This is a genomic window from Herbidospora galbida, from assembly GCF_005233835.1.
GTDB classification, from domain to species: domain Bacteria; phylum Actinomycetota; class Actinomycetes; order Streptosporangiales; family Streptosporangiaceae; genus Herbidospora; species Herbidospora galbida.
Window position 1 is genome coordinate 1 of record NZ_SZQA01000018.1, and the last position, 56,831, is coordinate 56,831.

Genomic DNA, 56,831 nt, shown 5'->3' on the forward strand with positions numbered 1-56,831 from the left:
CAGCAACACCCACCGCGCCGACGCCCTGCAACCATGGATGGAGCACTACAACACCCGACGACGTCACAGCGCACTGGACGGTCACCCTCCGATCAGCCGACTGTCACCAACGTCATGACCGAGTACAGCTAGTGCGCGGCCGGGCGCTGATGGGCCTGGTTGATGCGCAGCGCCTCGGCGAGCTGGTCTTCCAAGATGATGATGCGGCAGGCAGCTTCCACCGGGGTGCCCTGGTCGACGAGTTCGCGGGCGCGCGCGGCCAGGCGCAACTGGTAGCGGGAGTAGCGGCGATGGCCGCCGCTGGAGCGCAGCGGCTCGATCAGTTTGGCGACGCCCAGAGCCCGCAGGAAAGTCGGGGTGACACCGAGCATGTCGGCGGCCGCGCCCATGCTGTAGGCGGGGTAGTCCTCATCATCGAACCGGTCCTCGAACCGGTCTTCGGCCGCCGGCCCGTTCTTGGGTTCAGCGGTGTCCGCGATCCTGCCGTGAGTCAGCGTGTCTTCACCGGCAGTCCGGCGACGTTGAGCCATACATTCCTTTCCTACGCGCGCACAGGGGGCCCCGACGCCTATTGCGCCGGGGCCCCGAAGAGTTCAACACCATCTACCGGCCATCTGGCCGGTTCACTGTTTCCGCGTCCGCCCTACTGCTCGGCGGCGATGCGGGGATCGCGAATGCGTGACCGGAGACCACCTGCCTATCTGTGGAACTGCGGCACCCGAGCGGCGAGACACAGCCGGCAACGGGCGATCCCGATGGCGTTCAACACTCCCTTCATCTCTTATTTTCGCGACCTACTGGCCGGCTTCATCTGCGGCAGCGCGTCCACGTTCGGGACCCCGGCACTGCACTGGCCCCTCACGTCCGACCTTCTGCCATAACTGCGACTGCGACTTCACCGGCAGCGCGTCCACGGCCGGGCCCCTTGCTACTGCTGGCCCGTCTCGTCCGAACCTTCTGCCGTCGATCCACTTCGTCGTGCTCCGGGCGGTTCATCGTGATGCTGGTACTTCCGCCGCCCGGGTAGATCCGTCCCTTGCGATGAGAGAAACACTAGCGTCGTCGCTCACCAATGTCTACTCCGGCGAATACAGATTTTCGATGTCGGGGACGGCAGTCCTCCGGGGTGGTGCCGTGACAGCGGGAAACGCCGCATCTCGCTGGCCAGGGCCGGCTCCGCTGTGGCGGACGACCAAAAGAGCCCGCACGCAGTGGGGCCCTTGGCGATCGGGTGCGCACAGCGGCCGCCGGGACCTGCCCCGTTTTCGGCACGCCTGCCTCCAGGATCACCTCGCCGGCAGCCCTCTCTGCGGTGGGGTGCCATGACGGTTGGACCGATGAGGAGTTCGATCTGGTCTCGCGGACCGCAGAGGAGAAGGGCTGACAGTCCCGGACCTGGCGGCCGCCTGATGCGGTGGTCCTGATGCGCCGGGCCACAGAAGACCGAGGCCGAAGAGGTCCCTATAGCCGGGCGAGCGTGAGCACGACGATGAGTTGCAGCGTGCGGTAGGCATCGGCCATGGTCTGGGCCTCGAACGCGAGGGTGCGCCCGTTCCGGGTGACTCCGGGAATGAGGGCGGCCAGATCCGCCGCGCCCAGCTGGTGCAGATCGACCTGGACCCGCACCGGTAGGTGGATATCGAACGGCACCACGGCGGCGTGAAGCTCGATCGCCTGCCCGGCGGCGGCTCGCAGGCGTTCGCATGCCTCCTCGGGGTGCAGGGTGTCGGCGGCGTGCTGGCCGAGGCCCCGTTTGACCGCCACGGTGACGGCCCGGGGCGCCATCGCGCTGAACTCCTCGCAGGCCGCGTCGTCTCCGCTGGCCAGGACGACCGGCACGCCGTAGGAGGCGGCCAGCAGGGTGTTCAGGCCGATTTCGCCGTACGAGACGCCACCGATGCGGACATCGAGGATGCCATCGGCCATGGTGTGAGCGAGGACGGCACCGCTCACACCCGCGCGAGCGTGGTACCCCACGAACATCGCCATCTGGACGCCGTCCTGGAGGCCCGCCACCATGCCCAGCCCTCGCGGCTTGCCGCGAATCAGCCGGGCTCGACGGTCGAGGTCCTCGGGCAGGATGTTCCGGTAGGGGCCGTGGGAGTCGGCCACCAGGACTTCGGCGGACGGTTCGGCGTCCAAGATGCCGGCCACCACGGCGTTGGCCTCGGCCGTCATCAACCGGCGGCCGCGTTCGTAGTCGTGCCGCTCGGGAACGGTTTCCGCCGCGTGGACGATGCCGGCGACGCCTTCGAGGTCCACCGAGATCAGGATCTTCATGGCCGTGTCTCTCCGGGGTCAGGGCCGGATTCGCAGCGGAGCTCAGCCCAGGTCGGCGATGGCGATGACCGGGCCGCCGCCGCTCGGGCCCTGGTGGACGGCCGCGACGCTGACGAAGACGGCCGGGTCGCCCGTCACGCTGGCCGCGACGCCGCCCACGGTCGCCTTGATCTGGCGGTGCCAGTGGACGTCGCTGTCGTCGAGCATGATGTTCCTGCGGCCGCGCACGCTGCCCGTCGGGTCGGCCTCGCACTTCATGAACAGGTTGACCAGGCGGCCGCCCAGGTCGCTGGGGTGGGGGCGCTCCGGCAGGTCGATGCCCGCGTCGCGGATGGCCGCCCAGATGCCGTCGGTGTCGAGCGCGTCCTTCATGACCGAGTGGCCCGCGCGGTAGCGCCCGCCGATGCCGCGCACGTTGCCCACGACCACGATCTGGGCCACGTCGAGTTCGACGCCGCTCGAACACGACGCGACCGAGGAGTAGAGCGACAGGTCGCGGTGGATCTGGTCGGCCGACGGCATCTCGATCTCGCCCAGCGCCACGGCGATGCCGAGGGCGGTCGTGGAGTTGGAGATGTCCATCGAGGGGCCGGTGTCCTCGGTGATCACGTCGTGGCCGCGGGACTTGGCGTCGTTGATGGTCGACAGGGTCAAAAGCGGGGTCTTGGTCTGCACGTAGTGGACGTCGCGCGGGTCGTCGATGCCGGCGATCTTCATCGCCTCGCGGACGCCGGCCGCGACCTTCTCGACCATGGCCGGGCGGCCGATGTCCTCGGGGAGGATGACCTCGCTCATGGCGATGCCCACGCTCAGCCGGGGTTCGTCGCTCTGGACCGCCGAGGCGGGGTCGACCGTGGCGAAGATCGTCGCGTGCGGCGACAGGACGCCGTCGGTGCCGCCCGACCAGACCAGCGGCACGCTCTCGGGCGACGGGTGGCCCCTGCTCGCCAGGACCTCGCGGAAGGCGCGGTCGGCCAGGATGCGGGTGTAGTCGTTGACGCCGCCGTTGCCCTCGGTCTTGCCGATGACGGCCAGCACGCGGGCGGCCTCGATCACGCCGTCGTCGATGAGCTTCGCGAGCCCGGACGCGTCGGTCACGCTCTCGATGGCGACCTTGCGTACCTCGATGGGGTCCGGCATCTAACTCTCCCGGTGAACCGTTGTACCGATATTTCCTGAAATGGCGGCGGCAATGTTGTCCAGCGACGTGATCACTGACTTGGCGCCGCCCTCCTCGACGAAGCGCAGCGCGGCCTCGACCTTCGGGCCCATGCTGCCGCTGGCGAAATGTCCCTCGGCCTGCAGTACCCGCATCTCCTTCGGCGTCACGCTCCCGATGGGACGGGCCTCGGGGGTGCCGTAACCGGCGATGGCGTGCGGGACGTCGGTCGCGATGACCAGGATGTCCGCCCCGACCGCCTGGGCCAGGGCGCAGGCCGCGTGGTCCTTGTCGATGACGGCCTCCACGCCGTGCAGCCGGCCCTCGGCGTCGCGCACGACCGGCACTCCCCCGCCGCCCGCGGCGACGACGGTGTAACCGGCCTCCATCAGCGCCACGGCCGGGGCGGCGTCGAGGATCTCCACCGGCCGGGGCGAGGCGACCACGCGGCGCCAGCCGCGCTCGAACTCCCGCCACGACTGGCCGAGCGCCTGGAAGCGCCGGGCCTCCACGACCGAGAAGTACTGCCCGATCGGCTTGACGGGGTCGTGGAAGGCCGGGTCGTCGGGGTCGACGAGGGTGCGGGTGACCACGGTCGCCGACGGGATCGGGTCGAGGGCGTTCATGATCAGGGCGCCGAGGGTGCCCTGGGTCTGGGCGCCGCACCAGTCGAGCGGCACCGGCGGGACCACGTGGGCGGTGAGCTGGTTCTTCAGCAGGATGTTGCCGACCTGGGGGCCGTTGCCGTGGGTGATCGCCACCCGGTGGCCGTGGCCGATCAGGTCGGCGACGTGGGTCATGGCGCGCTCGATCGCGCGCTTCTGGTCGGCCGGGGCGGCGGAGCCGTCCGGCGCGGTCATCGCGTTGCCGCCGAGGGCGATCAGGACACGCTCACCCGTCACACGGCGAAACTATCCGCCGCCCATCTCCCCGGCATTGGCGACTCTCGCCGTCGAAGGTCATGACCCTGGGCAAGATTCACCAAGTGCGCCGTCCGCACGGCCCGCCCTCGGTGGCCCGCACCTCGCCGTTCTTCAGGTCGAGCTCGACCGTCGCGAGGGTGATGTGGTCGTCGTCATGGCCGGGCTCGGTGTGGTGGCAGACGCCGCCGGCGTGCCGGGCCATCACCTTGCGGACCGTCGCCGCGTCGGGCTTGGCGGTGTGCCGGCGCAGGCCGCGCCGCAGCTGGTCGCGCCGGATGAGGGTGCCCGGGTGCAGGCGCGGATAGGGGTCGCTGGGCACCACGCGCGGGTCGAGGAAGTGGTTGGTGTGGACGAGCATGCCGTCGTCCTCGGGAACGGTCCACCCGGGTCCGCCCGGGTGGAGTTCGCAGGTCACGGCCGCGTTTCCGCCGGGGCCGTGGGAGACCAGGCTGAGCGAGGAGGAGGCCGTGACGGGGGCGGTGGTGAGGGTGTAGGCGGCCGAGGTGACCGAGTCGCACTCGTCGAGCACCCGGCGGGCGGCCACGTGGACCGGCAGGCCGATCCCGTCGGCGCCGTCGTCGTCGTGGTGGAGGCGGGTGAACAGCAGCCCCAGGCCGCTGCTGTTGACGCCGATCTTGCCGACGACGCCGTATTCGGTGAGGGTCGTGGTCACGCGGCCGTCGGGGAACGGGATCGTCCAGACGAGCCAGCCGGCCGCCATCTGGCGCATCCAGTCCCACGTCTGCACGGCCACGGGCGGGGCGTCCTCGTCGTCGCCGAGCAGGACGACGGCCGAGCACTCGCTCTCGCGCACGCCTCCCAGGTAGGAGAGGATCTCGGTCCGGGCGTTGACGGCGGCGAGGTCGGTCACGGGCAGACGGGCGCCTTCCGCCATTCCGGTGATCTCTTCGGCGAGGTCGGGCGCCCACGCCTCGATCGCCTTCATCCCGAGCTTGCCGAGCTCGGTCAGATCGGGCTGCCGCCCCCCTGCTTTGTGCCGGAATACCTCGGTGTAGACGGCGACGGTGCGGGCGATGTCGGCGCTGTGCGCCTGCCCGAATTCATGGCCGCGGTCGAAGGGATCACTGACGGTAGAGGTATAGGCGCGGGTCACGGTATTGAGCATCTCATTCGTGGATCGTTCCATCTGGCTCCGAAATGTGATCCTCATCACCTGGGAGTTTGATGGCTTCGCCGTAATCTGCCCGGAATTTCCCGTTTTAAAATGCCCGATTTCTCCGTTACGGCCCCGCCCACCACGGCCCCGACCACCGCCCCCGGCGAGGGGCGGCGGCCGGCGCTCACCGGCCGCTCAGCCCAGCCGCCGCGACGTCAGCCGCCCGACCGCCTCGTCGATCACCTCGTCGCGCTTGCAGAACGCGAACCTCACGTAGTGCCGCCCGGTCTCGGCGTGGTCGTAGAAGACCTGCGTCGGGATCGCCACCACCCCGGCCAGCTCGGGCAGCCGGCGGGCCAGGTCGAGCCCGTCGGTCAGCCCCAGCGGCCGGATGTCGGTCTGCACGAAGTAGGTCCCGGCCGTCTTCAGCACCTCGAACCCGGCCTCGGCCAGCCCCGCCGATAGCCGGTCGCGCTTGGCCTCGAGACTGCCGCGCAGGTCGTTGACCCAGCCGAGCTCGTGGCGCAGCGCGTGGGCCACGCCGAGCTGCCAGGGCACCGCCGAGGTGAAGGTGAGGAACTGCTTGACCGCCGTCACGGCCGTGACCAGCTCGGGCGTGGAGCAGATCCACCCCGTCTTCCAGCCGGTCACCGAGAACGACTTCCCGGCGCTGGAGACCCGGACCGTGCGCTCGCGCATGCCGGGCAGGGTGGCCAGCGAGACGTGCGGGACGCCGTCGAAGGTCAGGTGCTCGTAGACCTCGTCGGTGATGGCGATCAGGTCGTGGTCGCGGCAGAACGCGGCGATGGTCTCCAGCTCGGCGGGCGTGAAGACGGTGCCGGTCGGGTTGTGGGGCGAGTTGACGATGATCGCCCGGGTGTTGGGGCCGGCGCGCAGGTCGGCCGGGTCGAAGGTGAAGCGGCCGTCGACCGGGCGCAGCGGCACCGCCCGGCGGGTACCCCCGGCCAGCGCGATCGCGGCCGGATAGGAGTCGTAGTAGGGCTCGAAGACGATCACCTCGTCGCCGGGCTCGACCAGGGCCAGCACCGCCGCCGCGATGGCCTCGGTCGCCCCGACGGTGACCAGGACCTCGGTGTCGGGGTCGTAGGACAGGCCCTGGGTCTCCTTGGCGTGTTCGGAGATCGCCTGCCGCAGTTCGGGCACGCCGATGCCGGGGGCGTACTGGTTGCGGCCGCTCAGGATCGCCTCGGTCGCCACGTTGAGCATCGCGGCGGGGCCGTCTTCGTCGGGAAACCCCTGGCCGAGGTTGATCGCGCCGGTCTTGACGGCCAGCCCCGTCATCTCGGCGAAAATCGTCGGGCCGAATTCCCTCATACGTCCAACTAGCACCCGCACAATTTACTCTGTTCGCATGGCGAGGATCCGGGAGCTCGACGCCCTCAGGGGGTTCGCGGTCTGCGGGATCATGCTCGTGAACACCTGGCAGCACGCCGACCCGCGCCCCGTGGAGGGCGCCGCGTTCATGGCGTTCGTCGAGGGCCGGTTCTACCCGATCTTCTCGTTCCTGTTCGGCGTGAGCTTCGCGCTGTTCCTGCGCTCCCACGACGACCGGCTGATCATGCTGCGGCGGCTGGCCGTGCTGGCCCTGTTCGGCGTCGGCCACTGGTGGCTGATGCCCGGCGAGGTGCTGCTGCCCTACGCCCTGCTCGGCGCGGGCGTCCTGCTGCCGGCCAGCTACCTGCCCAAATGGCTCAACCCGGTGCTCGGTGTGGGCGTGGTGGCGTGGGCGGTGGCGCAGGGCAGCCCGTGGATCCTCATCGGCGGCCTGTTCCTGCTGGGCCTGGCCTGCGTCGACTACGGCGGGCCGAAACCGAGCCCGCTGGTCTTCGTGGCCGCCGTGGTCGCGGCGGTCGCGTTCTTCCCCTTCGGCGGGTTCCTCTCGGCGCTGGCCGGGGCGGCGGTCTACGCGTCGGGGTTCCTGCTGCTGAGCCCCCGGGTGTTCGAGCCGCTGGGGCGGATGGCGCTGACCAACTACGTGACGAGCTCGTTCGTCATCCTCGCGGCGCGGGCCGAGTCGTTCTCCGACGTCGTCGCGGTCACGGTGGTGACCCTGGTCGTCCAGTGGTGGTTCTCGGCGTGGTGGCTCTCGCGGTTCCGCTACGGCCCCCTCGAATGGGTCTGGCGGTGCCTCACCTGGATGCGGCGGGTCCCCAACAGGCAGACTGGGGCAGGTGACCGTAGTAGCGCTGGGCCAGATCCCGATCGACCACGAGCCCAAGAAGAACCTGGAGACCGTGCGTGAGGCGCTCGCCTCGGCGGAGGCCGACCTGGTCGTCTTCCCCGAAGCCACGCTGAGCCGCTTCGGCCGGCACATCGGCGAGGTCGCCGAACCCCTCGACGGCCCGTTCGTCACCGGGCTCCGCGAGGCCGCCCGCGAGTACGGCACCGCCGTGATCGCCGGGGTCTGGGAGCCCGACGGGGGCCGCGTCGCCAACACGGCGGTCGCCGTCGACGCCGACGGGTCGCTGAAGGGGGCGTACCGGAAGATCCACCTGTTCGACTCGTTCGGGTCGCGGGAGTCGGAGTTCGTCAGCCCCGGCCCCGAGCCGGTCGTGGCCGAGGTGGCCGGGCTGAGGGTGGGCCTGGCGACCTGCTACGACGTGCGGTTCCCCGAGCTGTTCCGGAAACTGGTCGACCAGGGCGCCGACGTGTTCGCGGTGATCGCGGCGTGGGCGGCCGGGCCGCTGAAGGAGGACCACTGGACCACCATGGTCCGGGCCCGCGCGATCGAGAACACCACCTGGACCGTCGCGGTCGGCCAGCCGCCCCACGCCGACGGCTTCGGGGTCGGGCACAGCATGCTCGTCGACCCGATGGGCGTGGTGACCAGGGCTCTCGGCCCCACGCCGGGCGTCGGCGCCGGCGTGATCGACGCGGCCCGGACCGAGACGGTCAGGGCGGCGCTGCCCTCCCTGCTGCATCGGCGATTCACAATCGGGGACATTGCCGGGTGAATCCCTCCTAACGGGAGGTGAGGAAGTCAATCGCTCGTAAACTGTCCCCCATGAGTGAGCCAGGGCAGAGCACACGCATGCAGAAGGTGATCCCACCGCGCCTGCTCGTGCCATACCTGGCCGGACGGCGCACCGTCATCTCCGGTTACGTCTACCGGGTGCAGGACTGCGAGCGGCTGACCACCCCCCGGGCGATCGTCGACGCCCTCGACCTCTCCTTCGAGGGGTCGGAGCTGGTCCCGGGCGTACCCGAGCTCTACATCCTGCGCTGGCTGGCGCGGGAGATCGACACCTACGTCGTTCCCTACGGCCCCCACATGGGCGGCGACTGGAGCGATTCGCCCCCCTTCGCCGGAAACGGCTTCACCGCCTCGCGGGAGCACGTCGTGCCGCAGTTCCACACCATGCCCATGCCGATCCCGGCGGGCGCCGAGATCGTCCACCTCACCCGGCAGGGCGAGCGCCTGTTCGCGGCCTTCGACGGCCTCTCGTGGCGGCCGGCCGCATGAGCGGCGACGTCGAACCGGTCGGCCTCGGGTTCATGGCGACCTACCGGGGCCGCAACTACCCGGCCGCCATCGGCCCCGGGGGCGACGACGTCGTCCTCTTCAGCGAGTCGGCCGAACCGGGCTTCGAACGCGGCCGCGGCTACCACCGCCTGGCCGTGACGACCAAGGAGCTCGACCGTCTCGTGCTGCTCCGCACCGTCGGCGAGTTCGGCGGCGAGCCCTGCCTGGTCCTCGACGAGGACGACGGCGAGGAGGGCGGCCTGCACATCGCCTACACCGGCCACAGCGGCATGAAGGCCGAGGCCCTCGGCTACTGGCTGGTCGACCACGGGGCCTACGAGGTCGTGGTGCCCCGGGAAGAGGTGCACTCGATCAGGGTCGAGCGCGTCGCCATCCCGCTCACCTCCGGCTAGCCGGCTTTCCCAGGGCGGGGCCGACCGGGCCGGAGACGTCGGACCCGGCCGGCACCATGAGCCCGACCCCAGGGTGGGCGGGCCGGGTCAGCTCGTGCCGACGGCCCGGTAGCGGGCGATCCGCCGGTTCACGCGATCACCGGCCGGTTCGGCCAGGAGCGTGGCGATCTCTTCCTCCAAGGCGCGGGCGACCCTCTTGGCGAAGGCGGGCTGTTCGTAGACCGCGTCGGGGCACTCGGCGATGATCCGGTCGACGATGCCGTCGCGCTTCAGGTCGGCCGCCCGCACCCCCTGCGCCTGGGCGATCTCGGGGGCGAAGTCGACCGTGCGGTAGAGGATCGCCGACGCGCCCTCCGGGGGCAGCGGCGAGAGCCAGGCGTGCTGGGCGGCGAGCACCCGGTCGGCGGGCAGGAGCGCCAGGGCCGCGCCGCCCGAGCCCTGGCCGAGCAGCAGGCAGACCGTCGGGGCGTCGAGCATGACGAGGTCGGCGAGGGAGCGGGCGATCTCGCCCGCCAGGCCGCCCTCCTCGGCCGCCTTCGACAGTTCGGCCCCGGCCGTGTCGATGACGGTCACCAGGGGCAGGCCGAGCTCCTCGGCCAGTTTCATGCCGCGACGGGCCACCCGCAGCCCGGCCGGGCCGATCTTCAGGCCGGACCGCGCGCCGCGCCGGTCCTGGCCGAGCACCACCGCCGGGGCGCTGCCGAACCGGGCCAGGGCCAGCAGCAGCCCGGGGTCGCTCTCGCCCGCCCCGGTGCCGTTCAGCGGGGTGACGTCGGTGGCGGCCAGCCTCAGCAGGGTCCGGACGCCGGGCCGGTCGTCGCGGCGGGAGCTGACGATGGCGTCCCAGGCCGGGACGTCGGTCCTGGCCTCGGGCTCGGTGGCCGGCGGCGGCGCCGGGAGGTCCTTCGGCGCGCACAGCACGCCGAGCGCCCTGACGGCGATCTCGCGCGCCTGCGCCGCCGGGACCACCGCGTCGACCAGACCGTGGGCGAACAGGTTCTCCGACTCCTGTACGCCCTTCGGGAAGCGGTAGCCGTACAGGGACTCGAAGACGCGCGGCCCCAGGAAACCGATCATCGCGCCCGGTTCGGCGGCGGTGACGTGGCCCAGCGACCCCCATGACGCGAACACGCCCCCGGTGGTCGGATGGCGCAGGTAGACGACGTAGGGAAGCCCGGCCTCCTTGTGCGCCGTCACCGCGGCGGTGATCTTGATCATCTGGACGAACGCCAGCGCGCCCTCCTGCATCCGGGTGCCCCCGCTGGCGGGCGCGGCCAGCAGCGGCAGCCGCTCGGCGGTGGCGCGTTCGACGGCGGCGACGAGGCGCTCTGCCGCCGCGACGCCGATCGACCCGGCCAGGAACGAGAACTCCCCGGCGACCACGGCGACCCGGCGGCCGTCGAGCCGCCCCTCACCGGTGACCACCGACTCGTCGTAGCCCGACTTGTTCCGGGCGGCGGCCAGTTCGGCGGCGTAGTCGGAGCCGGGCGGGGCGATCTCCAGCGGTGGCCGGTCCCAGGAGACCCACGAGCCGGGGTCGAGCACGACCTCGATCAGGGTGCGCGCGTCGGGTCTCTCGGGGGTCACGGCGCCTCTTTCCCCTTGAGCCAGTCGAGGACCGCCTCGTTGTCGGCGCCCAGGGCGGGCGGGGCCGTGTGCTCCCCGGCGGGGTGGTGGTCGAAGCGCAGCACCGGTCCGGGCAGCCCGATCGGGCCCAGCACCGGGTGGTCGACCTCGACGAGGAGCCCCTGGGAGAGGGTCTGGTCCCAGGCGTAGACCTCGTCGATGGTGCGGATCGACCCGGCGGGCACCCCGGCGTCGGCGAGCCGGCCGAGCCAGTGGTCGCGGGTCTCGCTGGTCAGCACCTTCTCCATCTCGCCGACGAGCTGGTCGCGATGGGCGAAGCGGTCGCGGTTGGTGGCGTATTCGGGCCGGGCCGGGTCGATGCCGAGCAGCGCGGCGACCTTCTGCCAGTGGCCCTCGTTGCCGGCCGCGATCTGGATCATGCCGTCGGAGCAGCGGAAGGCCCCGAAGGGCGCGATCGAGGAGTGGTGGTTGCCGTTGGCCTTCGGTACCTGCCCCGCGACCGTCCACTGGGTCCCGTGGTAGGCGTGCACGCCGACGACCGAGGCCAGCAGCGAGGTCCGGACCACCCCGCCCCTGCCGGTGCGCTCGCGCTCGTAGAGGGCGGCGGCGACGCCGTAGGCGCCGTGGATGCCGGCCAGCAGGTCGGCGATCGACGGCCCGGCGCGATGGGGCTGCCCCGGCGGCCCGGTGACCGACATCAGCCCCGCCTCGCCCTGGGCGATCTGGTCGTAGCCGGGACGGCCGCCCTCGGGCCCGTCGTGCCCGAACCCGGTGATCGAGAGCACGACCAGCCGGGGGTTGAGCTCCTCCAGTCTGGCCGTGGAGAAGCCGAGCCGGTCGAGGACCCCGGTCCGGAAGTTCTCGATGAGGACGTCGGCCTGCCGGATCAGCCGCGTCAGCACGGCCTGACCGTCAGGGTCCTTCAGGTCGAGGGTGATCGACCGCTTGTTGCGGTTGGTCGACAGGAAGTAGGTCGAGATGTCGCCCTCGGGCCCGACGAAGGGCGGCCCCCAGCCCCGCGACTCGTCCCCGCCCTGCGGATGTTCGACCTTGATCACGTCGGCGCCCAGGTCACCGAGCATCTGGGCCGCGTGGGGGCCGGCCAGCGCCCGGGACAGGTCGAGCACCACGACACCGGTCAGGGGTCCCTGCACGATCGTCCTCCGATTTCGATGGGGAGCCCGCAGGCTACCCGTACCAACGGGGGCTGGCACGATCGGGGCATGCCGACCATCGCCGACCTGGCCGCCCGGATCGCCCTTCTGGAGCCGTCGTGCGGCCCGTCCAGGCTGGTGGCCGTCGACGGCCCGGGAGGCTCCGGCAAGACGACCTTCGCCGGCCTGCTCTCCGGGGCGCTTGACGGCGCACCCGTGGTGCACAGCGACGACTTCCCCATCCCCTGGGACCAGGGCCCCGAATCCTGGTTTTCCCATCTCACCCGAGACGTGCTCGAACCACTACGACGTGGGTCAAAGGCCTCATTCCGCCGGTACGACTGGCGTACCGGAACCTACGCCGAACGACTGGAGGTCCCACCCGCGCCGGTGATCGTCGTCGAGGGGGTCAGCGTGGCGCGGAAGGAGTGCCCGGCGGCCCTTCGCGTATGGGTGGAGGTGCCCAGGGAGGTCAGGCGGGCCCGCGTCCTGGCCCGCGACGGCGCGGAGCACGCCGGCGACTGGATCACCTGGACGGCGGCCGAGGACGCCTGGTTCGCCCGGGAGCCGGTCGCGGCCGACGCCCGGGTGGACGGGACGACCTTCGAGGTCACCTGGTGATCGGACGCTGCGGGACGGCCGGCCGCCCGACGAACTCCTCGGCCCGCCCGATGGCATGCGCGACGACCTCGTAGGACGCGATGAGGAGACCATATGCCTGAGGATCAGACCTTCTCCGCGACACCCGGCCGGATCGACCATGCGGCGGCGCGGTTCCACCGATCTGTCGCCGACCTGGCCGGCCTGCTGGGCGTCGAGGCGACGCTGCGCGAGTTCGTCGGGAACGAGCACCTCGACGTCCGGCGAAACCTCATCCCCGGGTTGCGGCTGAACCCGGAGGCGAATCCGCCGGAACTCCGTCCTCTCGTCGAGGAGGTGGTGCGCATCGCCCGCGCGCATCCGGACGGGTACATCCGCCACCGCGTCGAGATCCAGGTCATGGCCTGACGTCCACCTCCGCGTGCGGCAGCCCGCCCGACAGCTTCGGGAAGCCCGGCCCCCGGTCGAAGAACGCCTCCGCCGGCGCCCGCAGCTCGGCCCGCAGCGCCTCGGTGGCCGCCTCGTCGACCGTGAGGCCGTCCGAGAACACCACCCCGTAGTCCTCGCGGGCGGCTTCGAGCGACACCTTCCCGTCGCGCACGTCGTCGGCGACCCGCGACGGCTCCCGGTCGAAGGGGGAACCCCACCCGCCGCCGCCCGTCGTCCGCACGCGGACGATCTCGCCTTCCCGTACGGGAAAGTCGTCGACCAGCCCGTCCATCTCGACGCCGTCGACCGTCACCACGAACGGCCGCCCGGCCCGGCCCCCGTTCACGCCCCAGCAGCTCAGAATCGACCGGTCGGCGATGCTCATGAACGACGCGTCGCGCAGCAGGCGGATGTGCTTGTCGTAGCCCAGGCCGCCCCGGTAGCGGCCGGGACCGCCGCTGTCGACGGCCAGACCCAGGCGTTCGACCCGCAGGGGCCAGCGGGCCTCGGCGAACTCCACGGGGATGTTGCGGGAGTCGGGGACCACGTGGATGGTGTCCTCGCCGTCGGCGTACCAGCGGCCGCCGGAGCCGCCGCCGAGGACCTCGCGCATCAGGTAGTCGTTGCCGGCCGCGTCGTGGCCGTAGACGCCGGTGTAGCGGATGGTCTCCTGGTCGGCGGGCATCCGGCCTCCGGTCGCCTTGGCCAGCACCCCGGCCAGCACACCGAGCAGCCGGAGGATCACGAAGGTCCGGGCGTTGGTCGGGGCGGGGAAGACGGGCGTGAGCAGGGTGCCCTTCTCCGGGAAGACCATCTTGATCAGCGGGACGACGCCCTCGTTGACGTCGAGTTCGGCCATCCGCTCGGGGGTGTCGGCCAGGTTCCGCAGGATCGGGGCCAGCCACTTCTTCAGGAACACCCCGTCGGCGTAGTCGCCGGCGTGGTTGATGGGGCCCTTGGCCTGCGGGGAGGTGCCGGTGAAGTCGATCACCAGGGGTTCGGGGGCGGCGTGGTCGACGGTCAGGGTGATGCGCTGGGCGTGCAGGCGGGGTTCGTCGACGCCGTCGTGCTCGGCGTAGTCCTCCCAGACGTGGACGCCCTCGGGGATCTTCGCCAGCAGTTCGCGGCGGAAGGTCTCGGTCGTCTTGGCCAGGATCGCGTCGAAGCACGCCTCCACGGCCTCGCGGCCGTAGCGGTCGAAGAGCTCGCCGAGCCGCCGGGCGCCCATCAGGCAGGCCGAGCACTCCGCGTCGAGGTCGCCGGCCAGGGAGTCGGGCATGCGCGAGTTCCGCGTCATGATCCGCAGCGCGGCGTCGTTGGGCACGCCCTGGTCCCAGAGCCTGATCGGGGGCACCATCAGGCCCTCTTCGAACACGCTCCGGGCCCCCGACGGCATCGAGCCGGGGCACGCGCCCCCGATGTCGTCGTGGTGGCCGAAGGCCTGCACGAACGCCACCACCTGACCGTCGTGGAAGACCGGGACGGTCACGCACAGGTCGGGCAGGTGGCCGATGCCGCCCTCGGACAGGTAGACGTCGTTGTGGAAGAAGACGTCGCCGGGGTTCATCGTCTCGATCGGGAAGTCGCGCACGATCGGCTGCACGAGGGCGCTGTAGGAGCGCCCGGTCAGCTTGCGCAGCCGGACGTCGTGGATGCCGGCCCGGAAGTCGTGCGCGTCGCGGATCATGGGCGAGCGGGCGGTCCGGGCGATGGCGGTCTCCACCTCCATCTCGACCGACGCCAGGGTCCCCTCGACGATCTCGATCAGGATCGGGTCAGCCAAGCTCACGGCGCACCTCCAGGTTGCCGTAGTCGTCCATGGTCGCGGTGAAGCCGGGGTGCACCGGGAGCGTGGAGCCGTACTCCTCGATGACCGCGGGGCCCTGCACCACGGCTCCGGCGCCCAGGTCGCGGCGGCGGTAGATCACCGTGCGGGCCCAGCCGTCGAAGTGGACGTCGCGGGTGCAGATCGGGGTGGGTTCCTCGAACTGCGCGGGACGGCGGGCCAGCGCCGGGCGGGTGATGGGGCCGACCCCGCTCACGCGGAGGTTGACCCATTCGACGGCGTGGCGGGGGTCGTCGCGGTAGCCGTACCCGTAGAGCTTCTGGTGCGCCTCGTGGAAGCGGGCCTCGACGTCGCCGTCGGCGGGCACCCGCACCTCGTAGGCCTGGCCGTAGTAGCGCAGGTCGGCGGTGCGGACGTACACGTGGTCGGTGAAGCCCTCGCGGGTCAGCGCCTCGGCGGCCTGGGCCTCCAGGTCATGGAAGATCGCCTCGATCTCGTCGGGGCGGGGGTCGGTGGTCACGTGGGTGCGGACGTAGTCGTTCTTCACGTCCACCGTCAGCAGGCCGAAGGCCGACACGTTGCCCGGGTCGGGCGGCACGATCGCGCTCTTCAGTCCCAGGACGTCGAGCAGCCGGCAGACCAGCAGCGGGCCGGAGCCGCCGAAGGCCACCATGGGGAAGTCGCGCACGTCCAGGCCGCGCTTGACGGTGATCTGGCGGATCGCGTTCGACTGGTTGAAGGCGCTGATCTCCAGGATGCCGGTCGCGCAGCGCTCGGGGGTGAGGCCGAGCTTGGCGGCCAGGCCCTCGATCCCGGCCCGCGCCGCCGCCGCGTCGAGCGGGATCTCACCGCCCAGCAGGTGGGGCGGGACCCGGCCCAGGAAGACGTGGGCGTCGGTCACGGTGACCTCGGTGCCGCCCTTGCCGTAGCAGATGGGGCCGGGGTCGGCCCCCGCCGAGCGGGGGCCGACCTTCAACGTCCCCTCGGGCGAGATCCACGCCACCGAACCGCCGCCCGCGCCGACGGTGACGATGTCGATCATGGGGATCTTGCAGGGGTAACGCCCGATGGAGCCCTCCGTGGTCTGGGAGGGCTCCCCGTCGACGATGACGGCGACGTCGGTGCTGGTGCCGCCGCCGTCCAGGGTGATCACGCTCGGGTGGCCGGCCGTCCCGGCGATCAGGGCCGCGCCGAGCGCGCCCGCCGCCGGGCCGGACAGGACGGTGGTGATGGGCTGGTTGACGACCTCGGCCGCCGACAGCACCCCGCCGTTGCTCTTCATCACCGAGAAGCCCCGGCCGAGCCGCTCGGACAGGTTGCCGATGTACGTCCGCATGATCGGCTTCACGGCGGCGTCGACCAGCGTGGTGACCGAGCGCTCGTACTCGCGGTACTCCCGGAGCACGTCGCTCGACAGGGAGACCACGGCCTCCGGGTGCTCGCGGGCCAGCACGTCGCGCATGAGGCGTTCGTGCGCGGGGTTGGCGTACGCGTGCAGGAAGCACACCCCGATCGCGGTGACGCCCTGGTCGCGGAGCGAGCGCGCGGCCTCGGCGGCGGCCTCCTCGTCGAACGGCCGGACCTCCGCGCCCGTGTGGTCGAGGCGGCCCGGCACGGTCTTCACCCGGTGCACCGGCACGATCCGGGGCGGTTTCACCCAGAAGTAGGAGTTGCCGTAGCCGTCCGGGACGCTCTGGCGGGCGATCTCCAGGATGAACTCGAAGCCTTCGGTCGTGATGAAGCCAAGATGGTCCGACCGGTCGGGACGGTCTTCCAGGAGCTGGTTCGTGGCCACCGTGGTGCCGTGGACCAGCGCCGAGACGCTCCCCAGGTCGACCCCGCCGCCGTGGAGCTCCAGGACCTTGGCCACGCCGGCCAGGAACCCGTCGGCCGGATTCGACGGCGTCGACGGGGTCTTGGTCGTCACGATCTGCCCGGTGCGCTCGTCGACGAGCACCACGTCGGTGAACGTGCCACCCGTGTCGACACCGATTCGGACGCTGTACATGCCCCGTTTCTACCGACCTGCCCGACGTGGGGAATCAGCGGGTTGTGCCGAAGAATCCCAAAATACTCGTCACAGGCTGCCCGGCACCGTCGTGAACCCACGCCAGGTCAGCGGTTCTGGACAGAACGTGGGCGCACACATCGTTGGATTATTTCCAGTCACCCGAAAATCCGGCTTCCGGCTCAGATGAGGCAGTAGCCGTCGGCGCACGCGTCGCCCTGCGGGACCGACAGCGGCTCGCGCTCCTCGACCTCCCGCAGCGCCCCGACCAGCACGTCGACGGGCTGGGCGCCGGAGACGGCGTACTTGTCCTCGAACAGGAACAGCGGCACTCCCGAGATGCCCAGCTCACGGGCCCGGTCGATGTCCGCCCGGACCTCCGGGGCGCCCTCGCCCGTGTCGTCCACCCCCACCTCGGCGGCGAGCTTGGCCAGCACGGCCGCGTCGCCGACGTCGAGGCCGTCGGTGAAGTGCGCCCGGAACAGGCGGTCGGCCATCTCGGGGGCCTTCCCGTCGCGCTGGGCCAGCCAGATCAGCCGGTGGGCCTCCAGAGTGTTGGCCCCGATGGCCTTGTCGTACTTGAGGTCGAGCCCGTCCTCGGCCGCGACGCCGACCACCCGGTCGATCATCTGCAGGGCCTGGCCGCCGAACCTGCGCTCCAGCCAGGTCGTGAGCGGCGTGCCGTCGCTGACGGCCTCGGGCGACAGCTGGAACGGCCGGTAGGCGACCTGAACGGGCTTGCCATAGGCGCGGACGGCCGCGCGGAACCGCGTGTGCCCGATGTAACACCACGGGCAGACGACGTCGGAAAAGATCTCAACCTTCACATCGGCTTGCAACCCTCACGGGCCACGGCCGAATTCCCCTGTCCATCAGGCAGATTCCATGACGCGAGCCACGACCGGCCTTCGGCCGACCGCGGCTCGCTCATCGCGCCAGATCGTGGAGGCGTTCGGTCAACTGGTCGTCATGCCCGTCGATGAGCGCCGACACCGCCCGCCACCAGGCGAACCACTCGGCGCTGCGCCACATCCAGTCGAGCCGCTCCACGGCCGCCACGACGTCGCCGACGGTCTGCCAGGCGGGCCCGGTCTCGTCGGTGGTCGCGCCGTGGCGGAGCGTCCACTCCCGCAGCACGTGCCCGGTCTTCGGGTCGATCTCCTTCTCGTACGGGCTGGGCTCCTCCCCCGGCAGCGGGTGCGGCCCCAGGCCGGCCGCGACACCCCACGACCACTGGGCCTCGGCCGGGCGGGCGTAGCGGAGGGAGTTGAAGTCGAGATTGGTGCCGAGTTCGTCGTCGAGCCGCCGGACCACGACGGCGTCGAGCCGCCCGCCGGCGTCGAACGAGACGACCAGCTTGGCCCCGGCCTTCGCTCCGGGCGGCACCGCCACCCGGTCTTCGGCCTGCCAGGAGTTGAGGTCGGCGGTGCCGACGGGCGCCCCCCACAGGATGTCCGCGACGTCGTCGGAGACCCACGCGGCCAGCGTCTCGAGAACGGTCAGGTCACCCCACGGCTCGACCGGCTGCGCCTTGACCAGCGCCTCTTCGGGGGCGGGCAGCTTTCCGTCGCGACTGACGGTCCACCAACCGCCGCCGAGCTCATCGGTCCCGACGAGGAGCGCGGCGACGGCCGCCAGTTCGGCTGAACGCCGAGTCAGTGGGGCGAGACGGACCAGATCCGCCACGCGTCGGGTGCGTTCGCGGCCGAGCACGGCCTGCGCCTCCCTCAGGAGGGTGGCCGCCGTTGGACGGTCCTCTCCCAGCAGGTCGGTGGTCAGCCGTCGTGCCTCTGCCCGAGCGTCCTCCGCGTGCGACTCCCGCATGCGGACAAGTTACGCCCAAAGATCGCCCGATCGCTACCGTTTCCCGGCACGACCGAGAAGCCACCCGATGACGGCGCTTCCCAGGGCGATCCCGGCGCCCATCCCGAAAGCGGCCAGAACGGGCCACGCCCGGGGTCCGCGGTCGCGGCCGCCCCCGGTCGCCGGGGCCTCGGCGCGGGTGAAGACGCTCGGCAGCGCCGGCTCTTCGACCTGCGCCTTCTCCACGGGGAACAGCGCCGGCACCGCGAGGATGTCCTTCTCGACGGCGGTGAAGAACTCCCCCGCCATCTTCTTGGCGACCGAGGTGAGCATCCGCTGCCCGACCCCGCCGACCATCCCGCCCACGACGGCGTCGGCGTCGTAGTCGATCCGGGTGCCGCCGTCTTCGTCGGTGAGCCGCACGCGCACGGTCGCGTCGACCGTGCCGGGCGCCCCCTGCCCGCGCGCCTTCAGCACGAAGGCCTCGGGCTCCTCGGGGTCGGTGAGCGCGACCTGCCCCTGGTAGATGCCCTTGATGGACGCCACCCCCGCCGAGACGGTCATGGTGTAGACGTCGCTCCCGACCGCCTCCAGGCGCTGGCAGCCCGGGATGGTGCGCACCAGCACGGCGGGATCCTGCAGAGCGTCCCAGACCTTCGACCGTTCCGCCCCGATCAGGGCACTGCCGACGACCTTCACGGCCACCTCCCTCGGTTGCCGAGCACACTAGAGAATCCAGGCGACCGGCGAGTACGGCAACATCTGCCGCCCGCGGGCGCGAACACCGTGCAGATGTTCACCAACCCCCACAGGTCGACGATCACCAGCGTAGACCCGCCCTCTCCCGGCGCGTTCCCGAGCACGCCGAGGAGCCCGGCCCGCGCCCGGGACTAGGATGGCGCGTCATGCGCCGGGGCCTCTCGATCATCCTGGCGGCCCTCGTGCTGAGCGCCTGTTCGGCGCCCGTGGCCGCTCCTCCGCCGGAGGCGGATCCCCCGCAGGCCGTCGCCCGGCCCTCCGGACCGGCCGGCTCGCCGTCGCCGTCTCCTACGCCCAGCGGGCTGCCGGCCCCCGGTGAGGTCACCCGGATGAAGCGGGACGGGTTCCCCGTCATCAGCAGCGTCCCGACCAAGCGGAAGGTCGTCTTCCTCACCATCGACGACGGCTGGGAGCAGGATCCGGGGTTCGCCCGGATCATCCGCGAGCGTGGGATCCCGATCACCGTCTTCCCGACCCGGGACGCCGTCGAGGCCAAGGGCGACCAGGAGGCCGGGCAGGGCTGGAAGTACATCGGGGCGGGCGGCTGGCCCTACTTCAAGGACCTGGGCGTGGCGATAGAGAACCACACCCTCACCCACCCCGACCTGCGCACCCTCGGCCTGGAGGCGCAGAAGGCGGAGATCTGCGGCGCGGCGAAGACCATCGACCGGCACATCGGCCGGGCGCCGGAGCTGTTCCGGCCGCCCTTCGGCTCGTGGAACGCCACCACGCTGACCGCCGCCGCCGAGTGCGGCATGCGGGCCATGGTCCTGTGGACTGCCTCCGTCCAGACGAACGCGCGGATCGCGTACCAGACCCCCGGCAAGAAGCTCCACCCGGGCGACATCCTGCTCCTGCACTTCCGCCCGCCGCTGGAGAAGGACTTCACCCGGCTGGTGCGGAAGGTGGAGCGGCGCGGCTTCTCCTTCGGCGACCTGGGCGCCTACCTCGACCGGCTGCTGCCCGCCCCGTCGTGACCGCGCCGCTCACGCGCCGGCCAAGCGGAAAGCGCCCCGTTCCCAGCGGTCGATGAGGCTCGGCCTCGGGCGTCTCACCCGCGCGGTGTACGCCTCAATCAGCCTCCCGGCGGACGCCCCCGCGTCCCCCGGTGCGGGACATTCGATGGCGTAGGAAATCCCGTTCGGACAGGGCGCTCGTCCCTGTCGGCCGGGACACCCCCCGCGGCATGCTCGATACCGCAACGGGGGTTGCGCGCACCGGGATCCGGGGGTTGGGAGAGCTCCGGATCCCGGTCATTCCACGCATGTGACGAAGATCGCAGCAGACACCGGAGCTTGAGCTCTACAAGCTGTAGTACTACTGGAGGTAGCACTACGCCCCGTAGAGCATCCGGAGGGGGACCGACCATGGACGCTTTGGACCTGGCACGGTGGCAGTTCGGGGTGACCACCGTCTACCACTTTCTTTTCGTACCGCTGACCATCGGGCTGGGCGTGTTCGTCGCCGGCCTGCAGACCGCCTGGTACCGCACCGGCAAAGAGCACTACCTGACGCTGACGAAGTTCTTCGGCAAGCTGTTCCTGATCAACTTCGCGATGGGTGTGGTCACCGGCATCGTGCAGGAGTTCCAGTTCGGCATGAACTGGAGCGAGTACTCGATCTTCGTCGGCGACGTCTTCGGGGCGCCGCTGGCCCTTGAGGCGCTGCTGGCGTTCTTCCTGGAGTCGACGTTCCTCGGGCTGTGGATCTTCGGGTGGGACAAGCTGCCCAAGAAGCTCCACCTGGCCACGATCTGGGCGGCCGTCATCGGGTCGAACCTGTCGGCCTACTTCATCCTGGCCGCGAACGCGTGGATGAAGCACCCGGTCGGCTACGAGGTGGTCGACGGCAAGGCCCGGATGACCGACCTATGGGCGGTGCTGACCAACTCGACCGCGCTCGCGCAGGTCCCCCACGTGGTGGCCGGGTCGTTCGTGGTGGCGGGCGGGTTCGTGCTGGCGGTGGCCGGTTACCGGATCCTGCGGGAGCGCAACGCCACCGGGCTGATCCCCCGGAAGAAGGACTTCAGCGACGTCACCATGCCGATGCGCCGTGAGGTGGACATGTGGCGGGCGGCGCTGCGCGGCGCGCTGGTGATGACGGCCCTCGCCGGGGCGATCGTCGCGCTGACCGGGGACATGTCGGGGCAGCTGCTGCACACGCAGCAGCCGATGAAGCTGGCCGCCGCCGAGGGGCTGCGGCACGACACCGCGGGAGCGCCGTTCTCGCCGGTACCGGGGATCGAGGTCCCCAACATGCTGAGCCTGCTGGCCGCGCACGACCCCAACGCCACCATCCAGGGCATCGACGACATCCAGCAGCGCCTGGTGGCCCAGTTCGGCCCCGGCGACTACGTGCCGAACCTGCCGATCGTCTACATGTCCTTCCGGGTGATGATCGTGTTCGGCATGGCCACCGTGGGGCTGGCCTTCCTCGGGCTCTTCCTGACCCGCGGCCGGGGCCGCCGGGCCCGGCCGGTGCCGACGTGGTTCGCCCGGCTCTGCGTGCTGGCGCTGCCGCTGCCGATCGCCGCGATCATCTCCGGGTGGCTGCTGAGCGAGATCGGCCGTCAGCCCTGGACCGTCCAGGGTGAGCTGCTCACCGCCGCGAGCGTGTCGCCGGGCGTGAGCCTGACCGAGGTCGCGATCTCGCTGGGCCTGTTCACCCTCGTGTACGGCGTCCTCGCGGTCGCCGAGGCGGTGCTGCTGATCAGGCACGTCAAGGCGGGCCCCGACGAGCCGATGCCGGCCGTGGCGCCCGACGAGACCGACCGCCGCGTCCCGACCCTGATGTACTGAGGTGCCCTGACATGACCACGTTCTGGTTCATCCTGATCGCCTTCCTCTGGACCGGCTACTTCGTCCTGGAGGGCTTCGACTTCGGGGTCGGCGCGCTGATGCCGGTGCTGGCCCGCGGCGAGGCCGAGCGCCGCCAGGTGCTGCGGACCATCGGCCCGGTCTGGGACGGCAACGAGGTGTGGCTGATCACCGCGATCGGCGCCATGTTCGCCGCCTTCCCCGCCTGGTACGCCGGGTTCCTCAGCCAGTTCTACCTGGCGGCCGTCATGGTCGTCCTGGGGCTGATCGTGCGCGGCGTCGGGCTCGAATGGCGCGGCAAGGTGCGCGCGAAGGAGACCCCGCTGGTCGACGCCGCGATCGTCGCCGGCAGCGTGCTGCCCGCCTTCCTGTGGGGGGCGATCTTCGGCAACGTGCTGTTCGCCTCGGCGTTCGCCACCGTCATGGGCGGGCTGCTGTCGCTCGGTCTAGCGCTGGTCCACGGCGCCGTGTTCGTCGCGCTGAAGACCAAGGGCCCGGTCCGGGCCCGCGCCCGCGAGATCGCGTGGGTCGCGGGCGTGGTGCTCGTCCCGGTGGTGGCCTTCGCCCTGTGGCGGCTGGACGCCTGGCCGGCGTACGCCGCGATGGCGGCGTACGCGGCCGGGGTCGGGCTCGTCTGGGCGGGCAAGGAGGCGTGGGCCTTCGCGTGCACGGCGGTCACGATCGTCCTGACGACCGCCGCGACGTTCCTCACGCTGTACCCCGAGCCCCTGCCGGGGCTCACGGTCGAGTCGGCCGCCTCGGCCCCCTACACGCTCACGGTCCTCACGTGGATCGGCCTCATCGCGCTCCCGGGGGTCATCGCCTACCAGGCGTGGACCTACTGGGTGTTCCGCAAGAGGCTGACCGCTCCGGAGGTCCTGCTGGAGTCGCGCAGCGCGTAGAGGTCGGACGGGGAGATCGGCATCTTGTCGACGACGATCTTCTCGGCGTCCTCGACCGCGCCGGCGATGACGGCGGAGACCGGGATGACCCCGGCCTCGCCGGCCCCCTTGATGCCCAGGGGGTTGAGCGGGGACGGGGTCTCCAAATGGTCGGTCTCGATCTTGGGGATCTCGGTGACGTAGGGCATCAGGAAGTCCATGAACGAGGCGTTGAGCAGCTGGCCGTACTCGTCGTAGGCCATCTTCTCGTAGAGCGCCCCGCCGACGCCCTGGGCGACGCCGCCGTGGATCTGCCCCTCGACCAGCATCGGGTTGATCATCTTGCCGCAGTCGTGGACGACGGCGTACCGGAGGATCTTGATCTCGGCCGTGTCGGGGTCGGTCTCGACGATGGCGGCGTGCATGCCCGACGCGAACGTCGAGCGCACCGGCGAGTAGTAGTCCTTGCCCTCCAGGCCCGGCTCCTGGCCCTCGGCGACCGGGGGCCTGTCCATGCTGCCGCCGGTGGCGAACTGGGTGGCCCGCTTGGCCTCCTCGTCGAAGGCGTACCGCAGCGGGTTGGAGAGCACCGCGACGGTGGCGAGCGGGATCGAGGCGCTGGGCGCGCCCACGACGTGCACCATGCCGTCGGTGATCTCCAGGTCGGCCGGGTCGGCCTCCAGTGCGTCGGCGGCGATCCGGAGCGCCTTCTCCTTGACCTTCCGGCAGGCCAGGGCGATCGCGTTGCCGCTCATCACGGCGGCCCGGGAGGCGAACGTGCCGACGGCGTAGCCGAACCGCCGGGTGTCGCCGGTGACGACCGACACCTTCTCGATCGGCACGCCGAGCTCGGTCGCGGCGATCTGGGCGAACACCGTCTCGTGGCCCTGCCCCTGGCTGGTGAGCCCGGTGGAGACGTGGACGCGCCCGTCGGAGGTCACCTGGACGTGGCCGCCCTCATAGGGGCCCACGCCCGTTCCCTCGACGTAGCAGCCGACCCCGATGCCCAGCCGCCGGCCCTCTTTCCGGGCCTCGGCCTGCATCGCGGGGAAGTCGTCCCAGCCGATCAGGTCTTTCAGCTTGCGCAGCGACTCGGGGTAGTCGCCGCTGTCGTAGATCAGCGGACGGCCGTCCTGGAAGATCATCTGCTGGTCGTAGGGGAACTCGTCGGGCTGGATGAAGTTCGCCGCCCGCACGTCGGTGCGGTCCTTGCCCAGGTACTGGGCGATCTTGTCCATCGTGCGCTCCATGCAGAACACGCCCTGCGGGCGCCCGGCCCCCCGGTAGGGGGTGACCTGCACGGTGTTGGTGTAGACGGAGAAGAACTCGACCCGGTAGGAGCCGATCTTGTACGGCCCCAGCAGCTGCGTCGAGGTGATGATCGGCACGATGATGCCGTAGGGCGTGTAGGCGCCGTGGTCGTGCAGGATCTCGACGTCGAGCCCGAGGACGCGGCCCTCGTCGTCGAACCCCACCTTGACGTGCTGCACCTGCGCCCGCTCGTGCGCCGAGGAGATGAAGTGCTCCCGCCGGTCCTCGGTCCACTTGACCTCGCGGTTCAGCAGCCGGGCCGCCCACGGGACCAGGATCTCCTCCGGCCACGGGTGCACGATCTTCACCCCGAACCCGCCGCCGACGTCGGGCGCGATGACCTCGACCTTCGGCAGGGGCAGCCCGAGCTTGGCCGCGACGGCCATCCGCACGCTCGTGGACGTCTGGGTGGAGCTGTAGACGCGCAGGGAACGGTCGTCGGCGTCCCAGCGGGCGTACACCCCCCTGCCCTCCATCGGCATGCACGCCGACCGCTCGATGTCGAGCCGGAACTCCAGCGTGTGGGGCGCGGCGGCGATGACCTCACGGGTGGCGCGGCCGTCGCGGTGGGCGACCTCCTGCACCATGTGCGCGCCGATGTTGCCCGGCACGTCGTCGTGCACCAGGTTGGGCCCCTCGACCGCGTTCTCCAGCCCGACGACGGGCTTGAGGAACTCGTAGGAGACCTGGATCCGCTCGCAGACGTCCTCGGCGATGTAGCGGTCGGCGGCCACGACCATGACGATCGGCTCGCCCACGTGCCGCACGACGTCCTTGGCCAGGCAGTAGGCGGTCCGCCCGTGGGTCAGCGCCGGATGGGGGATCAGCAGCGGCAGCGGCTCGCGCACCCCCTCGGGCAGGTCCTCCCACGTGTAGATCGCGACCAGGCCCTCGACGTCGATCGCGTCGTCGACGTCGATGCCGGTGATGCGGGCGTGCGCGTGCGGCGACCGGACGAACGCCACGGCCAGCGCGTCGGCGCCCAGGTCGTCGAGGTAGCGGCCGTTCCCGGCGACCAGCCGGGCGTCCTCCCTGCGGTGGACCGGCTCGCCGAACAGCTTCGTCGTCACGGGCCCTCCTCGGCCATCAGCTCGGCGGCGCGGTGCACCGACTTCACGATGTTCTGGTAGCCGGTGCACCGGCACAGGTTCCCCGCCACCGCCTCGATCGCCTCGTCGTCGGCGGGCGCGGGGTTCTCGCGCAGGAACGCGGTCACCGTCGTGAGGAACCCGGGCGTGCAGAACCCGCACTGCAGCCCGTGGCACTCGGCGAAGGCCCGCTGCACCGGCGACAGCTCGCCGTCCTTCGCCAGCCCCTCGACGGTGGTGACCTCCTGCCCGGTGACCGACACCGCGAAGGTCAGGCAGGCCCGCACCGGCTGCCCGTCGAGCAGCACCGTGCAGGCCCCGCAGACTCCGTGCTCGCATCCGACGTGGGTGCCGGTCAGCCCCAGGTCGTGCCGGAGGAAGTCGCTGAGCAGCCGCCGCGCGGGCACCCGCGCCTGCCGCGGCACCCCGTTGACGATCAGCGTGACCTCATGCATCGGCGGCCTCCTTCAGCGCGCGCTCGGCCAGCACCCCGGTCAGGTGCCGCCGGTAGTCGGCGGTGGCGTGGATGTCGGCCTCCGGCTCGATCCGCTCTCGTACGATCCGCGCCGCCCGCGCCCAGTCGCCCTCGGCCTCGGTGACGTCCACGACCACGGGCACCGCCCCGACGCTCAGGCAGGCGACCCGGGCGTGGTCGGGCCCGACCAGCGCCGCGACCCCGGCCATGGCGTAGTCGCCGTGCCGCCGCGCCACCTCGACGATCGCCGTCCCGCCTTCGGCGGCCGGGAAGAAGGCCGAAACGGCCAGTTCGCCGGTGCGCAGCGACGACTCCATCGGCCCGGTGAAGAATTCGGCGGCCGGGATGTCGCGTTCCCCTTCAGGCCCGCGCGCCCGGACCGAGCCGCCGAGCAGCGCCAGCACGGCCGGCATCTCGGCGGCCGGGTCGGCGTGCACGATGCTCCCCACGGTGGTCCCCCGGTTCCGGACCGCCGGATGGGCCACCAGCCGCAACGCCCTCCTGACCAGCGGCTGCGCGGCGAACGCGGTCTCACTGGCCTCGACCTCGGCGTGCCGCGCCAGCGCCCCGACCCGCACGCCCCCGGCCTCGGCGGTGATCTCCCCGAGCCCGGCCACGTGGTTGATGTCGACCAGCTGACCGGGCGCGGCCAGCCGCATGTTCATGAGCGGGATGAGGCTCTGGCCCCCGGCCAGCACCTTCCCGTCGGCCCCCGCCGCGGCGAGCGCCTCGACGGCCTCTGCCACCGTGGCGGGAGCGTGGTAGACGAAAGAAGGAGGCTTCACTTAAACCGTTCTACTCCCAGAAAGGGCTCGCAGCAGGTGATATCCGCCCAGGACGACGATCGTGCCCAGCGCGATCCCGGCCAGGGAGAAGTCGCCGGAGACCTGGTGCGTGACCGGGCCGATGGCCAGGATGATGCCCGCGCCGATCGGAACCATGTTGACGGGATCGGCGAAGTCGACCCGGTTCTCGATCCAGATCTTCGCGCCGAGGAGCCCGATCATGCCGTACAGGATGACCGTGACGCCACCGAGCACGCCGCCGGGGATCGCGTAGACGAGCTGGCCGAACTTGGGCACCAGACCGAGCAGGATGGCGATCACGGCGGCGATGTAGTAGGCCAGCGTCGAGTAGACCCTGGTCGCGGCCATGACGCCGATGTTCTCCGCATAGGTCGTGGTGGGCGAGCCGCCGACGGCCGAGGTGACCACGGTGGCCACGCCGTCGCCGATGATCGCGCGGCCCATCACCGGGTCGACGTCGGCGCCGGTCATCTCACCCACGGCCTTGACGTGGCCGATGTTCTCGGCGATGAGGGCGATGACGGCCGGCAGCACCAGGATGACGGCCGAGAGCTGGAACGTCGGCGCGTGGAAGTTCGGCAGGCCGAACCACTCGGCCTGCTCCACCCCGGCGAAGTTGACGCGGAAGTGGGTGGTGACCTTGCCCGCGCCGTCGGGGGCGGTGATCTGGCCGAAGATCAGATCGGCGCCCCACGACAGCAGGAAGCCGATGACCAGCCCGAGCAGGATGCCGAGCCGGCCGATGAACCCCCGGAAGGTCGCGATGATCACGAAGACGACGACCATCGTGATGAGCGCGATCCAGTGGTCCTGCGGCCAGTAGATGTCGGCCACGACATAGGCCAGGCCGAACCCGATGAGCATGACCACCGCGCCGGTGACCACAGGAGGGAAGATCCTGTTGATCGCGCCGACGCCCATGAAGTGGATGAGCACGCCGCACAGCGCCAGCACGACGCCCGCGACGAGGATCGCGCCGGTGATCACGGCCGGGGAGCCGCCGGAGGCGGTGATCGCCAGCGCGCCGCCGACGAACGACGCCGAGGTGCCGAGATAGCTGGGCACCTTCCCCTGGACGATGAGCAGGAAGATGATCGTCGCGACGCCGCTCATCATCACCGCGACGTTGGGGTCGAGCCCCATCACCACGGGGAAGACGAACGTGGCGCCGAACATCGCGATGACGTGCTGGGCGCCGAACCCGATCATGCGCGGCCACGACAGCCGCTCGTCGGGTCTGACCACCTCGCCCGGTGCGAGCGTGCCCTTTTCTCCGTGTACCTTCCACCCGAAAGCCATGTGAGCCCCTTTGCCATGGGCCGACACCTGGTGGCCACCCCGCGGGCTTCCCAGCGCGGCAAATCGTTCAGCAGCCCTTCTACCAGGGCTGTTGCGGGCACATTAGGCCCGTGATCTCTGTAGCACACGGGCAGCATGTGCCAAACAACCGGCCTCAGATGCCGCGCATGTTGAGGACATGGAGCGCCAGCGTGAGGTTGAGGCGCAGATGGGCGTCTTCGGTGAAGTTGCCGAGCAGGCGTTCGAGCTTGCCGATGCGGTAGCGCAGGGTGTTGTAGTGGAAGTGCAGCCGCCGGGCGGTCTCCGCCACGTTGAGGTTGGTCTCCAGCAGCACGTGCAGGGTGCGCCGCAGGTCGGCGTTCTCGGCGTCGTCGTCGCCGGCCAGCGCGCCGAGGGTCTCGCGGACGAACGCGTGCAGCTCGGCGGTGTCGTTGACGAGCGACAGCAGGCGGTAGACGCCGAGCTGGTCGAAGTGGGCGACCGCGCCGTTGCCGTGCAGCTGGCGGCCCACCCGGGCGGCCTTGAGCGCCTGGGCGTAGGCGTCGGCGAGCCCTTCGGCGCCGGAGGCGATCCGGCTCATGCCGGTGGAGAAGGTGCACTCGGCGAACGCCGACTGGGCGGCGGTGGCGAGGCGGGCGGTGTCGACCCCGGCCCCGACGATGACGACGACCTCGTGGGAGAACCCGGCGACCGCGCCGCGCGGGTCGTGGCGGCGTACGGCGGCCTGCCAGACGGCCAGCAGCCGATCTTGGGCGGTGCGCTCGTCGCTCTCGGGGTCGAGTTCGGCGACCATCACGCTGACGGGGCGCTCCAGGTCCCAGCCGAAGGCCTTGGCGCGTTCGGCGATGCGCCCGCCGCCCCGGCCGGTGAGCACGTCGCGCAGGAAGTCGGCGCGGTACTTGCTCTCGACCGCGTTGACGGCCTCCTGCTTGGTGATGACGAGGGCGGCGACGGTGGCGGCCCGCTCCAGGATGCGGATGTCGCTCTCGCGCAGGGTGCCGGCCTGGCTGAAGGCGACGATCCGGCCGTGGTGGTGGCCGCCGGCCACTATCGGCACGACGGCGTAGTGCCCGTCGGCCCGCACCATCGGCTCGGGCTGGTCGCGGCCCGGCCCGCTGATCATGTACGCGTCGCGCAGCATCGCGACCTGCTCCGAGCCTCCGGCGGCGGCCAGGGTGGCGCCCGAGACGTCCATGGCGGCGACCGCGACCTCCAGCAGGCCGGCGACCTCGGCGGTCACCTCGCGCATGCCGCCGCCCGCGAGCACGATCTGGACGAGCCCCCGGTGGGCGTCCTCGGCGCGGGCGAGGATGGCGGCCTGCCGGTTGAGGATGTCGGTCAGCACCTGATTGAGGATGTCGTCGAACCCAACGTCGTTCGGCAGGATGATCAGCGGGAAGCCGAGCCGGTCGGCCTGCTCGATCATCTCGGCGGGCAGCTCGTCGAGGTACCGGCCCAGTTTGATGGCGAGGGCCGAGAGCCCGCGTTCGTCAAGATCCGCCACAAGGCGGCCCAGCGACTGGGGAGTGTTCCTGAGCGGGTAACCGGTCGTGAGCAGCAGTTCGTTGGGCTTCACCCACGCCAGGATGTCGGGCACCTCCATGACGTTGAGGCGCTGGACGATGCGGTCGAGCCCGGATCGCCCGGCGATGAGCCGCGCCCCGGCGAGGGTCGACACTCCCAGGACCTCTCCGACGGCCACCCCGTGGATGATCGTTCCGGTGCTGGCGAGCCGCATGGCGGGTGCAGCGGGATCCGTCGTCATGGTGCGCTCCGGGGGGATTTGAACGTTCTCAGCAAATTGTGCCTGACCGGGCGACTGTCAGGAAGAGCCAAGCATTTGGCCGACTGTTGGCAGATTTCCCCGTACGGACCCCGGGGGTCCCGTTCTAGCGTCCCTTCTAATGGGGGTTCGGATGAGGGAGGACTCGTGGCTGTAGGTACGCGCCCTCGAAGCCGCCGCCCGGTGCAGACGGCGCAGCCCGAGGTCACGTACCTGTCCGGGGCCGCCGCCACCAGTCTCCGGCCGCTTCTGGAGGCCCCGCGCCGCCCCGCCCGGGTACTGGCCGCCTTCCCGTTGGCGGTCTACCTGGAGGTGCGGACCGAGACCGAGCCGCGCGTGCTCGCGCTCGTCTCGGGTGAGGCCACCCGCCTGCCCAACGCCGTTGTGCTCACCGGCGCGCTGGAGGGTTTCGCCCCAGGCGACGACGCGTGGGTCGGCGACGGGGTCGTCGAGGCCGGCGGCCGTGCCGTCCGGGTCCGCCGCTGGTGGGACCCCGCTCCGCCGCTGGGTTCGGTCTCCCGTACGGCCCTCGCCGGGTCGCTCCCCGTCCTCCACGACATCTGCGTCTCCTCCCCCCGACGGCCCGGCCTGGAGAGCGGCGGCGCGTCCGCGCTGCTGTCGGCCGGCTGTCACCGGGGCTCGCTCGTCGACGCGATCACCGCGGCCGAGCAGCTCATGGGCCTGGGGCCGGGCCTGACGCCGAGCGGCGACGACATGCTGGCCGGGCTCCTGGTGACCCTGCGCTCGGTCGGCACGGCGGCCGGGGTCGGCCGGGCCGTGTGGCTGGCCGACTGGCTCGCCGCGGCGGTGACCTTCGACGCCCGCACCCGGACCACACCGATCTCCGCGACGCTGCTGCACTGCGCGGCGCGCGGCGAGGCGGGCCTGGAGACCCTCGCGGTGCTGCGCGGCCTCACCGGCCGCCAGCCGCTGGAACCGGCGGCGCACCGCCTGCTCCGCCTGGGTCACACCTCGGGCGCCGACCTGGCATGGGGCATCCGGACGGGAGTGTCGGCCGTCCTCGGACTTGGTGAGAGGGACGCTGAGTGAACCTGGTGGAGATCCGTCCGGGGGTCTATCACGACTCGGTCAGCCTGATGAGGGTCAGCCAGGCGCTGACCGGCCGCCCGGGGGTCGAGCTGGCGATCGTGGCGATGGCGACGGCACTGAACGTCGAACTCGCCGCGGACGCGGGCTTCGACGTCCCGGCCGCGACGGCCGGCGACCTGCTGGTCGCGATCCGGGCGAAGACGGACGCCGACCTCCACGACGCCGCCGCCGACCTGGAGCAGCAGCTGTCGGCGCGGGCCGAGACCCGGAACCGGGAGGAGGCCCTCCCCCGCACGATCCGGGCCGCCACACGCCTGGCCGACCCGTCGGCGGTCGTGCTGGTCAGCGTGCCGGGCGAGCACGCCTTCACCGAGGCGATGGAGGCGGTCGACGCCGGCCACTCCGTGATGATCTTCAGTGACAACGTGCCGGTGGCGCGGGAGGTGACGTTGAAGGACCTCGCGCTTGAGCGCGGCGTCCTGGTCATGGGCCCCGACTGCGGCACTGCCATCGTCGGCGGCGCGGGCCTGGGCTTCGCCAACGTCGTCCGCCCTGGCCGGGTCGGCGTGGTCGCCGCCTCAGGAACCGGCGCCCAGCAGCTCACCGCCCTGCTCGACCTGGCCGGAGTGGGCGTCAGCCACGTGCTCGGCGTCGGCGGCCGCGACCTGGGCGCCGAGGTCGGCGGCCGGTCCACCCTCCAGGCCCTGGACGCCCTCATGGCCGACCCGGCGACCGAACTCATCGTCGTGGTCTCCAAGCCGCCCGACCCCGACGTGGCCGCCCGCCTGGACGAGGCGATCGCCCGGAGCCCCAAGCCCGTGATCACGGCCCTGCTCGGCGAAGGCCGGCCCGACCTGACCACGGCGGCCGAGTCGGTGCTGCGCGCCGTCGGCGCCGAGATCCCGGTCTGGCCGAGCTGGCCCGGGAACACCGAGCCCGGCGACGGCCCCCTGCGCGGCCTCTACTCGGGCGGCACCCTGTGCACCGAGGCCCGCCTGATCGCCGGCACGGGCGACTTCACCGACTTCGGCGACGACGCGTACACCGTGGGCCGCGCCCACCCCATGATCGACCCCGCCCTCCGCCTGGAGGCCCTCGGCGCGGTGACCGACGGCGTCGTCCTCCTCGACGTCGTCCTGGGCCACGGCTCCGACCCCGACCCGGCCGGCTCCCTGTCGGCCGCCGTCGCCGCCGCGAAGTCGCGGGGCGTGGCCGTGGTGGTCGCGCTGGTCGGCACGGAGGGCGACCCCCAGAACCTCGAGGCCCAGGCGGCCCGCCTGTTCGAGTCGGGCGCCGAGGTCTACACCTCGAACGCCCAGGCCGCCCGGAGAGCCGCGACACTCGCGGGTCACCCGGTGTCCGGGCCTCCCGACGCACCGGTGCGGGCCGACGGCGGGTCGGGCTCCGAGGCCGGGCGTCCGTTGGCCATGCTCTCGGCGGAGCCCTCGGTCATCTCCGTGGGGGCGTCGATCCTGGCCGAGTCGCTCGACCGGCAGGCCGTCGCGCACACGCCCGTCGACTGGCGTCCTCCGGTGACGGGCGTGGCCGCAGACCTGGCGGCCGTCATGGCCGATCCCCGGCGCGGGGCCGCCAACGAAAAGGCCGTCGGCAGGCTGCTGAGCGCGCGGCCGCATCTCGTCGGGGTGAAGCGGGCCGGAGACGTACTGGACCTCCCGAAGGGGACCTTCTTCCACGCCGGGCCGCCCATCGAGTGGGAACGGGCCTCCGGTCCCATGCGGGGCGCGCTGATCGGCGGGATGCTGTTCGAAGGGCTCGCGGCCGACGCCGAGGAGGCCGAGCGGAAGCTCGCGGGCGGCGAGGTCAGGCTCGACTCCTGTCACCACCACCGGACCGTCGGGCCCATGGCGGGCGTCGTGTCGCCGTCCATGTGGATGCTGGAGGTGCACGACGCCGAGAACGGCGGCACCGCCTACTGCTCACTCAACGAGGGTCTGGGCAAGGTGCTCCGCTACGGCGCCTACGGGCCCGAGGTGATCGAGCGGCTGCGGTGGATGGGCGAGGTCCTGGGCCCGGCGCTGGCCGAGGTCATGAAGGTCACCGGCCCGCTCGACCTGCGCAACCTGATCGCGCAGGCCCTCCAGATGGGCGACGAGCTGCACAACCGCAACCGGGCCGCGACCTCCCTCATGGTCAGGGAGCTCGCCCCGGCCATCGTGGACGCCGTCCCGAACCAGGCGGCCGAGGTCCTCCGGTTCGTCAACGGCAACGACCACTTCTTCCTCAACGCCGGCATGGCGGCCGCCAAGGTCGCCGCCGACGCGGCGCGGAACGTCGAGGGCTCCTCGATGGTCGTCGCGATGGCCCGCAACGGCACCGACTTCGGCATCCAGGTCTCCGGCCTCGGCGACCGCTGGTTCACCGGCCCGGCGGGCGTCCCCGACGGCCTCTATCTCGGCGCCTACGGCCCCGCCGACGCCAACCCCGACATCGGCGACTCGACCATCACCGAGACGGTCGGCCTGGGCGGCTTCTCGATGGCCGCCGCGCCGGCGATCGTCCGGTTCGTGGGCGGCGACGTCGCCGACGCGGTCGCCGCCACCACGGCCATGTACGAGATCACTCTCGCCGAGCACCCCGTTTACCAGATCCCGGGTCTCGGGTTCCGCGGCACGCCCGCCGGGATCGATGTCACACTGGTCACGCGGACCTCGGTGCTGCCGGTAGTCAATACGGGTATCGCCGGGCGCGTCGCCGGAACGGGGCAGGTCGGAGCGGGTTTGGTGAGTCCTCCGATGGAGGCTTTCACCGCCGCGTTGGCCGCTTTGGCCCGGGTTTAATTCCCTTTGACCCTGGTTTGACCCTAATATCGGTGGCCAACCTCAGAAAATCGCGCGGTAATCTCGCGCGGCCCGGACGAGGAGAATTGGGGACCCCGCCTATGACGACCGATCGCCTGCTCGGTATGGTCCCCGATGGTCAGGGCGGGACGCCCGAGGGGCAGGGCAGGCTCGTCGGCCGCCGCTACCGGCTGCTCTCGCCGGTAGGCCGGGGCGGCATGGGCATGGTGTGGCACGCGCACGACGTGCTGCTCGACCGCGACGTCGCGGTCAAGGAGCTGATCCTCCCCTACGGCCTCGACCAGCAGGGCCGCCAGACCGCCCACACCCGCATGCTCCGCGAGGCCCGTTCGGCCGCGCGGCTGAGCCACCCGGGCATCGTGACCGTCCACGACGTCGTCGAGGAAGACGGCCGCCCGTGGATCGTGATGGAGCTGGTCCGGGCCTGGTCGCTGGAGCAGGCGGTGCGCCAGAGCGGGCCGCTGCCGGTCGTCCAGGCCGCCGAGATCGGCATAAGGGTCCTCGACGCGCTGCGCCACGCGCACGCCGCCGGGATCCTGCACCGCGACGTCAAGCCCGGCAACGTGCTGCTGACGGCCGACCGCGTGGTCCTCACCGACTTCGGCATCGCCGCCATCGAGGGCGACGTCTCGATCACCCACCCGGGCCTGCTGATGGGCTCCCCGGCCTACATCCCGCCGGAGCGGCTCCAGGGCCGCCCGATCACGTTCGCCGCCGACCTGTGGTCGTTCGGCGCCACGCTGTACGCGGCGGTGGAGGGCCGGCCCCCGTACGAGGGACCCGACGCCGTCGCCGTGCTGGGCGCGGTGCTGACCCAGGAGCCCAACCGCCCCGGGCGGGCGGGCGCGCTGATGGGCGTCATCGAGGGGCTGCTGCGCAAGAACCCGGCCGACCGGCTGCCCGCCGCGCAGGTGTCGGACATGCTCGAACACGTGCTGCGCCAGCACGGCGTCGGCGTCCGCCCGACCGCCCCGCCGCAGTCGCCGCCACAGTCGCCGCCACAGTCCTCGCCGCAGCCCTCCCCGGCGCCGACCCCCGCCGACCAGACCCCGGTTCAGATGATGCCGCCGCTCGACCCGCCCTCCGGCCCGATGCCCTCGCGCATCATCGAGACCCCGTCGGGCCCGGTCCGGGTGCCCTACGACCCCAACAGCCCGTCGGGCGGCTACCCGATGAGCGCCCCCAGGCCCGACCCGCTGAGCAGCCCCACCGGCGACATCACCTCGACGGGCGGCGTGTCGTTCTTCGCGCCGATCACCCCGTCGAAGCCCGGCGGCCCGAGCCGTCCGGCGCCCGCCGGGGTGGGGCAGACCTCGGGCGGCTGGCCGACGCCCGACCAGAAGGACCTGCCCGAGTTCGGCGACCTGGGCAAGGAGACCCGCGCCGGGAAGCCCTTCGACGCGCCGGCCGACAAGACCGCCGAGCGGAAGCCCCCCGCGCCGCGCGCCTCCCGCCGCCGCAAAGACCCCGACGACGACCGGGGCAGCCGCAGCAGCCTGCTCGCGGTGGTCGCGGCCATCGCCGTGATCGCGGTCGTGGTGCTGGTGCTGTTGATCATGGTGCCGGGTGACACCCCGCCCGCCGAACCGCAGAACCAGGTAGTGGCGACCGGTCCGGCCACCGGCGGCGACGGGCCGGCCGTGCCCGCCTCGCCCGAGGGCGAGCTGCCCGAGGGGTTCCGCAACCACACGGTCGGCAACGTCACCGTCGCGGTCCCCGACACCTGGAAGGTCGCCGCACAGGACGGCGCGGTCGTGCTGACCGGCCCGAAGGACAGCGGCCAGAGCGGCCTGATCGAGGAGATCCCCGACGGAAGCCTCGACGCGCTGAAGGCGACCGAGAGCAAGGCCTCCTTCGAGGAGTACACCCAGCTCGCGCTGGCCCAGGTCGACTACCGCTGGCCGGCCGCCGAGTGGGAGTACACCCACCGCGACGCCGCGAACGTGACCGTCCACACGGCCGTCCGCTATGTCACGGCCGAGGGCCGCGCCTACGCGATCACCTACACGGCGCCCGACTACGACTGGACCGAGAGCGCCGCGAGCGTCCGCGCGACCCTGTGGAACTCCTTCAGCCCGGCCTAAATCCGTTTCAACCGCTGTCATGAGCCATGCCAGACTTCGCTCATGACAGCGATCCCCCTCGCATCCCACCAGAAGGTGCAACGCCGTACTCTCGGGGTGCTCTCCCTGGTCCAGATCGTCTCCGGGGTCGGGATCGCCGTGGTGCTCGCGCTGAGCTCCCTCATGGTGTACGAACTCTCGGGCTCCGAGGCGATCAGCGGCCTGGCCGGCACGGCCACCGTCCTGGGCACCGCGTTGATGGCGCTCCCGGCGGCCAGGGCCGCCGACGGCGGCGGCCGCAGGGCCGGGCTGTCCCTCGCCTACGGAGCCGCCCTCCTCGGCTGCGTGGCGGCGGTGGCGTCGATGGAACTCGGATCGTGGCCGCTGCTGCTGCTCTCGCTGGTCTTCATCGGCGCGGGCAGCGCCGGAAACCTGTCGGCCCGCTACGCCGCCACCGACCTCGCCCCGCCCGGCCGGACCGCCCGCCACCTGTCGCTCGTCGTCTGGGCGGCCACGATCGGCAGCGTCGCGGGCCCCAACCTGGCCCACCCGGCCGACCTGCTCGGCATGGACTGGGGGCTGGCGCACTCGGCCGGCCCGTTCGCGCTGGCCGCGGCCGCGTTCGCGGTCTCCCTGGTGGTGATCAACGCGGGGCTGCGGCCCGACCCGCTGCTGCTGGCCCGTCAGGCCCGTGAGGTGACCGTCGCCCGGAGGCGGCAGCCGCTGCGGGAGGCCGTGGAGACGGTGAAGGCGACCCCGGCGGCCCGGACGGGCCTGCTGACGATCGCGGCGGGACACACCGCGATGGTGTCGGTGATGTCGATGACGCCCGTCCACCTCGACCACGGGCACGCCGACATCTCGGTCATCGGGATGGTGCTGAGCCTGCACATCGCCGGGATGTTCATGTTCTCCCCGCTGGTCGGCTGGGCCGCCGACCGCCTCGGCCGGGGCGTGGTCGCGGCGACCGGCATGGGCGTCCTGGTGGCGGCCGGGCTGCTGGCCGCCCTCGGCGGGCACGACGTCCCCGTGATCACGGCGGGCCTGATCCTGCTGGGCCTGGGCTGGTCGTGCTCCCTCGTCGCGGGTTCGGCGATGCTGACCGAGGCGGTCGACCTGGAGCGCCGCCCGGCCGTCCAGGGCCTGTCGGATCTGACGATGAACGTCTGCGGCGCGGCCGGCGCGCTGCTGGCCGGGGCGATCGTCGGCACGATCTCCTACCCGGCCCTCGGCCTGATCACCGCGGCCCTGACCGGGCTCACCGGAGTGGTCATCTGGCGCCGGCGCACGCCGGCGCCCGCCGCGCGTCCTTCCGAGGCCTGACGGCGCCGGCCTCACTTGGCGTCGGCGTAGCAGGTCACCGGTATCGCCTCCATGGGGAACCTCACCGCGGTCGCGCCGAACAGCAGGCGGGTCGCCTCCTCCGCGCTCGCCTCGATGGCGGCGGCCACCTCTCCGGCCTGCTCTTCCGGGCAGTGGATCATGACCTCGTCGTGCTGGAAGAACACCAGCTTCGCGGGTTCCCTGAGACGGCCGCGCAGCACGGCCATCAGGGTGAGGGCCCATTCGGCGGCGGTGGCCTGGACGACGAAGTTGCGGGTGAAGCGGCCCCGGTCGCGGGCCGCGCGGCCCCCCTCGGGCCCGGAGACGACGGCCCGCCAGCGGTCGGACGGCGGCGGGCTGGTGCGGCCGAGCCACGAGCGGACCACCCGGCCCTCCTCCCCGGCGCGGGCGGCGTCTTCGACGAACGCGTAGGCCTGCGGGAAGCGGGTGCGCATCACGGCCAGCAGTTTGGGGGCGTCGCCGCTGGTGCCGCCGTACATGGCCGACAGCATGGCGATCTTGGCGGCGTCGCGCTGGCCGCCGAACGCCTGGGCCAGCGCGGCGTAGAGGTCGATCTCCCCGGCGGCTCGGGCCAGCCCCCGGTCGCCGGCCATCGCGGCCAGCACGCGCGGTTCGAGCTGGGCGGCGTCGGCGACCACGAGCGTCCAGCCGTCGTCGGCGACCACCGCCTTCCGCATCACCTTCGGGATCTGCAGCGCCCCTCCTCCGCTGGTCGCCCACCGGCCGCTGACGACCCCGCCCACGACGTATTCGGCCCGGAAGCGGTCGGCGCGCACCCACTGGTCGGCCCAGACCCAGCCGTGGAAACTGAACAGCCGGGCCAGCTCCTTGTACGCCAGCAACGGCGCCACCCCCGGATGGTCGACCTCTTTCAGCACGTGGGAGCGGGTCGACGGCACCGGCACCCCGGCCGCCTTGAACGCCTTCACGATCTGCTGCGGCGAGTCGGGGTTGAGCGGCTGGCCGAACGCCGCCGACACCTGGTCGGCCAGCGCCTGGAGCTTGGGGGGCCGCATGCCGTGGGCGGGGCGCGGCCCAAGCAGGTCGGTCAGCAGGGCCTGGTGCACCGACTCACGCCACGGCATGCCGTCGTGGCCCATCTCGGCCGCGATCAGCCCGCCGGCCGACTCGGCCGCGACCAGCAGCCGGAACCGCCCCGGTTCGGGCAGCGCCGCGATGCGGGCGGCCTGCGCGGCGGCGACCTCGTCGACGAGGGCGGCCCCGGGCTCGGCCGGGGCGGGCTCGGGGTCGAACAGCGACCCCTGGGCGGCCTCGGGGGTCTCGTGGCGGTCTGCGGGCACCGGCAGGCCGTGGAGCCGGGCGTGGGCGGCCTCGGCCGACCGGGGCTCGCCGTAGTGGCCCTCGGCGGCCAGCAGCAGGTTCTCGGTCAGCGCGACGTCGTGGCAGCGCGCCACCCGTACGCCCCGGGCCAGCAGTCCCGGATAGACCCGCCGCGTGTCGGCCCACACCCACCGGGGCGCCTCGCGCGCCTCGACCTCGGCCACCGCCGCCGCCAGGTCGGCCACGGGGCCTCCGGGCAGCAGCTCACCGCTGCCGTCTTTCGCCCCGGAAACCGCAACCTGCACGGTTCCACCCTGCCAGGCCCCACCGACAATCCCTCAGGCCAGCGGGATGATCACCTCGTCCTCGACCGGGGGTTCGAGCTCCTGGGCGAGGCAGCCGGTCGCGGCGAAGCAGCGGATGCGGAGTTCGCCGGGCGAGACCGAGACGTGCAGGAAGCTCTTGAAGAACGGCGGGGTGTCCCAGTCGGTGAGCTCGGAGATCCAGCGGTGGAAGAAGCGGCCCACCGGCAGGTGGAAGGGCATCGGCCAGCCGCCGAGGAACCGGGCCGCCCACTTCATCCGGGCGGTGATCCGCACGGGCGGGGTGTCGCGGACCGGCTCGTTGCCGATCCGCCGCGACATCAGCGCCACGGCCTCTTCAGGCGTCAGGTAGAGCCACTTCATCCGCAGCTTGCGCGAGTAGAGCAGGCTGTAGAACGACAGCGAGTCGCCGCGCAGCGGGTAGCAGCGGAAGTCGTCTTCGTGGACCTTGTCGACGCGCGGGATCGTGTGGGTGGCGTGCATGAACGCGCCCCCGCCGCCCGAGACGAGATATTGGATCACCCGCCCGTCGACGTTGACCGGGAACCGCTGGTAGTTGTGGACGTCGCCGCCGATCGCGGCGACGTAGTTGTGGGCCGGGTCGCGGACGATCTCGTCGACCGTGCCGCCGCCCTCGATCGGGCACGGCTTGTAGTCGTTGCGCACGTAGATCGGCTTGCCGGTGATGAGCACCTTGGGCCGGGCGTCGGCCGACGACACGTGGCGCAGCCACTCGCCCTGCTCGCGATCGAGCGAGCCGGTGATGCCGGTGTCGATGCCGACCAGCACGAGTTCGCCGAGGTCGAGCACCCAGTAGGGGGCCGGCTGCCGGGCCTCCTGCGTCGGCTTGCCGCGCAGCTTCCACGCCTCGGCCAGCGCGGCCTCGTCGATCGCCTCGGGCTTCTTCCAGAGCAGGCCGCGCAGGCCGGCCGGGGAGAGCTTGAAGCCCTCCCGCTCGACCTTGAGCGGCTTGGCGCCGCAGAACACCCGCATGAAGCCGCCGAGGCCGTCGTACCAGTCGTGGTTGCCGGGGATGGCGTAGATCGGGGCGTCGTAGTCCTTGAACGGGCGGAAGAACTTGTCGCAGTAGTCGCTCGCGGCGCCCGTGGGGTAGATCACGTCGCTGGCGATCACCGCGAAGTCGGTCGTCGCGCCCGTTTTGAGCAGGCCCGGGACGACGGCGTACTGGGAGGCGTCGCCCTCGCCGGTGTCGCCGATGACGATGAACGAGTACTCCGGGCCCGTCTGCCGGGTCATCCGGAAGTCGGGGTCGGCGCCGTTCTCCCGCAGGGACGCCACCCAGCGGCGGCGGACCTCCGCGGACGGATCGCCGAACAGCCCGGCGAGGATCTCGTTGCGCGAGCGCCACAGGGTCTTCGGGTGTAACCACGTGAAGGAGTTCTTGCTGGGGCGCAGCGCCTGGAAGCTCCCGATCTCCTGACAGTGCCACCCCGCGCCGTGTTCGGAGACCCGGGAGGAGACCAGCTTCCCGCGCGCGGCCGCAGCCTCGACGCCGATGTCCGCCATACGGTCAATCTTGCTCGGTTTCAGGGGACGAGGACACCGGGGTTCAGAATCCCCATCGGATCGAGACTTTTCTTGATCGCCCGCATGACGCCGACGCCCACGGGGCCGATCTCGGTGGCGTAGGCGGCGCGGTGGTCGCGGCCGACGCCGTGGTGGTGCGAGATGGTTCCCCCGGCCAGCCCGATCGCCTCGTTGGTCTTGGCCTTGGCGGCCTCCCAGCGGGCCAGCGGGTCGTCTCCGGCGGCGGTGACGACGGTGAAGTAGAGCGACGCGCCGGTCTCGTAGAGGTGGGAGACGTGGCACATCACGATCACCCGGCCGAGCGCGGCCTCCAGAGCGAGCCTCACGGCCTCGTAGAGCCGGGGCAGGCCCGACCAGTGGGCGGCGGTCTCCAGGGTCTCCACGGTCGCCCCGGCGGCGATGAGCGCGTCACGCAGGTAGGGGCCGCCGAACCGGCCCTCGGCCCAGCGCTCGGCGGGCTCGGCCCCCAGATTCTCGGCGTCGGCGAACCTCGGCGGCTCGCCCCGTTCCCAGCCCACGACCATCAGGCAGCCCGACCCGCCGCCGATCATGGTCTCGGTCTCGTCGGACAGGCGGATCACCGCGGGGAGCCTGCGCTCCTGGGCCAGTACGCGCATCGCCTCGCGCCCCGCCCCGAACGACGGGAACCGCCAGGCGTCCCACTTGCGCCACACGGGCAGGCGGCGCACCCGCAGCCGCATCGAGGTGATCACCCCGAACGCCCCCTCGGAGCCGAGCACGACGTGCCGCAGGTCGGGCCCGGCGGCCGAGCGCGGCGCCCGGCCGAGTTCCCAGTCGCCGGCCGGCGTCGCCACGGTCAGCCCCTCGACCATGTCGTCGAACCGCCCGTAACCGGCGGAAGCCTGCCCCGACGAGCGGGCGGCGGCGAACCCGCCGAGGGTGGCGTACTCCCACGACTGCGGGAAGTGCCCCAGCGTCAGCCCCCGCGCGTTGAGCAGTTCCTCGGCCTGCGGCCCGCGCAGCCCCGGCTGGAGCTCGGCCAGCATCGACTCCTCGTCGACCGACACCAGTTTGTCGAGCCGCCGCAGATCGAGCGTGACCACTCCGGTGTAGCCGTCGATGTCGGGCGTGACGCCGCCGACGACGGACGTCCCGCCGCCGAACGGCACCACCGCGACCATCTCGTCGGAGCAGATCCGGAGCACCTCGGAGACCTCGTGGTGCGACCCGGGCAGCACGACGGCGTCGGGGGCGTCGGAACCGTCACCCCTCCGCATCTTCAGGAGGTCTGGTGTGGATTTGCCCCTCGTGTGGCGGATACGAGCATCAGCATCGGTTCGCACCCTCTCTGCGCCTACGATGGACCGCAACGAGTCCAGCACGAAGGGTGACAGGCCGGACGCGGAAAGCCGCACATCGCCGAATCCCGCCGGTTCTTCGGCCGACGGGGTGACGCCCAGCGCCTCCGCGAGCAGCTCCAGCACCTCCGGGGCGAGCCCGGTCGCCTTGCCGGGGTCACCCCAGCCCGACCAGAGCATGGGCTGCACGGGGGTACGCGGAGTCTCCACAGGATGCCGGCCTCTCGATAGGTTACCCAAGGGTAATGCCCGTCCCGATCAAGGAACCGCATGGAGTCTTCCCTCAACGCGACCCGCCGTGCCCGCGATCTCGACGACGCGCGCGACGACGTCGCCGACCTCCTCGTCGTCGGCCTGGGCGCCACGGGGGCGGGGGTGGCGCTCGACGCCGCCGCGCGGGGCCTGTCGGTGGTCGCGATCGACGCCCACGACCTGGCCTTCGGCACCTCCCGCTGGAGCTCCAAGCTCATCCACGGGGGCCTGCGCTACCTCGCGTCCGGCCAGATCGGGCTGGCCAGGGAGAGCGCCGCGGAACGCCATCTGCTGATCGCTCACACCGCCCCCCACCTGGTGAAGGCGCAGCCCTACCTGCTGCCGCTGACCCCGGCCGTGTCGGCGGCCACGGCCCGGAAGCTGATGACCGGCTACCGGCTCGGCGACGTGTTGCGCGCCGCCGCGGGCACGCCCAGGAAGCTGATCCCGGGCCCGGCGCGGCTGGGCGCGGCCGAGGCGCTCGACCTGGTCCCGGCGCTGGCCGCCGACGGTCTGCGGGGCGCGCTGCGGTCCTACGACGGCCGGGTGGTCGACGACGCGCGGCTGGTGGTCGCGCTGGCCCGCACCGCCGCCGGGCACGGCGCGCGGGTGCTGACCCGCTGCCGGGCGCTCGGCCTGTCCGGCGACGGGGCCGAGGTGCGCGACGAGCTGTCGGGTGACACGTTCACGATCAGGGCCAAGGCGGTGGTGAACGCCACGGGCGTGTGGGCGGGCGGCCTGGCCCCCGAGATCGCGCTGCGGCCCTCGCGCGGCACCCACCTAGTGCTCCGTGAGGGCGTGCTGGGGCCGTTGCGGGCGGGGCTGCACGTGCCCATGCCGGGCGAGTCGAGCCGGTTCCTGCTGGTGCTGCCGCAGAGCGACGGCCACGTCCTGGTGGGGCTGACCGACGAGCCGGTCGAGGGGCCGGTGCCCGATGTGGCCGACGTACCCGAGAGCGACGTTGCGTTCCTGCTGGCCACGCTCAACGGCGTGCTGGGCGTGCCGGTGACGCGCGACCAGGTCGCGGGCGCCCACGCCGGGCTGCGCCCGCTGCTCGACGCCGGCACCGGCCGCACCGCCGACCTGTCGCGCCGTCACGCGGTGCTGAAGGGCAAGGACGGCGTCGTGACCGTCGTCGGCGGCAAGCTGACCACCTACCGCCGCATGGCCGAGGACGCCGTCGACGCGGCCTGCCCGCACGCCCGGCGCAGCACCACCGCCCGGCTGCCGCTGGTCGGCGCCACGACGCGGGGGCTCAGGGCCCCGTGGCGGCTGGTCGAGCGCTACGGCTCGGAGGCCGAGGACATCACCGCCCTCATCGAGTCGAACCGGGCGCTCGGCGCGAAGGTCGTCCCGGGCGGCGCGACCACCTGGGCCGAGCTGGTCTGGGCGGTCCGCCACGAGGGCGCGCTCGACGAGGACGACCTGCTCGACCGCCGTACCAGGATCGGGCTGGTTCCGGAAGACCGCCGGACGGCGCTGAAAGTCGCACGGCACGTTCTGTCACTTGAGCCCTGACGTTTGACACCATCGTCTAAGGTTAGGATTACCTAACCGGAGATGATCACAAGGACGGATCGGGCACATGAGCAAGGGTTGCGACCACGCCGCGGGCCTGCACACCGGCGACGCGCCGGTGCTCGCCAGCGCCACGGTCGGCGCCCGCCGGTGGCTGCTCATCGAGCACAACGGCCCATGGGCCGCCTACCTGCCCGAATGCCGCCTTCCGCAGAGCGTGCTGGCCCTCATCGACCGCGCCACCGCCCTCGGCATCCGTTCGCAGCTGATCCGCCGCCCCGACCGTGAGACCACTCAAGGCCCCCGTGCGCTGCACGTTTTCGTCGGATCGTCCACGGGGAGCGACCCCTGGCTGGCTGAGGCCTGGCTCGATCACCCCGACGATCTTGACCTGGGCGCACTCGTGGACGGAGCGCTTCCGGAGTCCTGCATACTTGTGAGTGAGCCGGTATTTCTGGTCTGCACGCACGCCAAGCGCAACGCGTGCTGCGCCCGCTTTGGTCTCCCGATCGCGAGATCACTATCCCGGAACCACCCCGGGAATGTGTGGGAAACCACACATGTCGGCGGCGATCGATACGCCGCCAACCTCGTGTGCTTGCCACACGGGCTTTACTACGGCAGCATGTCTGAGGCTGCCGCGCTCGCGGCGGCACACGCCTACCGTGACGGCAAGATCGTTCTTGACCGTTTCCGGGGGCGCGCGGGTCTCCCTGAGCCATCGCAAGCCGCCGAGCATTTTGTCCGGTCACACACGGGCGAGCTCTCGGTCGGCGGAGTGGCCGTGGAATCCTCCCGGTCGGAAGGTGACTCCACCGTGTGCGTTGTGCAAACCAACGCGCAGGGTGGAACGTCCCGTTTTCGGGTAGTGGTCGAGCCTTCGGTGTTCGCGGCACCGTGCGGTCTCGCCTGCGCCGAAGAGATCACGACCTACAGGTTGGCCGAGCTCAAGCAGCTCACCCCGGCTTTGACCTGAGGCTTCGCAAGAAGCCGGGAACACCACGGACGCTCCTCGCGTTGCAAAAGAGGACACCATAAGCGTCCAATGCGGCACAAACACTGAAATACCTCTTCTCACCAAAGGTGGTTTCTCATGTCTCAGGTACGTCGGCAGCTCGCCCGCCCCCGCCCCAGTTGGGGTTGGCAGGATGATGCCGCGTGCCGGGGAGAGGACCTTGTGCTGTTCTTCGGCCCTGACGGGGAGCGCCAGCCTGAGCGCGACATCCGCGAGCGGAAGGCGAAGGCGATCTGCGCCGGTTGCCCGGTCCGCGCGGAGTGTCTTGACTACGCGCTTTCCCGCCCTGAGAAGTACGGCACCTGGGGTGGCCTGAACGAGGACGAGCGCGCCTCCGAGCGTCGCCGTCGGATGCGGCGCGCCGCGAGCGCCGGCATCAGCGCCGTCGCCTAGCATCACCACCCTCCCCGGTAAAGCGAGACGCGGACGGCCGAAGGCCGGCCGTGGCTCGCGCGGTGAATCTGCCTCCAGAAACTCGCCGAATCCTCCCTGGTCAGTGGCTTGCTGGGACGTTCCGCACACCGATGCGGCGGCGGAACGCCCAGTAAGTCCACGACTGGTACAGCAGCACCAGCGGCAGGAACACGACCGCGACCCACGTCATGATCTGCAAGGTCTTCGGCGTGGACGCGGCGTTTTCTATGTCCAGGCCGTTCTCCGAGCCGACCGTCGACGGCAGCACATCCGGATAGAGCGCCGCGAACAGGCTGATCGTGGCCGCCCCGAGCGCGGCGGCCGATCCGAGGAACGCCCGGCCCTCCCGGCCGAAGAAGTTGGCCACCATCCCCGCTGCCCACGCGCCGATCGCGACCACCGTGAGCAGAACACTCGCGAACGACCCTTCCATGGCCTGTGCCCAGGTCAGGAATGCGATGGCCAGAACCGCCGCGACCACCCCGCTTTTCTCCGCGACGCCCTTCGCCTTCCGCCGGATCCGGCCCCGCGTTTTCAGCGCCAGGAATACCGCGCCGTGCGTGACGAAAAGGGCAAGCGTCGTCAATCCGCCGAGTAGCGCGAACGGGTTCAGCAGATCCCAGAACGTGCCGACGAATTCATGCTTCTCGTCCAGGGCGATTCCGCGCACGATGTTGCCGACCACCACGCCCCACAGGAACGCGGGCACGACCGAACCCCAGAAAAGGCAGCGGTCCCAGTTGCGCCGCCACCGCCTGCCGTTGTGCTTGCCCCGGTATTCGAAGGCCACCCCGCGCACGATCAGCGCCAGCAGGATCAGCAGCAGCGGCAGGTAGAAGCCGCTGAACAGGGTGGCGCACCACTCGGGGAAGGCGGCGAGCAGCACGCCGCCGGCGGCGATGAGCCAGACCTCGTCGCCGTCCCACCCGGGCCCGATCGCGCCGATCATCACCTGGCGTTCCCGCTCCTCCTTCGGCAGGTACGGCAGCAGGGCCCCCACCCCGAAGTCGAAGCCCTCCAGGACGAAGTAGCCCGTGAAGAGCACGGCGATGGCGGCGAACCAGATGTCGTTGAGCGTCACGGCGTCCTCTCCATGGGCCAGGGCGGCTTCGGACCGTACGTCTGCCGGTATTCGAGTCGATGCGGGGGGATGTCGCTGGAGAACAGCGGCTTCCAGCAGGGCGACCAGGAAGTGGTGGACCGTGGTGAGGTGAGGCCGAACTGCCACCGGGCCAGGTCCACGACGTCCACTCAGTCACCGTAAGTGACGGTTGATCACACGGAGCGGAGGCACGCCATGGTTTCGTCGTCGGTGAGCTGCTCGAACCGTTCGTACCAGCTGCCTACGGAACCGAACTCCTCGGGCGCCATGACCGCGACGACCTCGTCCGCCTCGCTTTCGAGCGATCTGACCGCGGGGGCGGCGCCGACCGGGACGGCCAGGATGACGCGGCGCGGGTTCTTCGACCGCACCGCCCGCAGCGCCGCGCGGGCCGTGCCGCCGGTGGCCAGGCCGTCGTCGACCACGATCACGTCGCGGCCGCTCAGGTCGGGGGGCGGACGTCCCTCGCGGTAGGCGTCGACCCGGCGGGCCAGTTCGGCGCGTTCGGCCGCCACGACGTCGGCCAGGTCACGCTCGTGGTAGCCGGTCCGGCGGAGCATCGCGCGGTCGAAGACCGGTTCGCCGCCCTCGGCGATGGCGCCCAGGCCCAGCTCGGGCTGGAGGGGGTGCCCGAGCTTGCGGGTCACCAGGACGTCGAGCGGCACCCCGAGCGCCTGGGCGACCACGGCGCCGACGGCCACCCCGCCGCGCGGCAGGGCGAGCACGATGTCGGCGGGCGTGCCCGCCAGCGCCTCCGCGAGGAGCGCGCCGGCGGTCGCCCGGTCCGGGAAGGACTTCACCTTTCCGGTCCTACCCACGCGGTCAGGGACGGTTGCGGCCCCGCATCCCCTTGTGGATGATTTTCCACTTCCTGGTCTCCTCGGCCTGGAGCCGGGCGTCGCTGCGCCGCGCCATCCAGGCCGCCTCCCGCTGGAGCTTGCGCCAGCTCTCCAGCCGCCGTTCGGGCAGCTCGCCGCTCTCCAGCGCCGCCAGGACCGCGCAGCCCGGCTCGGCCTCGTGGGAGCAGTCGCCGAAGCGGCACTGTTCGGCCAGGTCCTCGATCTCCGAGAAGACCCGGTCGACGCCGTCGGACATGTCGTACAGGCCGACCCGCCGGATGCCCGGGGTGTCGATGACGATGCCGCCACCGGGCAGCGGGATCAGCTCCCGGTGCACGGTGGTGTGGCGGCCCCGGCCGTCGCCGGCCCGGACCTGCTGGGTCTCCATGACCTCGCCGCCCGCCAGGGCGTTGACGAGGCTCGACTTGCCCGCGCCGGAGGCGCCCAGGATCACGGCGGTCCGGGAGCCCATCAGGTAGGAGCGGACGACGTCGACCCCGTCGCCGGTGAACGACGAGACGGCGTGCACGTCGACGCCCGGCGCGGCGCCCCTGACGTCGTTCAGGAGGTCGTCGAGGCCCTGGTCGAAGAGGTCGGCCTTGGTGATGACGACGACGGGCGTGCCGCCGCTCTCCCAGGCCAGCGCGGTCAGCCGCTCGATGCGGCCGAGGTCGGCGAAGTCGGTCGCGTGCATGGCCGGTTCTGCCACGAACACGATGTCGACGTTGGCGGCCAGCACCTGGCCCTGCCCGTCGCCCGACAGCCCTCCGCGCGAGTCGCGGGACACTCCGCCCCGGACGAACGCGGTGGCCCTGGGCAGCACCTCGTCGAGTTCGTAGCGGCCCTCGGCGAGGAGCCGCAGCGCCACCCAGTCGCCCACGCACGGGAGTCTCGTGGGGTCGGCGGCGGAGTCACGGCGCACCCGGGCGCCGTAGTGGACCTGGATCTGGCCCTGTTCGGTGATGACCTCGGCGGCGCCGCGGTGCACCCGGGAGACCCGGCCCGGGATGGTGTCGGCGGGGAGCGCACGGGTGTCGTCCCAGCCGAGAAGAGAAAGATCGAAAACGAGCGGTTCGAAGAACACTTCGGGTGAAACCCTTCAGGATGAAACAGGCCCCGCGTACGTCAGCGGGCGGCCCGGAGGTGGATGGACGGCAGGCTCAGGAGAAAGACCCGCATGTGTCGCCACCTCCCTGAAGGAAAAGACCGGCTCGTTCCGGCCACGCAGAACCATAGGACAGCCGCGAAGGAGCCCGCAACGCAATTACCGCGCCTCCTGCGCGCGAAAGCCCCGGTCCGTCTCGGCGGGCCGGGGCTTCGTTCGGGCGCGACTAGCTCAGGCCGGGGGCCGGGAAGTGGGTGGTCAGCTCGCGGACCTCGGCGTGGACGCGGACGATCGTGTGCTTGGCCTCGTCTTCGCCCTTGGCCAGGGCCGAGACGACCTGGTCGATCCAGGCGCCGATCTGGCGCATCTCGGCGACGCCCATGCCCCGGCTGGTGACGCCGGCGGTGCCGATGCGGATGCCCGACGGGTCGAACGGCTTGCGGGTGTCGAAGGGCACCGAGTTGTAGTTGGTCTCCAGACCGGCCTTGTCGAGCGCCTGGGCGGCCGGCTTGCCGCCGACGCCCTTGGGCGTGAGGTCCATCAGGATCAGGTGATTGTCGGTGCCGCCCGAGACCAGGTCGAAGCCCCGGCCGAGCAGTTCCTCGGCGAGGGCCCGGCTGTTGACGACGACCTGGCGCGCGTAGTCCTTGAAGTCGTCGGTCGCGGCCTCGCGCAGCGCCACCGCGATGGCGGCGGTGGTGTGGTTGTGGGGGCCGCCCTGCAGACCCGGGAAGACGGCCTTGTTGAGCGCGGTGGCGTGCTCGTCGGAGGTCGCCATGAGCATCGCGCCACGCGGGCCGCGCAGGGTCTTGTGGGTGGTGGTGGAGATCACGTCGGCGTGCCCGACCGGCGAGGGGTGGGCGCCGCCCGCGACCAGGCCGGCGATGTGGGCGATGTCGGCGGCCAGGACCGCGCCGACCTCCTTGGCGATCTCGGCGAAGGCCGGGAAGTCGATCGTGCGCGGGATGGCGGTGCCGCCGCAGAAGATCAGCTTGGGGCGCTCCTTGAGCGCGAGCTCGCGGACCTCGTCCATGTCGACCATGCCGGTGTCGCGGCGGACGCCGTAGCGGACCGGGTTGAACCACTTGCCGGTGGCGCTGACCGACCAGCCGTGGGTCAGGTGGCCGCCGAACGGCAGGCCCATGCCCATGACGGTGTCGCCGGGCTGCACGAAGGCCATGTAGATCGCCAGGTTGGCGGGCGAGCCCGAGTAGGGCTGGACGTTGGCGTGGTTGACGCCGAACAGCGACTTGGCCCGCTCGATCGCCAGGGTCTCGATCTGGTCGATGACCTGCTGGCCCTCGTAGTAGCGCTTGCCGGGGTAGCCCTCGGAGTACTTGTTGGTGAGGACCGTGCCGGTGGCCTGGAGCACCGCCTTGGAGACGTAGTTCTCCGAGGCGATGAGCTTGATGGTGTCGGTCTGGCGGCGTTCTTCGGCCGTGATCAGTTCGGCGATCTCTGGGTCGACGGCGTTGAGCGTTTTCTCAGACATTGAGCGCCTTCCTCGGAACTCGACGACTGCGTCGACCCAGGCGCACGGCCGACGCGGTTTCCGCTCCCCGGTGGTGCCCCACCTCATAGCGCCAGTAGCGAGAACCCCACCTTATCGGCTGTCAGTGCTGCCGGGTGTTACCCGCGAGCGGCCAGAGACGGTCGACCTCGGCGTTGAGGGTGGCCCCGATCAGCACCGCCAGCGCGGTGATGTAGAGCCAGAGCAGCACCGCGATCGGCGCGGCCAGCGAGCCGTAGATCGACAGGGGGTCGAACCAGGCGGCCAGCACCTCGCGCAGCACCGCCGCGCAGATGATCCAGATCACCAGGGCCAGCAGCGCGCCGGGCACCTCGCGCCACCATTTCGTCCGCATCGGGACGCTCACGTGGTAGAGCAGCGTGAGCATCAGCACCGACCCGGCCACCACGATCGGCCAGTAGAAGATCGAGATGAGCGGCTGGTAGTCGGGCAGGGCGGTGGCCAGCAGGGTCGGCCCGACGACCAGGATCGGCATCACGACCAGGCCGATCAGCAGGGCCGCGAGATAGAGGCCGAAGCTCATGATCCGGGTGCGGATGATGCCGCGGGTCTCGCCCAGGCCGTACGCGATCGAGATCAGGTCGACGTAGACGAACAGGGCGCGCGACCCCGACCACAGGGCGAGCAGGAAACCCACCGAGATCAGCGAGACCTCGCCGCCGTTGAACACGTTGTTCAAAAGGGGCTCGACCACCCGCTGGACCGCGTCGGGGGTGAAGAGCAGGTCGGCGTGATCGATCACCGACGCCTTGATCTCGGTGATGGTCGCCGGGCCGAGGAGGCTCGAAAGGTGACCGAGAACACCCAGGAGCCCGAGCACGAAGGGCGGCAGCGACAGCAGGGCGAAGAACGCCGCCTCCCCCGCCAGGCCGGTGACCCGGTAGTTGACCCCGGCCATCGTCGTGTCCTTGACCAGCGCCCAGAAGCTGGTGCCCACGAAGCGCTCCATCCCCGCGCGGGCGCGCGCCATGCCGGTGCGGGACTGGTGCCCGAACCAGTGGCGGCGGGACCGGCGCCGGGGCGCGTTCGCGGAGGTCATCGGCGTTAACATTACGTGTCTCGCCAAGGGGTCCACACTGTGGACGCAAACTTGGACATCAAGTACCCGCAAGGTATTGTTACGGACATGCCAGTGGACCCGATGCTCGTCGTGCGCCGTCACGTCGACCTTCAGCGCGTCCGCAGCGCCATCTGTATCGACGCCCGTTGATCGCCGCCCCTTCTTTCTGTTAAGGGCGCGTGACAGGCGTCTTTTTTCATGCCCCCGCACTCAGCGCCGAGGCGGGAGGGAAAGCCTGGACGCGCGCGACCACCACTGGAAAGGTCCCGCATGAGCACCCCGGCCCGCCCGGCGAACCGCCACCACAAGCGCCCTCGCGGCGAAGGTCAGTGGGCTCTCGGCTATCGCGAGCCTCTGAACAAGAACGAGGAGAACAAGAAGAACGACGACGGGCTCAACGTCCGTCAGCGGATCATCGACGTCTACTCCAAGCGCGGCTTCGACTCGATCGACCCCGCCGACCTGCGCGGCCGCATGCGCTGGTACGGCCTCTACACGCAGCGCAAGCCCGGGATCGACGGCGGCAAGACCGCCATCCTGGAGCCCGAGGAGCTCGACGACCGCTACTTCATGCTCCGCATCCGCATCGACGGCGGCCAGCTCGACCTCAACCAGCTCCGGGTGATCGCCGGCATCTCCAACGACTTCGGCCGGGGCACCGCCGACATCACCGACCGGCAGAACGTCCAGCTCCACTGGGTCGAGATCGAGTCGGTCCCGGAGATCTGGGAGCGCCTCGAAGCGGTCGGCCTGTCCACGACCGAGGCCTGCGGCGACACCCCGCGCGTCATCCTGGGCTGCCCGCTGGCGGGCGTCGACGCCGACGAGGTCATCGACGGCCGGGAGCAGATCCGCGAGGTCTACGACCGGTTCATCGGCGACAAGGCGTTCTCGAACCTGCCCCGCAAGTTCAAGTCGGCCATCAGCGGCTGCGCCGCCCACTGCACCGTCCACGAGATCAACGACGTGGCCTTCGTGGGCGTGGTGAACGAGGCCGGCGAGGCCGGGTTCGACGTCTGGGTGGGCGGCGGCCTGTCGACCAACCCGATGATCGGCAAGCGGCTCGGCGCGTTCGTCCGGCCCGACCAGGTGGCCGACGTCTACGGCGGCGTCATCGGCATCTTCCGCGACTACGGCTACCGGCGGCTGCGCCACCGGGCCCGCATCAAGTTCCTGGTGAACGACTGGGGCGCCGAGAAGTTCCGGCAGATCCTCCAGGACGAATACCTCGGCCACGCGCTGCCCGACGGTCCGGCGCCCGCGCTGGCCGACGACACCCGCCGCGACCACGTGGGCGTGCGCCGCCAGCGCGACGGCAAGTTCTACGTCGGCTTCGCGCCCAAGGTCGGCCGGGTCGACGGCGACACCCTGGCCAAGATCGCCGACCTGGCCGAGGCCCACGGGTCGAACCGGGTCGCGATGACGGTCGAGCAGAAGATGGTCATCCTCGACGTGCCGGAAGAGCGGGTCGAGTCGCTGGTCGACGGCCTCGACGCGATCGGCCTGAAGGTGCGCCCGTCGACGTTCCGGCGGCAGACGATGGCCTGCACCGGCATCGAGTACTGCAAGCTCGCGATCGTCGAGACCAAGGCGACCGCGACGACGCTGATCCACGAGCTGGAGAACCGCCTCCCCGACTTCGAGCACCCGCTCACGATCAACGTGAACGGCTGCCCGAACTCCTGCGCGCGCATCCAGGTCGCCGACATCGGCCTCAAGGGCCAGCTCGTCGTCGACGAGAAGGGCGAGCAGGTCGAGGGCTTCCAGATCCACCTGGGCGGCTCCCTGGGCGCGACCCCGGGCTTCGGCCGCAAGGTCCGCGGCCTGAAGACCACCGCCGAGGACCTGCCCGACTACGTCGAGCGGGTGGCCTCCAACTACGCCAAGCAGCGCAGCGACGACGAGTCGTTCGCCGCCTGGGTGCAGCGCGCCGACGAGGCGGACCTGAAGTGATGAGTGAACGGGCGGCCCCCTATTACTGCCCGTACTGCGGTGAAGAGGATCTTGAGCCGTACGTCTCCGACGAGGAGCCGTACGGGTGGTACTGCCGGAGCTGCGCCCGGGCCTTCCGGGTGAAGTTCCTGGGGATAGGCGTGCGATCGTGACCCCCCGTGAGGAGAGCGTGATGACCCTGGTGGACATCGAGGTTGAGCTAGAGCGCCGGCGCGGCGTGCTCGACCTCCAGAGCATCGTCGAGTCGGCGGCCGAGTTCCTTGAGGACGCCCCCGCCCGAGAGATCATCCGCTGGGCGGCGGCGACCTTCGGCGACCGTATGTGTCTCACCTCCTCGATGTCCGACGCGCTGCTGATCGACCTGGTGAGCCGGGTGAAGCCGGGCGTCGACGTGCTGTTCATCGACACCGGCTACCACTTCGCCGAGACGATCGGCACCCGCGACGCGGTCGAGGCCGTCTACGACGTCAACCTGATCAACATCACCCCGTCGCGGACCGTCGCCGAGCAGGACCGCGACCTCGGGCCGCGCCTGCACGGCCGCAACCCCGACCTGTGCTGCTTCCTGCGCAAGGTCGAGCCGCTGAACCGGGCGCTGGAGCCCTACCTGGCGTGGATCTCCGGCATCCGCCGCGACGAGTCGCCGACCCGGACCGGCACCAAGGTCGTCGAGTGGGACGCCAAGCGCCAGATGGTCAAGGTCAACCCGATCGCGCGGTGGACCCAGGAGGACGTCGACAACTACATCGCCGACAACGGCGTCCTGATCAACCCGCTCCACTACGACAACTACCCCTCGATCGGCTGCGCCCCCTGCACCCGCAGGGTCGCCGACGGCGAAGACGCGCGGTCGGGCCGCTGGGCCGGACTGGGCAAGATCGAGTGCGGTATCCACCTTTGACGCCCCTGGTGGCCGTGGCGCACGGGTCCCGCGACCCGCGCGCCGCCGCCGTGGCCGAGGCGCTGCTCCATCGGGTCCGCCTGGCGCGTCCCGGCCTGGACGTCCGGGTCAGCTACCTCGACCACGTGAAACCGGCGCTGACCGACGCCCTGGCCCCGCTCGCCGAGGCGGTCGTGGTGCCGCTGCTGCTGACGGCGGCCTACCACAGCAAGGTCGACATCCCGGGCGCGCTGGCCGGGATCGACGCCCGGGTCGAGGTCAGCCCCACGCTGGGCCCCGACCCGCTGCTGACGGCCGCCCTGGAGCGCCGCCTCGCCGAGGCCGGCGCGGTCGTCGGCGACCCCGGGACGGCGGTCGTGCTGGTGTCGGCCGGGTCGAGCGACGCGACGGCCAACGCGACGGTCCGCACGATCGCCCGCGACTGGGCGCGCTCGCGGCCGTGGTGGGCGGTCACGACGGCGTTCGCCAGCGCCTCGGGCCCCCGTCCGGCGGAGGCGGTGGCGATGCTGCGCGCCGCCGGGGCGCCGCGCGTGGTGGTGGCGCCCTACCTGCTGGCGCCCGGTTTCTTCGCCGACAAGGTGGCCCGGGAGGCCCTGGCGGCCGGCGCCGATCTGGTGGCCGACAGCCTGGGACCGGCGCCGGAGCTGGTCCGGATCGTCCTCGACCGCTACGACGCGGCCACGGCCAGGCGGCCGGCATACCTCCGCGTCTGAGTGCCCGGTCGGCCGGCGGCGGTGGCGGCCTCGGCGGCTGGGTTTCCTGCGCGCCTGATCTCAGTCGAGCTCGCAGCGGACCGGTTCGAGCGTCTCCCGGCCCGAGCCCGCCCGGTCGACCACGAGAGGCTGCGCGCACGTCGTGGGCGGGACGAACAGGCCCGGGTAGCGGTAGACGTGGATCGTGGCGAACATCTTCTCGTCACGGGCCTGCTCGGCGCGTTCCTCGATCTCGGCGGCGGTGAGCGTGCCGGGCTCCTCGGTGTAGGGGAAGACGCGGGTCTTCACCCTGACCATGCCCTCGTTCCAGGCGGGCCGGTCGGGGTCGGCGTGGTTGTCCCAGCGCAACTCGGTGACCGGGCCGCAGGGGGCCTGAGTGACCAGTTCGCCGCCGACCCACACCCCGGCGTAGGCCTGCGTGCCGGTGCAGTGGACGAAGATCTCCATCGGCCCCTCGCTCGCCGGATAGAACACGTCCTCCAGTTCACCGGGCGACTGCGCCGAGTCCTCGTCCATCAGGTAGACGACCGGCTCCGTCGGCGTGGCCGGGGTCGGCTGGGCCAGGGTGTGGTCGCTCGCGGGGAGCGGCCCCGGAAGCGCGACGGACCCGGCGATCACCACGGCGGTCGCCGCCACCGCCGCGCCCAGTGCGGTCCGGCGCCGCCGGATCCGCCCGGCCCGCCGGTCGATCTCCTCCAGGGAGATCCTGTGTACGGGCGCCTCACGGGTGTCGTCCTCGAAAAGCTCACGGATCATCGCCTGCTCCAGTCCATGGCGGGGTCGACGCGCAGCTTCGCCAGGGCGCGACTTGCCTGGCTCCGGACGGTGACCTCCGAGCAGCCGAGTATCGCGGCGATCTCGGCGTCGGAGAGGTCCTCGAAATAGCGCAGCACCAGCACCGCCCGCATCTTCGGCGGCAGCGTGGCCAGCGCGGCCCGCAGCACGTCGCGGTCGTCGAGGGTGTCCTCGACCCCGGGGTCGGTCAGGTCGGGCAGCTCACCCGTGGGCACCTCGCGCCGCCACATGCGGCGCCACCAGGAGTTGTGGGTGTTGACGAGGATGCGGTAGACGTACGCGTCGGGGTTGTCACCGACCCGCCGCCAGGCGAGCCAGGCCTTGGCCAGCGCGGTCTGCGTCAGGTCCTCGGCGGTGGCCCAGTCGCGGCACAGCAGGTAGGCCATGCGCAGTAACCGGGCCGACCGCTGCTCGACGTACCGCTCGAAGTCGGCCCGGTCGCGCATGTCGGGGTCCTCACCGTCGGAGAAATCATGTCACCGACGATGACGCGACGGCACCGGCGATCTGTTGCACCGGTGTCAGTGGTCTCTGTGCTTCCAGGCGGTCTTGGAGTCGCGGACGGCCTCGCGGATCGAGTCGTTGACGATCCGGTTGGTCTCGCGGATGGAGTCGTTGACCGCCTGGTTGATGGCGCCGTGCATGGAGCCGTGGCCGAGGCCGCGGCGGTTGAGCCACCATTCGGTCCAGGCCAGGGCGTTGCGCCGGATGGGCGCGGCGTGGGAGTCGCCGATGACCTTGATGTCGCCCATGACGACGTAGCCGCGGACGCGGACGATCGGGGCGTGCTGGCCGGGTGGCGCCTCGACCACCTTGACCTTCTTGTCGCCCATGATCGCCACGCCGCTGAGCTGCACGTCGACGCCGTCGGGGACGATGATCTTGATGTCGCCCATCACGCAGGTCGCCACGATGTCGATCTCGTTGGAGCGCACTTCGGCCTCACGGAGGTCGAGGGTCACGTCGCCCATGACGGCCACCGCGGCGATCTCGTTCTCGACCCGCCACTTGCCCTTGCGCTTGGTGTCGCCCATCACGGCGACGAACCACTGGCGGGCCTTGCCCGGGGGCTTCGCGGGGGCGTAGGCGGGGGCGGGGGCGCCGCCGGGGAGGTCGGCCGTCAGCTGGGCCAGTTCGCCCTGCGTCTGGGCCAGGTAGGCGGCCTCGGTGCGGTCGGTCAGTTCGGCGAGCGTCAGCCGGCCTTCGGTGGAGGCCACCCGCAGCCGCTCGACGACGGCTTCGCGCTCGCTGTCGGACGCGCGCATGCCGGCTGGTTCGGTCATGGCTAAGAATCTAACCCTCCGGGAGCTCCCGCTCGATCCTCCCTGGGGACGATTCCTACCTCACCCTGGCCCGCACCCGCAGCACCAGGAAGACCGCCACGGCGAGGGCGCACACCACGATCACCCCGTTGGTGAGCCAGCCGGAGTAGCGCTGGACGACCTCCCAGTTCTCCCCGAGGAGATAGCCCGCCAGCACGAAAATGGAGTTCCAGATAAGGCTGCCCAGGGCGGTGAGCAGGGTGAACGTTCCGAGAGGCATCCGCTCGACCCCGGCCGGGATCGAGATGAGGCTGCGGAAGACCGGCACCATCCGGCCGAAGAAGACGGTCTTGCGCCCGTGGCGGGCGAACCAGGCCTCGGTCCTCTCGATGTCGTCGACCGTGACGAAGGGGACTCTGCCGAGCAGGGCGACGGTGCGGTTCCGGCCGAGGAGGGCGCCCAGGCCGTACAGGACCAGAGCCCCCGCCACCGATCCGGCCGTGGTCCAGGCGATGGCGGCGACCAGGCTCATGTTCCCCTGGCTGGCGGTGAACCCGGCGAGCGGGAGGATGAGCTCGCTGGGGATCGGCGGGGCCAGGTTCTCGATCGCGGTGGCCAGCCCCGCGCCGGGAGCGCCCAGGGTCTCCATCAGACCGACGACCC

General features: G+C 71.5%; 53 protein-coding genes and 1 riboswitch (1 of these 54 running past the window's edge). Of the genes, 22 read left to right on the forward strand and 31 right to left on the reverse strand.

The genetic code is table 11. From position 1 onward, the window contains the following. A partial coding sequence (locus tag FDA94_RS19120; RefSeq protein ID WP_137246055.1) for an integrase core domain-containing protein occupies positions 1–118 on the forward strand: 118 nt, incomplete at its 5' end. Between the two features lie 10 nt (positions 119–128). Here FDA94_RS19120 and FDA94_RS19125 read toward each other — a convergent pair. From FDA94_RS19125 to FDA94_RS19150, 6 genes are all read right to left on the reverse strand, one after another. Then, the gene (locus tag FDA94_RS19125; RefSeq protein WP_137248443.1) at positions 129–530 is read right to left on the reverse strand and encodes a MerR family transcriptional regulator; all 402 of its coding nucleotides are present in this window, start codon (positions 528–530) and stop codon (positions 129–131) included. 931 nt (positions 531–1,461) lie between these two features. Beyond that, positions 1,462–2,280 carry a M55 family metallopeptidase gene (locus FDA94_RS19130; RefSeq protein ID WP_137248444.1) on the reverse strand — a complete coding sequence of 273 codons (819 nt, stop codon included), beginning with the start codon at positions 2,278–2,280 and terminating at the stop codon, positions 1,462–1,464. 42 nt (positions 2,281–2,322) lie between these two features. Further along, complete coding sequence (bar, locus tag FDA94_RS19135) at positions 2,323–3,420, reverse strand: barbiturase (RefSeq protein WP_137248445.1); 1,098 nt, start codon at positions 3,418–3,420, stop codon at positions 2,323–2,325. Next, positions 3,421–4,341: a carbamate kinase gene (locus FDA94_RS19140; protein ID WP_246060037.1), complete on the reverse strand. Its 921-nt coding sequence runs from the start codon at positions 4,339–4,341 to the stop codon at positions 3,421–3,423. Between the two features lie 76 nt (positions 4,342–4,417). Then, a complete protein-coding gene (locus tag FDA94_RS19145; RefSeq protein ID WP_170991023.1) occupies positions 4,418–5,476 on the reverse strand; it encodes a C45 family autoproteolytic acyltransferase/hydrolase in 1,059 nt (352 codons plus the stop codon). A 198-nt stretch (positions 5,477–5,674) separates the two neighbouring features. Next, entirely contained in the window at positions 5,675–6,838 is a 1,164-nt protein-coding gene (locus FDA94_RS19150; RefSeq protein WP_281286601.1) for a pyridoxal phosphate-dependent aminotransferase, read from the reverse strand. A 13-nt stretch (positions 6,839–6,851) separates the two neighbouring features. Between FDA94_RS19150 and FDA94_RS19155 the strand changes: the two genes are divergently transcribed. From FDA94_RS19155 to FDA94_RS19170, 4 genes are read left to right on the forward strand one after another with little or no spacing between them, the layout of a single operon-like run. After that, positions 6,852–7,742 carry a DUF418 domain-containing protein gene (locus FDA94_RS19155; RefSeq protein WP_137248448.1) on the forward strand — a complete coding sequence of 297 codons (891 nt, stop codon included), beginning with the start codon at positions 6,852–6,854 and terminating at the stop codon, positions 7,740–7,742. After that, on the forward strand, positions 7,672–8,454 hold the full coding sequence (locus FDA94_RS19160) for a carbon-nitrogen hydrolase family protein (protein ID WP_137248449.1): 783 nt from the start codon (positions 7,672–7,674) through the stop codon (positions 8,452–8,454). Before FDA94_RS19155 ends, FDA94_RS19160 begins: the two co-directional genes overlap by 71 nt. A gap of 50 nt (positions 8,455–8,504) precedes the next feature. Then, positions 8,505–8,963: a hypothetical protein gene (locus tag FDA94_RS19165; protein ID WP_030454273.1), complete on the forward strand. Its 459-nt coding sequence runs from the start codon at positions 8,505–8,507 to the stop codon at positions 8,961–8,963. Further along, a complete protein-coding gene (locus tag FDA94_RS19170) occupies positions 8,960–9,376 on the forward strand; it encodes a hypothetical protein (protein ID WP_137248450.1) in 417 nt (138 codons plus the stop codon). The genes FDA94_RS19165 and FDA94_RS19170 overlap by 4 nt, the downstream gene beginning before the upstream one ends. Before the next feature lie 87 nt (positions 9,377–9,463). Here FDA94_RS19170 and FDA94_RS19175 read toward each other — a convergent pair whose 3' ends face one another. Next, positions 9,464–10,963, reverse strand: coding sequence for a carboxyl transferase domain-containing protein (locus FDA94_RS19175; protein WP_137248451.1), 1,500 nt, complete (start codon positions 10,961–10,963; stop codon positions 9,464–9,466). Next, positions 10,960–12,117: a CaiB/BaiF CoA transferase family protein gene (locus FDA94_RS19180; protein ID WP_137248452.1), complete on the reverse strand. Its 1,158-nt coding sequence runs from the start codon at positions 12,115–12,117 to the stop codon at positions 10,960–10,962. Before FDA94_RS19180 ends, FDA94_RS19175 begins: the two co-directional genes overlap by 4 nt. A 69-nt stretch (positions 12,118–12,186) precedes the next feature. Between FDA94_RS19180 and FDA94_RS19185 the strand changes: the two genes are divergently transcribed. Continuing rightward, positions 12,187–12,738, forward strand: a complete 552-nt coding sequence (locus FDA94_RS19185; protein ID WP_246060038.1) for a uridine kinase family protein — start codon at positions 12,187–12,189, stop codon at positions 12,736–12,738. 93 nt (positions 12,739–12,831) lie between these two features. Further along, positions 12,832–13,125 carry a hypothetical protein gene (locus tag FDA94_RS19190; protein ID WP_137248453.1) on the forward strand — a complete coding sequence of 98 codons (294 nt, stop codon included), beginning with the start codon at positions 12,832–12,834 and terminating at the stop codon, positions 13,123–13,125. Here the strand turns inward: FDA94_RS19190 and FDA94_RS19195 are convergent. From FDA94_RS19195 to FDA94_RS19215, 5 genes are all read right to left on the reverse strand, one after another. Next, positions 13,115–14,935: a hydantoinase B/oxoprolinase family protein gene (locus FDA94_RS19195; RefSeq protein ID WP_137248454.1), complete on the reverse strand. Its 1,821-nt coding sequence runs from the start codon at positions 14,933–14,935 to the stop codon at positions 13,115–13,117. The two genes, FDA94_RS19190 and FDA94_RS19195, sit on opposite strands and share 11 nt — an antisense overlap. After that, entirely contained in the window at positions 14,922–16,940 is a 2,019-nt protein-coding gene (locus FDA94_RS19200; RefSeq protein ID WP_137248455.1) for a hydantoinase/oxoprolinase family protein, read from the reverse strand. The genes FDA94_RS19195 and FDA94_RS19200 overlap by 14 nt, the downstream gene beginning before the upstream one ends. A 182-nt stretch (positions 16,941–17,122) precedes the next feature. Next, on the reverse strand, positions 17,123–17,767 hold the full coding sequence (locus FDA94_RS19205) for a DsbA family oxidoreductase (RefSeq protein ID WP_137248456.1): 645 nt from the start codon (positions 17,765–17,767) through the stop codon (positions 17,123–17,125). A gap of 100 nt (positions 17,768–17,867) precedes the next feature. Next, complete coding sequence (locus tag FDA94_RS19210; protein ID WP_137248457.1) at positions 17,868–18,764, reverse strand: hypothetical protein; 897 nt, start codon at positions 18,762–18,764, stop codon at positions 17,868–17,870. A 33-nt stretch (positions 18,765–18,797) separates the two neighbouring features. Next, positions 18,798–19,442 (reverse strand): SRPBCC family protein, encoded by a 645-nt coding sequence (locus FDA94_RS19215; RefSeq protein ID WP_137248458.1) that lies wholly within the window; start codon positions 19,440–19,442, stop codon positions 18,798–18,800. A 206-nt stretch (positions 19,443–19,648) separates the two neighbouring features. Between FDA94_RS19215 and FDA94_RS19220 the strand changes: the two genes are divergently transcribed. The 3 genes from FDA94_RS19220 to cydB (FDA94_RS19230) all read left to right on the forward strand — a co-directional run bounded on the left by FDA94_RS19220 (position 19,649) and on the right by cydB (FDA94_RS19230) (position 23,220). Then, positions 19,649–20,479 (forward strand): polysaccharide deacetylase family protein, encoded by an 831-nt coding sequence (locus tag FDA94_RS19220; protein ID WP_137248459.1) that lies wholly within the window; start codon positions 19,649–19,651, stop codon positions 20,477–20,479. 390 nt (positions 20,480–20,869) lie between these two features. Further along, the gene (locus FDA94_RS19225) at positions 20,870–22,300 is read left to right on the forward strand and encodes a cytochrome ubiquinol oxidase subunit I (RefSeq protein ID WP_137248460.1); all 1,431 of its coding nucleotides are present in this window, start codon (positions 20,870–20,872) and stop codon (positions 22,298–22,300) included. An 11-nt stretch (positions 22,301–22,311) separates the two neighbouring features. After that, the gene (cydB, locus tag FDA94_RS19230; protein WP_137248461.1) at positions 22,312–23,220 is read left to right on the forward strand and encodes a cytochrome d ubiquinol oxidase subunit II; all 909 of its coding nucleotides are present in this window, start codon (positions 22,312–22,314) and stop codon (positions 23,218–23,220) included. Here cydB (FDA94_RS19230) and cutA read toward each other — a convergent pair. The 5 genes from cutA to FDA94_RS19255 form a co-directional block, all read right to left on the reverse strand. Then, positions 23,157–25,580, reverse strand: coding sequence for an aerobic carbon-monoxide dehydrogenase large subunit (gene cutA / locus FDA94_RS19235; protein ID WP_137248462.1), 2,424 nt, complete (start codon positions 25,578–25,580; stop codon positions 23,157–23,159). The genes cydB (FDA94_RS19230) and cutA overlap by 64 nt on opposite strands. Further along, positions 25,577–26,053 (reverse strand): (2Fe-2S)-binding protein, encoded by a 477-nt coding sequence (locus FDA94_RS19240; RefSeq protein WP_137248463.1) that lies wholly within the window; start codon positions 26,051–26,053, stop codon positions 25,577–25,579. The genes cutA and FDA94_RS19240 overlap by 4 nt, the downstream gene beginning before the upstream one ends. Continuing rightward, the gene (locus FDA94_RS19245; RefSeq protein WP_137248464.1) at positions 26,046–26,858 is read right to left on the reverse strand and encodes an FAD binding domain-containing protein; all 813 of its coding nucleotides are present in this window, start codon (positions 26,856–26,858) and stop codon (positions 26,046–26,048) included. Before FDA94_RS19245 ends, FDA94_RS19240 begins: the two co-directional genes overlap by 8 nt. Further along, complete coding sequence (locus tag FDA94_RS19250; protein ID WP_137248465.1) at positions 26,859–28,178, reverse strand: uracil-xanthine permease family protein; 1,320 nt, start codon at positions 28,176–28,178, stop codon at positions 26,859–26,861. A 154-nt stretch (positions 28,179–28,332) separates the two neighbouring features. Next, positions 28,333–29,943, reverse strand: a complete 1,611-nt coding sequence (locus FDA94_RS19255; protein WP_137248466.1) for a PucR family transcriptional regulator — start codon at positions 29,941–29,943, stop codon at positions 28,333–28,335. Between the two features lie 165 nt (positions 29,944–30,108). Between FDA94_RS19255 and FDA94_RS19260 the strand changes: the two genes are divergently transcribed. From FDA94_RS19260 to FDA94_RS19275, 4 genes are all read left to right on the forward strand, one after another. Continuing rightward, complete coding sequence (locus tag FDA94_RS19260) at positions 30,109–31,011, forward strand: oxamate carbamoyltransferase subunit AllH family protein (protein WP_137248467.1); 903 nt, start codon at positions 30,109–30,111, stop codon at positions 31,009–31,011. Next, positions 31,008–33,809, forward strand: coding sequence for a bifunctional FdrA/YlbE family protein (locus FDA94_RS40570; RefSeq protein WP_246060039.1), 2,802 nt, complete (start codon positions 31,008–31,010; stop codon positions 33,807–33,809). Before FDA94_RS19260 ends, FDA94_RS40570 begins: the two co-directional genes overlap by 4 nt. A gap of 101 nt (positions 33,810–33,910) precedes the next feature. Then, positions 33,911–35,914 carry a serine/threonine-protein kinase gene (locus tag FDA94_RS40575; RefSeq protein WP_246060040.1) on the forward strand — a complete coding sequence of 668 codons (2,004 nt, stop codon included), beginning with the start codon at positions 33,911–33,913 and terminating at the stop codon, positions 35,912–35,914. Between the two features lie 42 nt (positions 35,915–35,956). Then, complete coding sequence (locus FDA94_RS19275) at positions 35,957–37,216, forward strand: MFS transporter (RefSeq protein WP_137248468.1); 1,260 nt, start codon at positions 35,957–35,959, stop codon at positions 37,214–37,216. A gap of 11 nt (positions 37,217–37,227) precedes the next feature. Here FDA94_RS19275 and FDA94_RS19280 read toward each other — a convergent pair whose 3' ends face one another. The 3 genes from FDA94_RS19280 to FDA94_RS19290 are packed head-to-tail and all read right to left on the reverse strand — an operon-like array spanning position 37,228 to position 41,888. Next, a complete protein-coding gene (locus FDA94_RS19280) occupies positions 37,228–38,823 on the reverse strand; it encodes a bifunctional 3'-5' exonuclease/DNA polymerase (protein WP_212735393.1) in 1,596 nt (531 codons plus the stop codon). Positions 38,824–38,856: 33 nt separating this feature from the next. After that, the gene (locus FDA94_RS19285; RefSeq protein ID WP_137248470.1) at positions 38,857–40,368 is read right to left on the reverse strand and encodes a metallophosphoesterase family protein; all 1,512 of its coding nucleotides are present in this window, start codon (positions 40,366–40,368) and stop codon (positions 38,857–38,859) included. 20 nt (positions 40,369–40,388) lie between these two features. Beyond that, positions 40,389–41,888, reverse strand: coding sequence for an FAD-binding oxidoreductase (locus FDA94_RS19290; protein ID WP_137248563.1), 1,500 nt, complete (start codon positions 41,886–41,888; stop codon positions 40,389–40,391). Positions 41,889–41,978: 90 nt separating this feature from the next. On the opposite strand from FDA94_RS19290, the gene FDA94_RS19295 reads away from it, so the two are divergent. The 3 genes from FDA94_RS19295 (at position 41,979) to FDA94_RS19305 (ending at position 44,886) form a co-directional block, all read left to right on the forward strand. Further along, a complete protein-coding gene (locus FDA94_RS19295; protein WP_137248471.1) occupies positions 41,979–43,478 on the forward strand; it encodes a glycerol-3-phosphate dehydrogenase/oxidase in 1,500 nt (499 codons plus the stop codon). 67 nt (positions 43,479–43,545) lie between these two features. Continuing rightward, positions 43,546–44,454 carry a ferredoxin family protein gene (locus tag FDA94_RS19300; protein WP_137248472.1) on the forward strand — a complete coding sequence of 303 codons (909 nt, stop codon included), beginning with the start codon at positions 43,546–43,548 and terminating at the stop codon, positions 44,452–44,454. Between the two features lie 117 nt (positions 44,455–44,571). Next, positions 44,572–44,886 (forward strand): WhiB family transcriptional regulator, encoded by a 315-nt coding sequence (locus FDA94_RS19305; protein WP_081898622.1) that lies wholly within the window; start codon positions 44,572–44,574, stop codon positions 44,884–44,886. 100 nt (positions 44,887–44,986) lie between these two features. On the opposite strand, the gene cydB (FDA94_RS19310) is transcribed toward FDA94_RS19305, so the two are convergent. The 6 genes from cydB (FDA94_RS19310) to FDA94_RS19330 form a co-directional block, all read right to left on the reverse strand. Further along, positions 44,987–45,988 (reverse strand): cytochrome d ubiquinol oxidase subunit II, encoded by a 1,002-nt coding sequence (gene cydB, locus FDA94_RS19310; protein WP_137248473.1) that lies wholly within the window; start codon positions 45,986–45,988, stop codon positions 44,987–44,989. Then, positions 45,985–46,158, reverse strand: coding sequence for a hypothetical protein (locus FDA94_RS39305; RefSeq protein WP_170991024.1), 174 nt, complete (start codon positions 46,156–46,158; stop codon positions 45,985–45,987). The genes cydB (FDA94_RS19310) and FDA94_RS39305 overlap by 4 nt, the downstream gene beginning before the upstream one ends. Before the next feature lie 24 nt (positions 46,159–46,182). After that, positions 46,183–46,809, reverse strand: coding sequence for a phosphoribosyltransferase (locus tag FDA94_RS19315; RefSeq protein WP_137248474.1), 627 nt, complete (start codon positions 46,807–46,809; stop codon positions 46,183–46,185). A gap of 22 nt (positions 46,810–46,831) precedes the next feature. Next, complete coding sequence (rsgA, locus tag FDA94_RS19320; RefSeq protein ID WP_137248475.1) at positions 46,832–47,932, reverse strand: ribosome small subunit-dependent GTPase A; 1,101 nt, start codon at positions 47,930–47,932, stop codon at positions 46,832–46,834. 247 nt (positions 47,933–48,179) lie between these two features. Continuing rightward, complete coding sequence (glyA, locus tag FDA94_RS19325) at positions 48,180–49,445, reverse strand: serine hydroxymethyltransferase (RefSeq protein WP_137248476.1); 1,266 nt, start codon at positions 49,443–49,445, stop codon at positions 48,180–48,182. A 27-nt stretch (positions 49,446–49,472) separates the two neighbouring features. Beyond that, a riboswitch (ZMP/ZTP riboswitch) is annotated at positions 49,473–49,554 on the reverse strand. A gap of 12 nt (positions 49,555–49,566) precedes the next feature. Further along, on the reverse strand, positions 49,567–50,523 hold the full coding sequence (locus FDA94_RS19330; RefSeq protein WP_137248477.1) for a YihY/virulence factor BrkB family protein: 957 nt from the start codon (positions 50,521–50,523) through the stop codon (positions 49,567–49,569). Positions 50,524–50,610: 87 nt separating this feature from the next. On the opposite strand from FDA94_RS19330, the gene FDA94_RS41570 reads away from it, so the two are divergent. Genes FDA94_RS41570 through FDA94_RS19350 form a run of 5 tightly spaced genes read left to right on the forward strand, consistent with a single transcriptional unit; the run spans position 50,611 to position 54,111 of the window. Beyond that, positions 50,611–50,694 (forward strand): putative leader peptide, encoded by an 84-nt coding sequence (locus FDA94_RS41570; RefSeq protein WP_353051387.1) that lies wholly within the window; start codon positions 50,611–50,613, stop codon positions 50,692–50,694. Positions 50,695–50,742: 48 nt separating this feature from the next. Continuing rightward, a complete protein-coding gene (locus FDA94_RS19335) occupies positions 50,743–52,497 on the forward strand; it encodes a nitrite/sulfite reductase (protein ID WP_137248478.1) in 1,755 nt (584 codons plus the stop codon). Next, on the forward strand, positions 52,497–52,649 hold the full coding sequence (locus FDA94_RS40580; RefSeq protein WP_083973808.1) for an Insertion element protein: 153 nt from the start codon (positions 52,497–52,499) through the stop codon (positions 52,647–52,649). Before FDA94_RS19335 ends, FDA94_RS40580 begins: the two co-directional genes overlap by 1 nt. A 20-nt stretch (positions 52,650–52,669) precedes the next feature. Beyond that, entirely contained in the window at positions 52,670–53,398 is a 729-nt protein-coding gene (locus FDA94_RS19345; protein ID WP_062429332.1) for a phosphoadenylyl-sulfate reductase, read from the forward strand. Then, the gene (locus FDA94_RS19350) at positions 53,395–54,111 is read left to right on the forward strand and encodes a sirohydrochlorin chelatase (protein ID WP_246060042.1); all 717 of its coding nucleotides are present in this window, start codon (positions 53,395–53,397) and stop codon (positions 54,109–54,111) included. Before FDA94_RS19345 ends, FDA94_RS19350 begins: the two co-directional genes overlap by 4 nt. Positions 54,112–54,171: 60 nt before the next feature. On the opposite strand, the gene FDA94_RS19355 is transcribed toward FDA94_RS19350, so the two are convergent. From FDA94_RS19355 to FDA94_RS19370, 4 genes are all read right to left on the reverse strand, one after another. Beyond that, entirely contained in the window at positions 54,172–54,867 is a 696-nt protein-coding gene (locus FDA94_RS19355; protein WP_137248479.1) for a hypothetical protein, read from the reverse strand. Then, on the reverse strand, positions 54,864–55,352 hold the full coding sequence (locus FDA94_RS19360) for a SigE family RNA polymerase sigma factor (RefSeq protein WP_137248480.1): 489 nt from the start codon (positions 55,350–55,352) through the stop codon (positions 54,864–54,866). Before FDA94_RS19360 ends, FDA94_RS19355 begins: the two co-directional genes overlap by 4 nt. Before the next feature lie 75 nt (positions 55,353–55,427). Continuing rightward, positions 55,428–56,189 carry a DUF1707 SHOCT-like domain-containing protein gene (locus FDA94_RS19365; RefSeq protein WP_137248481.1) on the reverse strand — a complete coding sequence of 254 codons (762 nt, stop codon included), beginning with the start codon at positions 56,187–56,189 and terminating at the stop codon, positions 55,428–55,430. A 55-nt stretch (positions 56,190–56,244) separates the two neighbouring features. Next, on the reverse strand, positions 56,245–56,831 hold the 3' portion of the coding sequence (locus FDA94_RS19370; RefSeq protein WP_137248482.1) for a DedA family protein. 28 nt of this gene lie beyond the right edge of the window; the window shows 587 of its 615 coding nt (coding positions 29–615); the start codon falls outside the window, past its right edge — the gene reads right to left on this strand; its stop codon occupies positions 56,245–56,247.

Coding starts and splice junctions, on each gene's coding strand:
- FDA94_RS41570 (WP_353051387.1), top strand. CDS start 50,611: ATGCCAGTGGACCCGATGCTCGTCGTGCGCCGTCACGTCGACCTTCAG.
- FDA94_RS19305 (WP_081898622.1), top strand. CDS start 44,572: ATGTCTCAGGTACGTCGGCAGCTCGCCCGCCCCCGCCCCAGTTGGGGT.
- FDA94_RS19225 (WP_137248460.1), top strand. CDS start 20,870: ATGGACGCTTTGGACCTGGCACGGTGGCAGTTCGGGGTGACCACCGTC.
- FDA94_RS19335 (WP_137248478.1), top strand. CDS start 50,743: ATGCCCCCGCACTCAGCGCCGAGGCGGGAGGGAAAGCCTGGACGCGCG.
- FDA94_RS19185 (WP_246060038.1), top strand. CDS start 12,187: ATGCCGACCATCGCCGACCTGGCCGCCCGGATCGCCCTTCTGGAGCCG.
- FDA94_RS19365 (WP_137248481.1), bottom strand. CDS start 56,189: ATGACCGAACCAGCCGGCATGCGCGCGTCCGACAGCGAGCGCGAAGCC.
- FDA94_RS19275 (WP_137248468.1), top strand. CDS start 35,957: ATGACAGCGATCCCCCTCGCATCCCACCAGAAGGTGCAACGCCGTACT.
- FDA94_RS19165 (WP_030454273.1), top strand. CDS start 8,505: ATGAGTGAGCCAGGGCAGAGCACACGCATGCAGAAGGTGATCCCACCG.
- FDA94_RS19125 (WP_137248443.1), bottom strand. CDS start 530: ATGGCTCAACGTCGCCGGACTGCCGGTGAAGACACGCTGACTCACGGC.
- FDA94_RS19210 (WP_137248457.1), bottom strand. CDS start 18,764: ATGCGGGAGTCGCACGCGGAGGACGCTCGGGCAGAGGCACGACGGCTG.
- FDA94_RS19190 (WP_137248453.1), top strand. CDS start 12,832: ATGCCTGAGGATCAGACCTTCTCCGCGACACCCGGCCGGATCGACCAT.
- cydB (WP_137248461.1), top strand. CDS start 22,312: ATGACCACGTTCTGGTTCATCCTGATCGCCTTCCTCTGGACCGGCTAC.
- FDA94_RS19255 (WP_137248466.1), bottom strand. CDS start 29,943: ATGACGACGGATCCCGCTGCACCCGCCATGCGGCTCGCCAGCACCGGA.
- FDA94_RS19290 (WP_137248563.1), bottom strand. CDS start 41,888: ATGCTCTGGTCGGGCTGGGGTGACCCCGGCAAGGCGACCGGGCTCGCC.
- FDA94_RS19155 (WP_137248448.1), top strand. CDS start 6,852: ATGGCGAGGATCCGGGAGCTCGACGCCCTCAGGGGGTTCGCGGTCTGC.
- FDA94_RS19285 (WP_137248470.1), bottom strand. CDS start 40,368: ATGGCGGACATCGGCGTCGAGGCTGCGGCCGCGCGCGGGAAGCTGGTC.
- FDA94_RS19200 (WP_137248455.1), bottom strand. CDS start 16,940: ATGTACAGCGTCCGAATCGGTGTCGACACGGGTGGCACGTTCACCGAC.
- glyA (WP_137248476.1), bottom strand. CDS start 49,445: ATGTCTGAGAAAACGCTCAACGCCGTCGACCCAGAGATCGCCGAACTG.
- FDA94_RS19345 (WP_062429332.1), top strand. CDS start 52,670: ATGACCCTGGTGGACATCGAGGTTGAGCTAGAGCGCCGGCGCGGCGTG.
- FDA94_RS40580 (WP_083973808.1), top strand. CDS start 52,497: ATGAGTGAACGGGCGGCCCCCTATTACTGCCCGTACTGCGGTGAAGAG.
- FDA94_RS40575 (WP_246060040.1), top strand. CDS start 33,911: ATGACGACCGATCGCCTGCTCGGTATGGTCCCCGATGGTCAGGGCGGG.
- FDA94_RS19360 (WP_137248480.1), bottom strand. CDS start 55,352: ATGCGCGACCGGGCCGACTTCGAGCGGTACGTCGAGCAGCGGTCGGCC.
- FDA94_RS19220 (WP_137248459.1), top strand. CDS start 19,649: ATGCGCCGGGGCCTCTCGATCATCCTGGCGGCCCTCGTGCTGAGCGCC.
- FDA94_RS19300 (WP_137248472.1), top strand. CDS start 43,546: ATGAGCAAGGGTTGCGACCACGCCGCGGGCCTGCACACCGGCGACGCG.
- FDA94_RS19240 (WP_137248463.1), bottom strand. CDS start 26,053: ATGCATGAGGTCACGCTGATCGTCAACGGGGTGCCGCGGCAGGCGCGG.
- FDA94_RS19170 (WP_137248450.1), top strand. CDS start 8,960: ATGAGCGGCGACGTCGAACCGGTCGGCCTCGGGTTCATGGCGACCTAC.
- FDA94_RS19250 (WP_137248465.1), bottom strand. CDS start 28,178: ATGGCTTTCGGGTGGAAGGTACACGGAGAAAAGGGCACGCTCGCACCG.
- bar (WP_137248445.1), bottom strand. CDS start 3,420: ATGCCGGACCCCATCGAGGTACGCAAGGTCGCCATCGAGAGCGTGACC.
- FDA94_RS19295 (WP_137248471.1), top strand. CDS start 41,979: ATGGAGTCTTCCCTCAACGCGACCCGCCGTGCCCGCGATCTCGACGAC.
- FDA94_RS19130 (WP_137248444.1), bottom strand. CDS start 2,280: ATGAAGATCCTGATCTCGGTGGACCTCGAAGGCGTCGCCGGCATCGTC.
- FDA94_RS19330 (WP_137248477.1), bottom strand. CDS start 50,523: ATGACCTCCGCGAACGCGCCCCGGCGCCGGTCCCGCCGCCACTGGTTC.
- FDA94_RS19355 (WP_137248479.1), bottom strand. CDS start 54,867: ATGATCCGTGAGCTTTTCGAGGACGACACCCGTGAGGCGCCCGTACAC.